The sequence below is a fragment of the Salinisphaera aquimarina genome, assembly GCF_042643355.1.
In the GTDB taxonomy this organism is placed as follows: domain Bacteria; phylum Pseudomonadota; class Gammaproteobacteria; order Nevskiales; family Salinisphaeraceae; genus Salinisphaera; species Salinisphaera aquimarina.
Genome location: NZ_JBHRSS010000004.1, coordinates 286,137 through 342,583, shown reverse-complemented (window position 1 = coordinate 342,583; position 56,447 = coordinate 286,137). Strand labels below are relative to the sequence as shown.

Annotated in this window: 52 protein-coding genes, 1 tRNA gene and 1 pseudogene (2 of these 54 cut by a window edge); 19 read left to right on the top strand and 35 right to left on the bottom strand. The window is 64.6% G+C overall.

Annotated elements, in window-relative coordinates; genetic code table 11:
- Positions 1-263, top strand: the 3' end of a protein-coding gene (locus ACFOSU_RS11955) for a branched-chain amino acid ABC transporter permease (protein ID WP_380689885.1). It extends 766 nt beyond the left edge of the window; the window shows 263 of its 1,029 coding nt (coding positions 767-1,029); its start codon lies off the left edge, out of view; it ends in the stop codon at positions 261-263.
- Complete coding sequence (locus ACFOSU_RS11950) at positions 263-1,411, top strand: branched-chain amino acid ABC transporter permease (RefSeq protein WP_380689883.1); 1,149 nt, start codon at positions 263-265, stop codon at positions 1,409-1,411. The genes ACFOSU_RS11955 and ACFOSU_RS11950 overlap by 1 nt, the downstream gene beginning before the upstream one ends.
- Here the strand turns inward: ACFOSU_RS11950 and ACFOSU_RS11945 are convergent.
- On the bottom strand, positions 1,395-2,270 hold the full coding sequence (locus ACFOSU_RS11945; RefSeq protein ID WP_380689881.1) for an alpha/beta fold hydrolase: 876 nt from the start codon (positions 2,268-2,270) through the stop codon (positions 1,395-1,397). The two genes, ACFOSU_RS11950 and ACFOSU_RS11945, sit on opposite strands and share 17 nt — an antisense overlap.
- Before the next feature lie 375 nt (positions 2,271-2,645).
- Here ACFOSU_RS11945 and ACFOSU_RS11940 point away from each other — a divergent pair, with 375 nt between their 5' ends.
- Both ACFOSU_RS11940 and ACFOSU_RS11935 read left to right on the top strand, forming a co-directional pair.
- On the top strand, positions 2,646-4,133 hold the full coding sequence (locus tag ACFOSU_RS11940) for a hypothetical protein (RefSeq protein WP_380689879.1): 1,488 nt from the start codon (positions 2,646-2,648) through the stop codon (positions 4,131-4,133).
- Positions 4,134-4,229: 96 nt separating this feature from the next.
- Positions 4,230-5,213 carry a hypothetical protein gene (locus tag ACFOSU_RS11935; RefSeq protein WP_380689877.1) on the top strand — a complete coding sequence of 328 codons (984 nt, stop codon included), beginning with the start codon at positions 4,230-4,232 and terminating at the stop codon, positions 5,211-5,213.
- A 487-nt stretch (positions 5,214-5,700) separates the two neighbouring features.
- Here ACFOSU_RS11935 and ACFOSU_RS11930 read toward each other — a convergent pair whose 3' ends face one another.
- The 3 genes from ACFOSU_RS11930 to ACFOSU_RS11920 form a co-directional block, all read right to left on the bottom strand.
- Positions 5,701-6,180, bottom strand: coding sequence for a hypothetical protein (locus tag ACFOSU_RS11930; RefSeq protein WP_380689875.1), 480 nt, complete (start codon positions 6,178-6,180; stop codon positions 5,701-5,703).
- A 231-nt stretch (positions 6,181-6,411) separates the two neighbouring features.
- Positions 6,412-6,858 carry a hypothetical protein gene (locus tag ACFOSU_RS11925; RefSeq protein ID WP_380689874.1) on the bottom strand — a complete coding sequence of 149 codons (447 nt, stop codon included), beginning with the start codon at positions 6,856-6,858 and terminating at the stop codon, positions 6,412-6,414.
- A gap of 500 nt (positions 6,859-7,358) precedes the next feature.
- The gene (locus tag ACFOSU_RS11920; RefSeq protein ID WP_380689872.1) at positions 7,359-8,180 is read right to left on the bottom strand and encodes a TOBE domain-containing protein; all 822 of its coding nucleotides are present in this window, start codon (positions 8,178-8,180) and stop codon (positions 7,359-7,361) included.
- A 119-nt stretch (positions 8,181-8,299) separates the two neighbouring features.
- Between ACFOSU_RS11920 and ACFOSU_RS11915 the strand changes: the two genes are divergently transcribed.
- Positions 8,300-8,376, top strand: a tRNA-Arg gene (locus tag ACFOSU_RS11915).
- A gap of 494 nt (positions 8,377-8,870) precedes the next feature.
- Here the strand turns inward: ACFOSU_RS11915 and ACFOSU_RS11910 are convergent.
- The 4 genes and pseudogenes from ACFOSU_RS11910 to ACFOSU_RS11895 form a co-directional block, all read right to left on the bottom strand.
- Entirely contained in the window at positions 8,871-9,467 is a 597-nt protein-coding gene (locus ACFOSU_RS11910; RefSeq protein ID WP_380689870.1) for a DUF924 family protein, read from the bottom strand.
- The gene (locus ACFOSU_RS11905) at positions 9,454-9,822 is read right to left on the bottom strand and encodes a cation transporter (RefSeq protein ID WP_380690031.1); all 369 of its coding nucleotides are present in this window, start codon (positions 9,820-9,822) and stop codon (positions 9,454-9,456) included. Before ACFOSU_RS11905 ends, ACFOSU_RS11910 begins: the two co-directional genes overlap by 14 nt.
- A gap of 130 nt (positions 9,823-9,952) precedes the next feature.
- Positions 9,953-10,018, bottom strand: a pseudogene (locus ACFOSU_RS11900) (cation transporter); the annotation flags it as partial.
- Between the two features lie 179 nt (positions 10,019-10,197).
- Positions 10,198-12,540 carry a bifunctional acetate--CoA ligase family protein/GNAT family N-acetyltransferase gene (locus tag ACFOSU_RS11895; RefSeq protein ID WP_380689868.1) on the bottom strand — a complete coding sequence of 781 codons (2,343 nt, stop codon included), beginning with the start codon at positions 12,538-12,540 and terminating at the stop codon, positions 10,198-10,200.
- A gap of 194 nt (positions 12,541-12,734) precedes the next feature.
- Here ACFOSU_RS11895 and ACFOSU_RS11890 point away from each other — a divergent pair, with 194 nt between their 5' ends.
- The 3 genes from ACFOSU_RS11890 (at position 12,735) to ACFOSU_RS11880 (ending at position 15,212) form a co-directional block, all read left to right on the top strand.
- Positions 12,735-13,229, top strand: coding sequence for an MOSC domain-containing protein (locus ACFOSU_RS11890; RefSeq protein ID WP_380689866.1), 495 nt, complete (start codon positions 12,735-12,737; stop codon positions 13,227-13,229).
- A gap of 149 nt (positions 13,230-13,378) precedes the next feature.
- Positions 13,379-14,314: a glutathione S-transferase family protein gene (locus ACFOSU_RS11885; RefSeq protein ID WP_380689864.1), complete on the top strand. Its 936-nt coding sequence runs from the start codon at positions 13,379-13,381 to the stop codon at positions 14,312-14,314.
- 91 nt (positions 14,315-14,405) lie between these two features.
- Positions 14,406-15,212: an EAL domain-containing protein gene (locus tag ACFOSU_RS11880; RefSeq protein ID WP_380689862.1), complete on the top strand. Its 807-nt coding sequence runs from the start codon at positions 14,406-14,408 to the stop codon at positions 15,210-15,212.
- On the opposite strand, the gene ACFOSU_RS11875 is transcribed toward ACFOSU_RS11880, so the two are convergent.
- The 4 genes from ACFOSU_RS11875 to ACFOSU_RS11860 are packed head-to-tail and all read right to left on the bottom strand — an operon-like array spanning position 15,197 to position 18,118.
- Entirely contained in the window at positions 15,197-15,502 is a 306-nt protein-coding gene (locus ACFOSU_RS11875; RefSeq protein WP_380689860.1) for a DsrE family protein, read from the bottom strand. The genes ACFOSU_RS11880 and ACFOSU_RS11875 overlap by 16 nt on opposite strands.
- A gap of 10 nt (positions 15,503-15,512) precedes the next feature.
- Positions 15,513-16,247 carry an ABC transporter ATP-binding protein gene (locus ACFOSU_RS11870; RefSeq protein ID WP_380689858.1) on the bottom strand — a complete coding sequence of 245 codons (735 nt, stop codon included), beginning with the start codon at positions 16,245-16,247 and terminating at the stop codon, positions 15,513-15,515.
- A complete protein-coding gene (locus ACFOSU_RS11865; RefSeq protein WP_380689856.1) occupies positions 16,244-17,008 on the bottom strand; it encodes an ABC transporter permease in 765 nt (254 codons plus the stop codon). The genes ACFOSU_RS11870 and ACFOSU_RS11865 overlap by 4 nt, the downstream gene beginning before the upstream one ends.
- Before the next feature lie 54 nt (positions 17,009-17,062).
- Positions 17,063-18,118, bottom strand: a complete 1,056-nt coding sequence (locus ACFOSU_RS11860) for an ABC transporter substrate-binding protein (RefSeq protein WP_380689854.1) — start codon at positions 18,116-18,118, stop codon at positions 17,063-17,065.
- 307 nt (positions 18,119-18,425) lie between these two features.
- On the opposite strand from ACFOSU_RS11860, the gene ACFOSU_RS11855 reads away from it, so the two are divergent.
- Positions 18,426-19,349 carry a recombination-associated protein RdgC gene (locus ACFOSU_RS11855; RefSeq protein WP_380689852.1) on the top strand — a complete coding sequence of 308 codons (924 nt, stop codon included), beginning with the start codon at positions 18,426-18,428 and terminating at the stop codon, positions 19,347-19,349.
- Positions 19,350-19,380: 31 nt separating this feature from the next.
- Entirely contained in the window at positions 19,381-19,947 is a 567-nt protein-coding gene (locus ACFOSU_RS11850) for a gamma-glutamylcyclotransferase (protein WP_380689851.1), read from the top strand.
- A 66-nt stretch (positions 19,948-20,013) separates the two neighbouring features.
- On the opposite strand, the gene ACFOSU_RS11845 is transcribed toward ACFOSU_RS11850, so the two are convergent.
- From ACFOSU_RS11845 to ACFOSU_RS11835, 3 genes are all read right to left on the bottom strand, one after another.
- Complete coding sequence (locus ACFOSU_RS11845) at positions 20,014-21,330, bottom strand: short-chain fatty acid transporter (protein WP_380689849.1); 1,317 nt, start codon at positions 21,328-21,330, stop codon at positions 20,014-20,016.
- 30 nt (positions 21,331-21,360) lie between these two features.
- Entirely contained in the window at positions 21,361-22,296 is a 936-nt protein-coding gene (locus ACFOSU_RS11840; RefSeq protein WP_380689847.1) for an ornithine cyclodeaminase family protein, read from the bottom strand.
- A gap of 88 nt (positions 22,297-22,384) precedes the next feature.
- Positions 22,385-25,789 carry a molybdopterin-dependent oxidoreductase gene (locus ACFOSU_RS11835; RefSeq protein WP_380689845.1) on the bottom strand — a complete coding sequence of 1,135 codons (3,405 nt, stop codon included), beginning with the start codon at positions 25,787-25,789 and terminating at the stop codon, positions 22,385-22,387.
- Between the two features lie 102 nt (positions 25,790-25,891).
- On the opposite strand from ACFOSU_RS11835, the gene ACFOSU_RS11830 reads away from it, so the two are divergent.
- Positions 25,892-26,806 (top strand): LysR family transcriptional regulator, encoded by a 915-nt coding sequence (locus tag ACFOSU_RS11830; protein ID WP_380689843.1) that lies wholly within the window; start codon positions 25,892-25,894, stop codon positions 26,804-26,806.
- A 171-nt stretch (positions 26,807-26,977) separates the two neighbouring features.
- On the top strand, positions 26,978-28,495 hold the full coding sequence (locus ACFOSU_RS11825) for a DHA2 family efflux MFS transporter permease subunit (RefSeq protein WP_380689841.1): 1,518 nt from the start codon (positions 26,978-26,980) through the stop codon (positions 28,493-28,495).
- Positions 28,496-28,514: 19 nt separating this feature from the next.
- Here ACFOSU_RS11825 and lon read toward each other — a convergent pair whose 3' ends face one another.
- The 6 genes from lon to ACFOSU_RS11795 all read right to left on the bottom strand — a co-directional run bounded on the left by lon (position 28,515) and on the right by ACFOSU_RS11795 (position 34,315).
- Positions 28,515-30,935 (bottom strand): endopeptidase La, encoded by a 2,421-nt coding sequence (lon, locus tag ACFOSU_RS11820; RefSeq protein WP_380689840.1) that lies wholly within the window; start codon positions 30,933-30,935, stop codon positions 28,515-28,517.
- A 2-nt stretch (positions 30,936-30,937) separates the two neighbouring features.
- Positions 30,938-31,342: an Hsp20/alpha crystallin family protein gene (locus ACFOSU_RS11815; protein ID WP_380689838.1), complete on the bottom strand. Its 405-nt coding sequence runs from the start codon at positions 31,340-31,342 to the stop codon at positions 30,938-30,940.
- Positions 31,343-31,416: 74 nt separating this feature from the next.
- On the bottom strand, positions 31,417-32,139 hold the full coding sequence (locus tag ACFOSU_RS11810; protein ID WP_380689836.1) for an LrgB family protein: 723 nt from the start codon (positions 32,137-32,139) through the stop codon (positions 31,417-31,419).
- Position 32,140: 1 nt separating this feature from the next.
- Complete coding sequence (locus ACFOSU_RS11805) at positions 32,141-32,485, bottom strand: CidA/LrgA family protein (protein ID WP_380689834.1); 345 nt, start codon at positions 32,483-32,485, stop codon at positions 32,141-32,143.
- A 253-nt stretch (positions 32,486-32,738) separates the two neighbouring features.
- The gene (locus tag ACFOSU_RS11800) at positions 32,739-33,833 is read right to left on the bottom strand and encodes a M42 family metallopeptidase (RefSeq protein WP_380689832.1); all 1,095 of its coding nucleotides are present in this window, start codon (positions 33,831-33,833) and stop codon (positions 32,739-32,741) included.
- Between the two features lie 116 nt (positions 33,834-33,949).
- Entirely contained in the window at positions 33,950-34,315 is a 366-nt protein-coding gene (locus tag ACFOSU_RS11795) for an MliC family protein (protein WP_380689830.1), read from the bottom strand.
- 167 nt (positions 34,316-34,482) lie between these two features.
- On the opposite strand from ACFOSU_RS11795, the gene ACFOSU_RS11790 reads away from it, so the two are divergent.
- Positions 34,483-36,552, top strand: coding sequence for an AsmA family protein (locus tag ACFOSU_RS11790; protein WP_380689828.1), 2,070 nt, complete (start codon positions 34,483-34,485; stop codon positions 36,550-36,552).
- 488 nt (positions 36,553-37,040) lie between these two features.
- Here the strand turns inward: ACFOSU_RS11790 and ACFOSU_RS11785 are convergent, their stop codons facing one another.
- The 3 genes from ACFOSU_RS11785 to ACFOSU_RS11775 all read right to left on the bottom strand — a co-directional run bounded on the left by ACFOSU_RS11785 (position 37,041) and on the right by ACFOSU_RS11775 (position 40,672).
- Positions 37,041-37,670, bottom strand: coding sequence for a flavin reductase family protein (locus ACFOSU_RS11785; RefSeq protein ID WP_380689826.1), 630 nt, complete (start codon positions 37,668-37,670; stop codon positions 37,041-37,043).
- Between the two features lie 136 nt (positions 37,671-37,806).
- Positions 37,807-38,997: an L-2-hydroxyglutarate oxidase gene (gene lhgO, locus ACFOSU_RS11780; protein WP_380689824.1), complete on the bottom strand. Its 1,191-nt coding sequence runs from the start codon at positions 38,995-38,997 to the stop codon at positions 37,807-37,809.
- 13 nt (positions 38,998-39,010) lie between these two features.
- Entirely contained in the window at positions 39,011-40,672 is a 1,662-nt protein-coding gene (locus ACFOSU_RS11775) for a Na+/H+ antiporter (protein WP_380689822.1), read from the bottom strand.
- A 167-nt stretch (positions 40,673-40,839) separates the two neighbouring features.
- Here ACFOSU_RS11775 and ACFOSU_RS11770 point away from each other — a divergent pair, with 167 nt between their 5' ends.
- From ACFOSU_RS11770 to ACFOSU_RS11760, 3 genes are all read left to right on the top strand, one after another.
- Entirely contained in the window at positions 40,840-41,427 is a 588-nt protein-coding gene (locus tag ACFOSU_RS11770; RefSeq protein ID WP_380689820.1) for a DUF2946 family protein, read from the top strand.
- Positions 41,428-41,504: 77 nt separating this feature from the next.
- Positions 41,505-42,095 carry a peroxidase-related enzyme gene (locus tag ACFOSU_RS11765; RefSeq protein WP_380689818.1) on the top strand — a complete coding sequence of 197 codons (591 nt, stop codon included), beginning with the start codon at positions 41,505-41,507 and terminating at the stop codon, positions 42,093-42,095.
- Between the two features lie 8 nt (positions 42,096-42,103).
- Positions 42,104-42,901 carry a creatininase family protein gene (locus ACFOSU_RS11760; protein ID WP_380689816.1) on the top strand — a complete coding sequence of 266 codons (798 nt, stop codon included), beginning with the start codon at positions 42,104-42,106 and terminating at the stop codon, positions 42,899-42,901.
- Positions 42,902-42,904: 3 nt separating this feature from the next.
- On the opposite strand, the gene ACFOSU_RS11755 is transcribed toward ACFOSU_RS11760, so the two are convergent.
- Positions 42,905-44,038 (bottom strand): GTP cyclohydrolase II, encoded by a 1,134-nt coding sequence (locus ACFOSU_RS11755; RefSeq protein ID WP_380689814.1) that lies wholly within the window; start codon positions 44,036-44,038, stop codon positions 42,905-42,907.
- Positions 44,039-44,234: 196 nt separating this feature from the next.
- On the opposite strand from ACFOSU_RS11755, the gene ACFOSU_RS11750 reads away from it, so the two are divergent.
- On the top strand, positions 44,235-45,095 hold the full coding sequence (locus tag ACFOSU_RS11750; protein WP_380689812.1) for a RibD family protein: 861 nt from the start codon (positions 44,235-44,237) through the stop codon (positions 45,093-45,095).
- Here the strand turns inward: ACFOSU_RS11750 and ACFOSU_RS11745 are convergent.
- Genes ACFOSU_RS11745 through ACFOSU_RS11725 form a run of 5 tightly spaced genes read right to left on the bottom strand, consistent with a single transcriptional unit; the run spans position 45,092 to position 49,373 of the window.
- A complete protein-coding gene (locus tag ACFOSU_RS11745; protein ID WP_380689810.1) occupies positions 45,092-46,027 on the bottom strand; it encodes a lysylphosphatidylglycerol synthase transmembrane domain-containing protein in 936 nt (311 codons plus the stop codon). The genes ACFOSU_RS11750 and ACFOSU_RS11745 overlap by 4 nt on opposite strands.
- Entirely contained in the window at positions 46,024-46,899 is an 876-nt protein-coding gene (locus ACFOSU_RS11740; protein ID WP_380689808.1) for a class I SAM-dependent methyltransferase, read from the bottom strand. Before ACFOSU_RS11740 ends, ACFOSU_RS11745 begins: the two co-directional genes overlap by 4 nt.
- Positions 46,896-47,975 (bottom strand): glycosyltransferase family 4 protein, encoded by a 1,080-nt coding sequence (locus tag ACFOSU_RS11735; protein ID WP_380689806.1) that lies wholly within the window; start codon positions 47,973-47,975, stop codon positions 46,896-46,898. The genes ACFOSU_RS11740 and ACFOSU_RS11735 overlap by 4 nt, the downstream gene beginning before the upstream one ends.
- Positions 47,972-48,370, bottom strand: a complete 399-nt coding sequence (locus tag ACFOSU_RS11730) for a 6-pyruvoyl trahydropterin synthase family protein (protein ID WP_380689804.1) — start codon at positions 48,368-48,370, stop codon at positions 47,972-47,974. Before ACFOSU_RS11730 ends, ACFOSU_RS11735 begins: the two co-directional genes overlap by 4 nt.
- A gap of 49 nt (positions 48,371-48,419) precedes the next feature.
- Positions 48,420-49,373 (bottom strand): zinc-dependent alcohol dehydrogenase, encoded by a 954-nt coding sequence (locus tag ACFOSU_RS11725; RefSeq protein ID WP_380689802.1) that lies wholly within the window; start codon positions 49,371-49,373, stop codon positions 48,420-48,422.
- Here ACFOSU_RS11725 and ACFOSU_RS11720 point away from each other — a divergent pair.
- Complete coding sequence (locus ACFOSU_RS11720; RefSeq protein ID WP_380689800.1) at positions 49,342-50,310, top strand: CDP-alcohol phosphatidyltransferase family protein; 969 nt, start codon at positions 49,342-49,344, stop codon at positions 50,308-50,310. The two genes, ACFOSU_RS11725 and ACFOSU_RS11720, sit on opposite strands and share 32 nt — an antisense overlap.
- A gap of 216 nt (positions 50,311-50,526) precedes the next feature.
- The gene (locus ACFOSU_RS11715) at positions 50,527-51,756 is read left to right on the top strand and encodes a class I SAM-dependent methyltransferase (RefSeq protein ID WP_380689798.1); all 1,230 of its coding nucleotides are present in this window, start codon (positions 50,527-50,529) and stop codon (positions 51,754-51,756) included.
- Positions 51,757-51,765: 9 nt separating this feature from the next.
- On the opposite strand, the gene ACFOSU_RS11710 is transcribed toward ACFOSU_RS11715, so the two are convergent.
- The 5 genes from ACFOSU_RS11710 to gspK all read right to left on the bottom strand — a co-directional run.
- On the bottom strand, positions 51,766-53,205 hold the full coding sequence (locus ACFOSU_RS11710) for a Na+/proline symporter (RefSeq protein WP_380689796.1): 1,440 nt from the start codon (positions 53,203-53,205) through the stop codon (positions 51,766-51,768).
- Positions 53,202-53,957, bottom strand: a complete 756-nt coding sequence (locus ACFOSU_RS11705) for a type II secretion system protein N (protein ID WP_380689794.1) — start codon at positions 53,955-53,957, stop codon at positions 53,202-53,204. The genes ACFOSU_RS11710 and ACFOSU_RS11705 overlap by 4 nt, the downstream gene beginning before the upstream one ends.
- The gene (gene gspM / locus ACFOSU_RS11700; protein WP_380689792.1) at positions 53,954-54,454 is read right to left on the bottom strand and encodes a type II secretion system protein GspM; all 501 of its coding nucleotides are present in this window, start codon (positions 54,452-54,454) and stop codon (positions 53,954-53,956) included. The genes ACFOSU_RS11705 and gspM overlap by 4 nt, the downstream gene beginning before the upstream one ends.
- Positions 54,451-55,665, bottom strand: a complete 1,215-nt coding sequence (gene gspL, locus ACFOSU_RS11695; RefSeq protein ID WP_380689790.1) for a type II secretion system protein GspL — start codon at positions 55,663-55,665, stop codon at positions 54,451-54,453. Before gspL ends, gspM begins: the two co-directional genes overlap by 4 nt.
- Positions 55,666-55,733: 68 nt before the next feature.
- Positions 55,734-56,447, bottom strand: the 3' portion of a protein-coding gene (gene gspK, locus ACFOSU_RS11690; RefSeq protein WP_380689788.1) for a type II secretion system minor pseudopilin GspK. 291 nt of this gene lie beyond the right edge of the window; 714 of the gene's 1,005 nt are visible here — the last part of the coding sequence; the start codon falls outside the window, past its right edge — the gene reads right to left on this strand; it ends in the stop codon at positions 55,734-55,736.

Sequence of the window (56,447 nt, the reverse complement as noted above, 5' to 3'; positions counted from 1 at the left end):
TCGGCGGCGTGCTCTGGGGCTTCTACGAGGAGCTGATCCATGTCGGCCTGGGCCAGCAGCTGCTGGTGGACGTGATCATCGTCATCATCATGGGCGGGCTGGGTTCGATTACCGGCTGTTTCTACAGCGCGCTGGTGGTCGGGCTGCTGACCAACTACATGGGCTTCGTGGCGCCGACGTTCTCCGAATTCTCGTCGATCGTGCTGATGGTGCTGGTGCTGATGTGGCGGCCGCAGGGCCTGATTCCGGTGGTGAAGGTCTGATGCGGTTGTTGTCCGGCGACACCCCGCGCAGCACGGTGCTGTCGGTGCTGCTGGCCGCGATCGTGCTGGCGCTGGCGTTCGCGCCGTTCCTGTTTCCGGGGCCGCTGGCCTATCGCACCTATTCGACGATCTGCCTGTTCACGATGCTGGTGCTCAGCTACGACATCCTGCTCGGCTATACGCGGATCATCTCCTTCGCCCATGCCATGTTCTACGGCATCGGCGCCTATGCCATGGCGATCGCGCTGCGCGATCTCGGGCCGAGCTGGCTTGCGATCGGCATCGGGCTACTGGCGGGGCTGGCCACCGCGCTCGCGGTTGCGTTCGTCGTTGCGCTGTTCTCGCTGCGGGTACGGGCGGTGTTCTTCGCGCTAGTGACGTTGGCGGTAGCGGTCGGGTTCATGACGCTCGTCTCCAAGTTGTATGGCTTCACCGGCGGGGAGGACGGCATCGCCTTCAGTGTGCCGCGCGTGCTCGGGCCGGCGTTCAAGCTCACCGAGGAGCCGCTGGCTGGCTTCGACGTGATGGGATTTGCGACCTCGGGCAATGCCGCCGATTCGGTATTCAAGGTGCGCACCAGCGGCATGCTGCTGCTCTACTACGGGCTGTTCGTGGCGGCGATCATGGTCTTTCTCGGCCTGCTGCGGATGATGAACTCGCCGTTCGGGCGCGTGTGTCAGGCGATTCGGGAGAACGAATTCCGGGCCGAGGCGCTGGGCTACCGCACCGTGGCTTATCGCACCGTCAACGTCTGTATCTCCGCGATGATTGCTGCCTTTGCCGGCGCGCTCGCTGCGCTGTCATTGCGCTATATCAATCCCGAATCGATGCTGTCCTTCGACCTGATGGTCAATATCCTGCTCATCACCGTCATCGGTGGCATGGGCACGCTCTACGGCGCGGTGATCGGCACCGCCTTGTTCGTGTTGGCCGAGACGTATCTGCAGAGCCTGCTGGCGATGGCCCACGAGGCGACCGCCGGCGTGCCGCTGTTGCCCGCGGTTCTGGATCCGGAGCGCTGGTATCTGTGGCTCGGCATTCTGTTCGTGCTGAGCGTGTATTTCTTCCCGCGCGGCATCGTGGGTCAGCTGCGCGCGCGAGCCCAGGCGCGCAGCCGAAACATGCAGGCCACTAGTCGGTCGCAATGAAGTTGCGGATCGCGTCGATCTCCACGTCGCGCATCAGGGCCGGCGCATGGCCGGCGTCTGCGATCTCGAGCACTTGCAAGTCGGGTTTGATGGCCAGCATGCGATCGATGGTATCCTTGGACAACAGATCGGACTGCGTGCCCCAGATGAGTAGCGTCGGCACGCGTATGGCCGACCAGACGTCCCAGAGTTCCACGTCCTGGTCGATCGGGTTGTCGAACGCCGATGCGATCTGCGGATCGTAGTGCGGATGAAAGCCCTGTTCGTCGCGGCGATGCGAATGCTGCGCCAAGTGCTGCCACTGTGCCTCGGTCAGCGGGCCGAAGCTGCCGTGAATATCGGCCAGATGGTGCCGATAGGCCTCGAGGCTCTCGAACACTTGCGTCTCGCGCACATAGGCGCCGATCCGGTTGAGTGACGCCGCGCTGATCTGGGCGCCGATATCGTTGATCACCAGCCGCCGGACCGGCGTGTTGCGCTGTGCGGCGAGCATCATGCCGACGATGCCGCCCATCGACGTGCCGATCCAGTCCAGGGTGTCGTCGGATCCGTCGGCGGCCGATGCGGTGACATGGCCCGCCAACGTCGCTGCGTCACGGAAATACTGGTCGTAGTTGTAGTGGCTGCGATCGAGCAGCCAGTCGCTGTGACCGCGACCGACGGCGTCCGGGCAATAGACGCTGCGAGTCTGCGCAAGTGCGCGCGCAAGCGGGTCGAAGTCGCGACCGTTGCGGGAGAAGCCGTGGGCACAGACGACCGGCCGCGAACGATGCTTGTTGCCCCAGGCGTTATAGGCGATTCGATGGAAACCCGCCGGATTTACACACAAAAGCCGTTTTCTGTTCGGAATCATATCCATTGGATCGCTCTAATCGCTGGCAATGACAGCGGAAAGTGGGTTATTAGACCTTAGTCGAAAAGTGAAACGGTGATTCGGAAATCTGTTGCGCCGCTAAAAAAAATACTATAAACAGTGACTCATGGCTTAGTGGTTATAAGCCAGCCGCAGGGGGAATTTCCAGTATCCGAATCTACGAGTCGTTTGTCGCGAGCGTCTTTGTCGATAGTCGATATCGATAGTGGATAGACTGCGGGTGACGTCCTCGGTGTCGGCTCGACACCGCAGTCTTGGGTTACCGCCCGTGGCGACGGATGCAGGGGATTCTAATAAAAGGGCCAGGCCAGAAAAAAACACGGCAGCGCCCGCCAATCAAAAAGTAGGGGAGATCTCGATATGAAGCGCGAATTCAACCATAAACGTGATGCTGGAACCGCTGCGCTGCGGTCTGCCGTACGCCGCACGCTGGGTCTTTCCGCACTCGTGGCCATGGGATGTTTTGCCTCGGCCGCGAACGCCACGCTCAAGACCGATTTCGGCGTCGACTACCGCGCCACTGGTTTTTATGTCGACTCCGACTCGTTTGCCGTCGCACCGCCCAGGGGCCCCGATGGTCAGCGTCTGGATGATCAGACTTCTGCTGACAGCAGCGACAACGGTTTTGCCAATTACCTGCGTCTGCGTGCGGATTTCAAGCACGAAGAGACCGGGGTCGAAGTACACACCCGTATCGAACTTGCCGGCGACCGCTGGAGCGGCGATGCGCGTAACTACACCACCACCGGTCAGCGCGCCTTCAACGCCGATAACAACGGCGACAACATTCGCCTGGATCTCGGCTTCGTGCAGATCCCGTTCAGTCTTGGCCTGTTGCGTGTCGGTCGCCAGGAAGCCAACTGGAACAACTGTCTGCTCGTGTGTGACGATCGCCGTGATCGCGCGCTGTTCCTGACCAAGCTCGGCAACGTCAGTGCGTTCATCGGTTATGACCGTCGCCAGGACAACACCCCGTTCTACAACGAGGACAACGGCAACCAGATCTTCCCGGGCCTCGTGGCGCCGATCGGATCGACCGGCTGGACACTCGGCATGCTGTATGTCCACTGGCTGAACAACTACAACGGCGACCTGGTCGATACCGACCCGTCATTCGGTCCGGATGCCAACGGCGACGGCGTGCCCGACGTGGCCGCCGGCTCAACTGGCGCCCGCAATGCCTACGTGCTTTCCAACGCCAATATCTTCTCGCCCTACATGCAAGGCAAGGTCGGCCCGCTCGATATTTCCTTCGGCGGCAACTATCTGCATAACGGCAACGTCAATGCCAACCAGACGGTGGAAGATGGAGACTATTTCACCGACGACGCCTATTCCGAGTATTTCCGCGTCGGCGCGACCCTGGGTATGTTCGAGCTCAAGGCCCAGTATGTCGGTACGCAGGACGGCGGTCTGATCTCGTCCGGCTTCGATACCTACTCCAGCCTGATCAACTCCAATCCGGAATCGACGGCCAATCCGACCAGCCTGTATCGCATGGGTGGTTTCCTCGGTCGCCAGGGTTTCGACGAGGATCTCTATATCGGCGCGGTCACGGTCAACGTCAGCCCCAAGTTCGCATTGCGCGGCGCGGTGGGTTTCCTCAACGTCGATGTGCCGCTATCGGCGACCACGACCAAGGGCAACGACACCAGCACCGTCTACGATCTGCAGGCCAGCTATCAGCTGAACTCGGCGGTGCGGACCTGGGCCACGCTCGGTATGCTCAAGGAAAACGACGTCGGCACGCTCGCGGGTAACAGCCTCGTGGGCTCGATCCCCAACGGCGGCAGTTTCGCCGATGAGCGCGTCATCGCAGGCAGCGTGAATCTCGGCGTCGAATTCTGAGGCTGTCGTGACGTAAAGTGGGGCCTTCATTCGTGAAGGCCCCACAATTATTTTCCGGAGCGCGCGTTGAGATATCTTATTGTGACAAGGCTTGGTTTGTTCGGTGCGCTGCTCGCAGTTGCGGCAGTATTCACGGGTTGTGCAACGAACGGCGGCGCAGACGAACCGCGACCACTGGCCGACTCGCCGGCAGCGCTCGGCACGCCTGAAACAGACTGGAACAGGTCGGTGCTGGATCGACTCATCAGGGAGGTCAAAGGCGATAAGCCGCAGGCCGAAGCCGATTCCCAGCCAGCGGCCGTCGCGCGTTCAGGCGCGACCGGAGTAGGGGCCAATGCATCCACCACGCCCGGGCCGATGCCGATCGCCCCGACAAGCGAGGGTGGCAGCCTGCGACCCAAGGTGGGGGTCTATATAGATGACGGCGGACAGAACTCGCTGACTGCCTATCAATTCGTCAACGCGTTGGAACACAAGGCGGCCGCGAACGGGGTGTCGATCGTCAAGCCCGATTCCCTGGCCGAAGCCATCAATGTGCCCGGCGTGTGTTCATCTTCCTCCCCGGCGGAGTGCACGCAGTCGCTGGCGATCTATCCGGGCATTCGGAGCCTGCTGATCGTGACACCCGAGTCGACCGGGCGTGGCCAGATGACGGTCAGTACCCGGATGGTCGATACCGATTTCGGAATCGACTACGACGCCATCGAGACAACACTGGATCTCGATAGCGCGGGTAGCGTGCAGGACACGGCGCTCGACGTCTGGAGCGACAGGGTGCTCGGGCTGGTGCAGGATCGGATTTCCATCGCCCCGTGGTTTACCCATACGTTCGCCCTCGATGGGGACGATATGTATGTGAGCGCCGGCCGTGACTCGGGCCTGGTTACCGGCATGGTTCTCAGCGTTCGTGATGCGGGGTCGGTCGTCCGCGCGCCCGGTGGTAGGGCGGTCGCTTGGAGGCCGGGTGTCGCTGTCGGTGAAGTGCGTATAAAACAGCTGGTGGGCTCGCATCTCGCGCTGGCAGAGCAGGTATCTGGAAAGATGCCGGTACCTCGCGACAAATTGACCGTTAGCCAGTAGTGTCTATCGCAAGCCGCAGCGATCCCGGTTGGTCGGTGACGGATGCCGTTCCAGATGGACCGGCAGGGCTCTTGAAGCAAGTGCCTATTACCTGACCGCCTTGCGGGCATGGGTCCATTGCGGGCTACTTTGATCGAGACGGCTGCGATCGAGGTCGCGCAGGCATGAGCAGCCTTTTCATGGCCCCGGTAAAACCCGGGCATGGTTTGGGTTTTTGCTCGTCTCAACGCGCTGATGACGCGTGTCTTCGATCAGGGTTCTCGCGCGTTCGCTATCCTGTTGCAGCTGTCGGGCACATGGATGACGTCAGAGCGAGAAATATGCGATAGCCAATCGTTTTCCTTTTTTCTCACGTCTATCTTCATATCACCGGCGTTGATGTCGGTATGAGTAGCGGACTGTCGGGGTATATCAAAGGGCGAGACCGGAAGGCGCTCGTGCGCCTTCCGGTTGGCCGACTGCAAATGCGTCTTTTACTGGAACGTGTTCAATTCGAATTCTTGTTGTATTCGTCGATCTCGTTAGACAGTTCGCGCGACTCGGCGTTGCTGCCGCCGTTCGATGAAGCATTCGCGCCTGCTTCGGTGGCACTGTCAGTACTACCGGTTGCGCCCGAGCGTGCGGCGCTGTTTTCCTTGAGTGAACCCCGATTTTCGTTGTACTGCTTGATTTCTTCGGAAAGCTCGTCGGCTTTCGGATGCTTTGCCGGCGTGTCGCTATCGGCAGGCATCCGAGTATCCTCGTCCAGGTTGGCGTCGGCGGCGCCGCGGCCTTCAAGCGATCCACCGCTTTCGTTGAAACGATTGATTCGATTCGATAGCTCGCTGTCCTGACCGGATTGTGTCTTGACCTGAGCATGATCGGCGTCCGACTCATGCGCGAATACGGTCGTGGTACACAGCAGCCCGACCGTCCCGGCACAGACCAAGCTGTAGGCGATAACCTTTGTTTTTTTGTTTATATACATCTTCTCTTCTCCTTATAAACTCGCGCCAGGCCACACCCTGAAAGGCGTGGCCCGCAGTGCATCGTTGTGGCTAGCGGATTTCAGCCATCATGCGCTGAACAACGACGTCAATTGCGCCCCCGCGGCCGCGTTTCGAGTATACCGCTTAGCCATAAAAAAAGCCGGAAACCCTCGGGCTTCCGGCTTGGCCGTACTGGAAACTCAATTCCAGCACGCATGGATCACCATGGATCAATAACGGCTGCTGCCACCGGTACGGTTGTAGGTGGTCAGCTCGGCCGCCAGCTGCTGCGCCACGGGCGTAGCCTTGTGATCGGTCTCGCTCGCTACAACATGCGTCTGCGGTACGAGGCTGTTGGAAGCGGTGGCGTTGTAGTCGTCGATCTCATGGCTGAGTTCGCGAGCCACGCCGGAGACCTGCTGCGGTGCCTGCGAACCGGCGCTCCGGGTCTGCAAGCCTTGGCTCGCCTCATCCTGGGTATTGAAACGGTCGAGCGCGGCAGACAACTGGTCAGCTTTCGTATGGTGTTCGACGGTGTCGAAGGTGTTGGTCTGCGTCGGCTGCGTATTCAGCGATTCGATCGCTTTCGACTGGGCGAGACTTGTGCCCGAGAATCCGACGAGAGCGGCAAGGACGACGCCTGAGGTGACTGTCTTGGCTAAAGTGCTATTTTTCATGGCTTTTCTCTCAATTTGAGGTCATCCAGCACTACATGGCGCGAAGATGACACTAAAGTCGTATTGCAAAACTTTGTATGCGGATAGTTATAAGGCCATGTAGATGTATATTCAAGGAATGCAGTGCAACATAATCGTTCCGGCACGATAACCGGTTAATATTATTAATGAAAAAATTTAAGTATTTCGCTATCGTCATCGCGGCATCGAGACGGTTTCCCGCGACGTGCGCGTAAGAGATGCTGGCTCGGGTCGATTACCGCTGGGCATCGCAGCGCCTCGCTGAGACGGGTGACGTGCGTGTGACCCTGGCAGGTCTGATCAGATGATCATCGATGTCGCGTGTGCCTGGCGCTATTGTCGCGGGGCCGGGACGGTGCTCGGGGTACAACGCGCCGTGGTTCGCAAACAGCGTCCTCGGGAGGCACGCCATTCATGCCAGGCAGCCTTATATCTGCCTTGGGCCCGTGGCCGCCGCGACGCGATGAAAACCAGGCGGTCTAAAGGCCGATTGGATCGCCAGCGGGTGCCAGGATCACGCTCGATGCCTTGAACAAGGCAGTGGCGGTGGCGTCTTTTTTCAGGCCCATCTCGTCGGCGCTCTCACGGGTTATCACGGCGGCCAGGGTTGCGCCGCCGGGCAGTCGGATGACGATCTCGCTGGCGACGTCGTCCGTTGCCACCTTGTCGACTGTGCCGACCAGCCGATTGCGCGTGGACAGCGGTGTTTTCGAGTGGTCACCGGCTGCGACAACCACCCACGAAGCCTTGATCAGCGCGACCACGGCGACGCCTTCTTGCAGGCCCAGATTTTCTGCGCTTGCGCGCGTGATCACGGCGGTCAGACCGTCGCCGCCGCGCAGAGCGATCTCCACTTCGGCGTTTATGGTGCCCAGCCGAACGGCCGTGACTTCACCGAGGAGCTGGTTACGGGCGCTGGTCATCATCGCGAGTCTCTCCATGAGATGAACATCGTCGGGCAGGTGGGCGATACGTCGATTGAGTCGCTCGAAAAAACGGCGCTGTTCTTCTTCGGCGGCGCGATACGTCGCGACCAGTTGCTCGCCGCGCGGGGTAAGACGACTGCCGCCGCCGCCGGCGCCACCGGCGGATCGCTCGACCAGGGGATGGTCGGCGAGGTTGTTCATCGCGTTGACGGCGTCCCAGGCACCCTTGTAGCTGAGGCCGACAACCTTTGCCGCGGCGCTGAGCGAGCCGGTTAAAGCAATCTGCTCGAGCAGCGCCACGCGCCGGGTGCCGATGGCCGCGCGTCGCGGACCGATACGCAGTTGGCCTTCGAGTTGTTCGGGTCCGTTTACCATGGATGCTGTAGATCGCGGCGGCTAGTGCTTGCGCGAGCATACGCCAGCGATTTTCCGATGTCCCGGTCATACGTCCGGTCGAGAATTTACAGGCGCTGCGGTAGGCTATGCACCGTATTGCCTCTGTAGCTCAGCAGGATAGAGCAGCCGCCTCCTAAGCGGCAGGTCGCAGGTTCGAATCCTGCCTGGGGCACCACAACAAAACGCCGTCCGCAGGGCGGCGTTTTGTTGTGGTATCTAGATACGTTTTGAACCTGCGACAGATAGACAAGCATGGTTCGACGGGCACGCGCAGCGAGCCCGAACCGTCGCGTCAGCGACGGGCCCGAAGGTTGAGCGGCCCCGCCGCGAATAATCCTGCCTGGGGCACCACAACAAAACGCCGTCCGCAGGGCGGCGTTTTGTTGTGGTATTCAGATACGTTTCGAACCTGCGACAGATAGACAAGCATGGTTCGACGGGCACGCGCAGCGAGCCCGAACCGTCGCATCAGCGACGGGCCCGAAGGGTGAGTGGCGCCAGTCTCGAATAATCCCGCCTGGAGGGAGAACCTCCCAGGTGAACCCAGTCTTAGGCTTGGCCCCGAACCCGCGACGCAGAGTCGAATTGGCGCCCGTGCTGGGTTCGACTACCGTTCGCGAGCCAGCGTTGTTGTTGCTATCACCGGTGAGCGCTTGGGCTACCCGACAATTAGAAAGATGAGCCCGGCTCGGCAAGAAACGCGGCTTCTTCCCCCGTATTCTCGCGGCCGAGCACCGCATTGCGATGCGGGTAGCGGCCGAAGCGCTCGATGATCGTGTAATGCTTGCGTTCGGCGTCGAGGTGATTCTGCATGCCAAGCGCGTCGTAGAGGGCCAGAGCAGTCTGGTGATCGGCGAGTGACTCGCTATGCATGAACGGCATGTAGAGGAACGCCCGTTGTTGTCGCGTCAGCGCGCGGTCGGCGCCGGCGTCGATCGCTTCGCGGGTTCGCGCCAGCGCGGCCGGATCGTTCTCGAACGCGCGCGGGCTGTCGCGATGGATATTGCGTGAGAACTGGTCGAGCACAAGAATCTCTGCGAGCCGGCCGGTCGGCGTTTCGCGCCAATGGTGCAGTCCGCCGGCCGCGGCTTCCGAGAGCGTGACGCCGAAACCATCCACTATCCGTTGGTCCAGTCTTTCGGACTTGCGAAACCAGTCGCGCGGCGAGAGCTCATCGAACCAGAAACGGATCACGGTGTCCGGCGATACCGGCTGCGCCATGTGCTCGCCTTCGGCGGCGTGCTGTCGCGTGCTAGCCATGGCCATCGCTGACCGCTGTACTGCCGGGCGGCGCCTCTTGATAGGCGCTGCGCGCGTCGTGCAGCACGCTGATGGCGGAGCGCATGAACAGACCCGCGATCGCCGCACCGATGAGGATGTCGGGCCAGATGCTATGGGTCAGGGCGACCAGCGCGGCCGCGGCGATCACACCGCTGTTGGCGACCAGATCGTTGCGTGAGCAGATCCAGACCGAGCTCATGTTGACGTCGTCATCGCGATGCCGGGTGAGCAGCACGAGACAGACAAGGTTGCCGGCCAGTGCCAGCACGCCGACCCCGGCCATGAGCGTCGCCTGAGGGGGCAGACCGTAGATCAGCTTGAATACGAGCTGGATGCTCACCAGCAGCCCGAAGCAGCCCGAAGCCGAGCATGACCGCACCCTTGAACCCGGCCGACACGGCCTTGGCGCGTGCGCCCTGGGCGATGACTGCGAGGCTGAGCCCGTAAACCATCGTGTCGCCGAGCATGTCCAGCGAATCTGCGAGCAATGCGGTGGAACCGGCAATCCAGCCCGCGGCGAACTCGCCGACGAACATGACGGCGTTGAGCGCGAGCACGATCCAGAGCACGCGTTTCTGGCTTTCGCGCATCCGTTTGAGATGGGCATCGTCTTCGCTGCAGCAACCGGCCACGAGGCATCCGGATCGTTAAATATTGATCAGAGGATATACCGTAAGGCAGGTTCGGTGAACCGTACCGGCATCTCGTTTCGTGCTCAAGCCGCGCTGCCCGACCCGTAGTCGGCCATCGGGATTTCCACCCGCACGCTGCTGGCGTCGTCGATCGACAGCCTTACCTTGAAGCCGAGGCCGCGGGCGAGCTTGAGCATGGGCCGATTCTGGGCGAGCACATCGCCGTAGACGGTTTCGATACCGCGGGCCTGGGCCTGGCGCAACAGACAGTCGAGAAGATGGCGGCCGAGACCGATGCCGGCATGGTTTCGATGCACGAGGATAGCGAACTCGGCTTCGTTGCCGTCCGGGTCGGCGATGATCGTGCCCATGCCGGCCAGCTGATCGGGCGTGTCGTAGGCGCTGACCACCAGCGACACCTCGCGGTCGTAGTCGACCTGGGTGATGCGTGCCGCCATGTCGTGGGAAAAATGCCGGATATAGTTGAAGAACCGCAGGCGGATCTCTTCCGGACTGAGACTCTCGAGCAGATCGAGTACCGCGGGTTCATCCGAGGGCCGGATCGCACGCACGATGAAGCGCCGTTCGTTCTTGAGGGTCACGATATGTCGCATGCGCGCCGGATAGGGCGACATGGCCAGGCGCTCGCGTGCCGGCCGCGGGTTGCCGGTGATCTCGATCAGGCTGTCGGCTGGCGATTGCAGGCGTCCACGCGGGCCTACCGCGACGCGCAGATCGAATCCGGCGAGCTCGGGAATATCGACGATCATCTTGCCCAGGCGGACCAATGCCTGGGCCAGTGCTTCGAATGCGGCGCGGGTGCCGCGTAGACGTGAGGCGCTGGCGCCTTGCAGCATGCGACGGGCGAGCAGGGCGTCCAGGGGTGCAAAGCCGTAGGCGGGCGCGATGCCGACGGCCTCGTCCTGAACGCTCATCACCATGCCCAGCTCGGGATGGGCGAGCGCGCGCACGCGGACCTGGACCGCGGTTTCCGGCGGCGTTTCGCCGGCGATGCCGTAGGCGGTGAGCAGATGCGCGGCTTCATCCGCCGACAACCATTCCACGCCATCGCTCGACAATGCCTCGAGCCGCTCGCGCAGGGATGCGACGTCCGCGGTGACGGAGGGATCGGGCGGTGGGGTCGCGGTCAACAGCTCGCGCGTGAATCGGTATTGCGCCCGGTAGCGCACGGCCCGCACGGCCTCGTCGGCGGAGGCGAAGGTGGCCAGTCGCGCCAGCGCGCTGCTGTGGCGGGCCGGCTGGGCGGTGTGCAGCCCCAGCCACACGGTCATCAGGCGCGGGCTGATTTCGGCCTTTGCGATCGCATCGACCATGGGTTCGTGCGGTTGGCCGGCGACCGGACTGTGCACGAACAGGACCGCATCGACGTTGTCGGTGTCTTCGGTCGCTGTTTTCAGGGCTGCGAGCGTGTGTTGGGTACTGGAGGAGGCCAGGTCGATCGACACACCGTGGTCGCTGGCGTCGGGCGCCTCCCGCGCCAGCGTCTGACGGGTGGCCTCACCCAGACGCGCCGGCTCCAGTCCCTGGCGGATCAGGGCGTCGGTCCCCAGGGCGCAGACGCCGGAACCGTTGCCGAGTACCGCGACGCGGTTGTGGGTCACGGTCGGCAGCAGTTCCAGCGCCGCCAGTCCGTCGAACAGGCCGCCCAGACTTTCGCATTCGACCAGGCCAGCACGGGCGAACGCGGCCGATCGCGCCGGATCCGGGCCCTGCGGGCCGCCGTCGATCGCGCGGCGAGTCTGCAGTACCAGCACCGGTTTGACCCGGGCGACAGCGCGGGCGGCGGATATGAACTTGCGGGGTGCACGGATACGCCCGACCTGGAGCACGACCGCACGGGTGCGCGGATCGAGCGCGGCGTAATCGAGCAGATCGGCGATATCGATATCCGCCTCGGAGCCGCTGCAGGCCAGCCAGGAAAAGCCGATGTTGCGCCCCAGCGCCCAGTCGAGCGCGGCCGCCGCGAGCGACTGCGACTGGGTGATCAGCGCGACCTTTCCCAGACGCGGCGCCTGCGCCAGCGTACTGATGTTGCGCTCGCTGCGCGTCTGCACGATGCCGGCGGATCGCCCGCCCAGCAAACGCAGATTGTAGGGACGCGCGGCGCGCAATACTTCGTTGGAGATTCGTTCGTCGGCACACCAGAGCACGGCCCGGCAGCCCTGTTCGCCGAGTGCGGTAATCAGCTTTGGCTGACCCCAGCGCGCGTCGAGAATCACCGCCAGTTCGGCGCCGTCGTCGGGTACGCGCTCGGCGCCGCGCCAACGGGTCAGGTGGCGGCGCTTGTCGGCCGGCAGGCTCGCTTCGATATTGGCCAGCAGCTGGCGCTGCGCATGGCTACGCGCTTCGCCCAGCACCAGCACCCGGTCGCCGTGAAACAGCGCATCGATATTGCGCAGGGTCATGCGGTGACCAGGCCACGGCGGTGCGCGGGTGGGCGCGAAACAGGGTTGATGAAGGGCCGGCTCATGGCGCCATCACAGCAGGGTTGGCGTTGTCGCTCAAGCGGTCGCTGCTTCGGTTGGCGTCCCAAGAAGTTGGCGCAGCGTATATTGCCACCCATCCGCATCGCGTAATACGCTCGGACCAGCGAGGAGTCATGGCCAGTCTGCAACGCATCCTGACCGCGCCGACGCGTGGCGCGTCGATGGTCGATGCCGGTGCGATCGAGGCGATCCCGGGCCGCGGGCTCGCGGGCGATCGCTACTGGGTCGGCACCGGGACGTTTTCCGGCCGCCCGGGTGTATTCGCCGGTGCGCGCGAGCTGTCGATGATCGATGTGGCCGCTATCGCGCTGTGCAACGAGCGTCTCGCGTTGGACGCCGGCGCGCAGCTCGACGCAGCCGATCTGCGGCGCAATCTGGTGGTTGCGGGCCTGGAGCTGCCTGCATTGCGCCAGCGCCTGATTCGCGTCGGCCCGGTCACGCTGGAAATCGTGAGCAGCTGCCCGCCGTGCGGATATCTCTCGCGTCTGCTCGGCGTGGACGCCAGGCAGGCGCTGCGCGGTATTGGCGGCGTACGCGCGCGGATCGTGGATGCGGGCTGGCTGCAGGTGGGTGACGCAATCATCGAGGTCGGCGGCGGCCAACGTTGATCCGAGCTCTCGCAACCTGGCGCGCCGCTCGGCCGGGAATTGCCACCTGCGGGTTGCGATTGGCGGTATCTTGATGCGCCATGAGGCTGGCGACGGCCAAAGGCACCCTGGTCTTCTGTTCTTACCTTCATCATCTTTTCAAGAGCGCCATGACATCTCTGATACTTCATCATTTCGACGCCTCTCCGTTTTCGGAAAAAGTCCGGCTGATACTGGGTTACAAGAATCTGGCGTGGCAGTCGGTGCAGGTCCCGCGGATCATGCCCAAGCCCGACCTGATGCCCCTGACCGGCGGCTACCGGAAAACGCCGGTGCTCCAGATCGGGCGCGATATCTATTGCGACACGCGCCTGATCGCCCGCACGATCGATCGCCTGGCGCGCGAGCCCACGCTGCTGCCGCCGGGGCAGGCCGCCAGCGTTCGCGCGCTCGAGCATCTGGCCGATAGCCAGCTTTTCCTGGCGGCCGTTCCCGTGCTGTTCCGACCGGAGGGGCGCAAGGTGCTGCAGGAGAAACTCGGCGACGCCTATCTGGCGAAGTTCCAGGCGGACCGCGCGAAGCTGTTCCAGGGCGGCAGCGTGGCGCGTCCGGACGAGGTGTTCTCACGCGCGAACTGGGCGCCGGCAATGGCCGATCTCGACGCCCAACTGGCCGAGTCAGCGTTTCTGTTGGGCGATGCGCCCACGCTGGCTGATTTCGCCGTCTATCACCCGGTCTGGTATGTGCGCGGCAATGCCGGGGTCGCGCCCACGCTGGATGTCTATCCGCACCTGCTGCAATGGTTTGCCCGCATGCGCGACATTGGTCACGGCAGGCCGACCGAGTTGGCGGCCTGCGAAGCGCTCGAGATTGCCAGCGACTGTCAAGAATGGCAGTCGCTGGCCGATACATTCGATAACAGCCTCGGGTTGTCGGCCGGCGACGCGATCGTCGTCAGTGCCCGCGATTACGGCGTCGACGGTGTCGCAGGCGAACTGGTGCATCTGGATGCACTGTCGGTAGTCGTGGCACGTGAAGTCGAAGGCGTCGGGCCGGTGCGGGTGCATTTTCCGCGCGTCGGTTTCGATATCGCCGGCTGTGCATGAACTGATCGACCGCGGATCCGGAGCGGCCGAGCGGCGGATCGATCCTGTGTTTGCATCGTCGCAGGGCGGGGAACGAGATACGGAGATTGCGATGGCGGGATGTGCCAGAAACGAGCACGAATGCAAACGCTGCGAGGGGGCCCTCGATTTCGATTTCACGATGGCTTTCCAGCCGATCGTGGATGTTCGGCAAGGCGTTGTCCATGCCTACGAGGCGCTGGTACGCGGCACCGCCGGTGAGTCGGCGTTCGAGATTCTCTCGCGCGTCGACGAGCGCACGCTGTACCGGTTCGACCAGGCCTGCCGAGTCAAGGCGATAGAAATTGCGCATGCTCTGGGCCTGCAGAGTGCGCTCTCGATCAATTTCCTGCCCAACGCGGTCTACGACCCGCAGGCCTGTATTCAGGCTACCCTCGAGGCCGCACGTCGCGTGGGCTGGCCGACCGACAAGATCAGCTTCGAGATAACCGAAACCGAATTGGTACGCGATCGCCTGCATCTGCAGAATATCGTGAGTTCCTATCGTGCGATGGGTTTTCAGACCGCCCTGGACGATTTCGGTACCGGCTTCGCCAATCTGGAGTTGCTGGTAGAACTCACCCCCGATTGGCTCAAGATCGATCGTCGTTTCATCGATGGCGTGGATCATCTGCCGCGCAAGCAGGCGATCGTCGACAGCATCATCGTGCTGGCCCGCGGCTTGGGTACCGGGATGATCGCCGAAGGCGTGGAAACGGTGGCCGAAGCCCGCTGGTTGTATCAGCGCGGGATCGATCTGCAGCAGGGTTATCTGTATGCCCGTCCCGCGATCGAGCAGCTGCCGGTCTGGGATCCGGCGCTGCTGGAAATGGTGTGCGCTGCCGACAGCTGGTCGGAACGGGCTCAGGCGCGGATGTAGGCCCAGCCGTCGCGCTGTCGGTCGGTTATGTAGACCACCGCCGCGGCGACCTGCACGAGATGATCCGGGGCCTCGAGCTGCTGGTTGTGCAGGGTGTTGGCACATACGCGCAGATGTGTGTCGGTGGCGTGCGGTGTGGCGAGCGCCGGCGCCACCGCGTCTGCATTGATCACGATCTCGACCACGCCGTTGTCGACCGCAGCCAGGAAATTCGCGGCATTACTGCGCGCGCGGGAAAGCGACGCTTCGTCGGCGGCATGGATGATCAGGCGAGGTGGCTGGTCGATCATTCTCGATTCCTTAAAGAGCGTGTGCCACGCGCGCGGCGAAGGCTTGCAGATCCGTACTCTCGCGTTCGCGCGGATGGCCGACCGATACCGCCTCGTCGAAGACGATGCGTGCCGGTGCACCACGCAGCACGCATACGCGCTGGGCCAGATAGGCCGCCTCCTGAATATCGTGGGTGACGAAAAGCACCGCCATGCCCAGGCGTTGCCAGATGGACAGCAGTTCGTCCTGCAGGCGCGCGCGGGTCAAGGCATCCACAGCAGAGAACGGCTCGTCCATCAGCAGGATATTCGGGCGTACGGCCAGGGCGCGGGCCAGCCCGACGCGCTGGGCCTGTCCTCCCGAAATCTCGTGTGGCCAGCGATCACCGAAATCGGCCATGCCGATCAGTTCCAGCACCTCGTCCACGCGTGCCTCGCGTTGAGCGCGGGACAGCCCCAGCCCCGACAGCCCATAGCCGACGTTGGCGCGCAGGCGCCGCCAGGGCAGCAGGCGCGTGTCCTGAAACACGAAAGCACTGGGCCGGGTGCCGCGTCCGGGTCGGGCGGGAGTGTGAATGACGCCGCCACTGGGCTGGATCAGCCCGGCGACATTGCGTAGAACCGTCGACTTGCCCACCCCGGAGCCGCCGACCAGGGCGACGAATTCACCGGCGCCGATGCTGAAATCGAGATGCTCGAATACCGGCTGCTGGCTGCCCGGATAGTGATAGGCGACGTCCTCGAGCTGCACGAGCGGGGCGCTCATGGCCGCCACCGCAATGCTCGGTTCTCGACCAGCGCGAACAGACCGTCGGAGAGCGTGTAGATCAACGAGATGGCGAGCATATAGACCACGACCGAATCGTAGGCGCCGACGCCGGCCGCGGAGTTCATTTCCTGGCCCATGCCCGGCACGCCGAGCAGTTCGGCCGCGATCAGCGTCATCCAGGCCTGGCCGACGCCGGTGCGCATGCCGGACAGGATGCTGGGCATCGCGCCCGGCAGGGTGATGCTGGTGATGCGTTTGAGAAAACCGCCGTGGCCAAAGGCACGCGCCAGTTCGTAGTAGCGCGGATCGACGTCGCGCACGCCCGATGCGGTGGCGAAATAGTTGACCCAGAACACGCCGATCGAAATCACGAACGCCGCGCCCGCGTGGCTGACCTGAAACCAGGCGATGGCGAAGATGACCCAGGCCAGCGGCGGAATCGGGCGCAGTACGCGCGCCAACATGTAATGGACGTCGTCGAAAAGACGCGAACTGGCGGCCATCAGGCCGACCCCGAAGCCCAATGCCGTACCCACGCCCAGGCCCCAGATATAGTGAATCAGGCTGGAGCCGATCGCCGGCAGCAGCCGACCGCCTTGCCATTCCGAGAGCAGCGCGGCGGGAATGGAGAACGGGTCGGGGATCGTGCCGCGCGGCGCCCAGTTGAATACGTACGCCAGCTTCCACAGCGCGATGAATGCCACCACCCCGGCCACGCCCAGCGCGGGACGGCGCAGAGAGGACGCGGCCGCCGGCACGGAAGAGGCCCGCGTCGATCGGCGCGTTGTTTGCGGATGCGCGCTCACCGCCGGTTACTGGCCGGCGACGGCCTGCGCCGTATCGATTGCATCGTAGAAATGGGTATCGAACAGCGTATCGATATCCAGATCGGCCTTGAGGGTGCCGATCTCTGCCTGAAAGTCGTGCATGCGGCGGGTGCCGTCGACGATGCGGTTGGGGTCGGCGACGAAGCTGTCCGCCGAGTTGTGCACGGCGGTGGCCACGATCTCGCGCGGCAGCCGTCCGCCGCCGACATACTTGTGTACCGCGTCGATGGCGTCATCGTCGCCGGCGCGCAGCTGCGCGCTGGCCCGGGCATGGGCGGCGACCAGCTTCTGCACGACCTTGGGATGGGCCTCGATGAACGCGGCGCGCACGGCGACGACCGCGCCGGGCTGACCGGGGAACATCTGCTCGCCGCGGGCAACGACGCGGGCATCGGGCATGCGGTGCTTCACGATCGATACCACCGGCTCGAGAATCGCAGCGCCGTCGACGGCGCCGGTGAGCAGCGACTGCTGCACTTGTGACGCGCCCTGATAAATCACGTCGACGTCGTCGGGGTTCGCGCCCAGCTGTTTGCGGATCCAGTACTGCAGCACGGTCTGTGGCACCGAACCGACGGGGAAGGTCGACACTCGTGCCTTGCGGCCGGTGTCCGCGGCGAAGCGGGCAAACGCGGTGGCCGGGTCGCCGTCATCGAAATAAGGCGCCAAGTCGCCCAGGGCGACAAAGCTGATCTGCTCGATGATGTTCGAGGCCACGACCTTGATGTCCGCGCCCTTGCCGCGTGCCACCATCGTCGGGCCGATGCCGAAATAGGCGATGTCGAGCTGGCCGCCGAGCAGCGCCTGCACCATCGCCGGGCCGTTCTGGAACGACACCAGTTTCGGTTCGATGCCGGCATCCGCGAGCGAGCCGTCTTCCAGATTCACGAACAGCTGGGCGTCGGGCAGGATCGGCATGTAGCCGATCTCCGCGCTGGCCGTGCCGCTGTCGCTGTCGGCGGAACAGGCCGCCAGCACGAGCAGGATGAACAACACGACAAGAGCGCGTGGCGGTGAAAACCGCATCGAGATTCGAGACATGAGGTGATCAGGCCGGCAGAGATTGATGGCTGTAGTTAGCGGCGTGGATCGCCGTTTGCAAAGAAGCGCTTGTTCTGTCGTTATAACGCCGCTCGCAGGCGAGGCCAGGGGCGTTGCTGCGCGCCGCGCATAGTGCCATAGCGCGCTTGTGGGCGACAGACCGGCGGGCGTTGCTTGCAACCACAGCGGTTGCTTGAGCCGCTGCGCCGGGTTGGGTATGGTCGCGCCCACTTGCGCCTTCTTCACCACTCGCGATGCAGTTCTAGCAGCGCGAGTCGCATTCAAAAAAACATCGGTCGAGTTCATCATGTGGATACGTAATCTGTGCGTCTTTCTGGGTTCCGAGCGTTTTGGCTGGACCGCCGCCGAGCTCGAGGAACGACTGGCCGCGGCGCTGTGCCCGCCCTGCGGCGATCAGCACCCGAGTACCCAGGGTTTCGTGCCGCCGATCAAGGGCGAGCACGCCATGGTCTATGTGGTCGACGATCTGGCCGTGTGTCTGCATCAGGAGGTGTCGCGGGTGCTGCCGTCCGCGGTGCTCAACGAAGAAGTCGAGGAACGCGTCGAACGCATCGAGACCGGGGAGGGCCGCAAGGTCAGCCGTCGTGAACGCGCCGACATCAAGGATCAGGCCCACTTCGAACTGTTGCCGCGGGCGTTCACCCGCTCGCGCCGCACGCATCTGATCATGGACCTGCGCGATAATCGCGTCTGGGTGGATTGTTCAGCCGAAAAACGCGCCGAGGATATCGTCGCCAGCCTGCGTACGGCCCTCGGCAGCCTGCCGGTCACCCGGCCGTCGCCGGCGGTGTCGCCCGCGGAGGAGATGACCAGCTGGCTGCAGGAGCCGGCCAAGTTGCCCAACGGCTTTGAATGCGGCGATCGCTGTGCGCTGGAAGCCAACGACGACACCAAGTCGAGCGTGCGCGTGAGCGCCATGGACCTGCAGCGCGACGAGGTGCTCGCGCATGTCGCCTCGGGCATGCACGTCGTGCGTCTTAATCTGTCGGTCGATGACGCCATCGAGTTCGATCTGGACGAGAATCTGGATCTCAAGCGCCTGCGTGCGCTGGATCTCATCCAGGAAGACATCGACAACCTGGATACCGAGGATGCCGTGGCCGAACTGCATGCGCGCCTGAGCCTGCAAGGACAGGTGATTCGCGGCCTGCTGGATCGGGTATACACGCACTTCGGCGTGGCCGGCACCGCCAACGCCCAGGCCGCCTGAGCGTTTTCGGCCGCGCGGTACGGGGCACGCCATGTCGTTCAACACGATTGAGGCCAACCGCCGTGCCGCGCAGTTCGAGGATCGGGAACAACTCTGGCTGTTCGGCTACGGCTCGCTGATCTACAAGGCCGGCTTCGACTATATCGAGCGCCGCCCGGCCTCTATCGAGGGCTGGCAGCGGCGTTTCTGGCAGGGCTCGCACGACCATCGCGGTACGCCCGAAGCGCCGGGCCGGGTCGTCACGCTGGTCGAGGCGCCGGGTGCCACCTGCATGGGCATGGCGTACCTGATCACGCCGGCGGTGTTCGGCTATCTCGATCATCGCGAGAAGAACGGCTATCTGCGTTTTTCCACCGACATGACGTTTGCCGACGGTGACCACGCCGACGGCCTGGTCTATATCGCCACGCCGCAGAACGAGGCCTGGCTGGGCGACGCCCCGGCCGACGCCATCGCTGACCAGATCGCACGATCGCAGGGTCCCAGCGGCGCCAATCGCGACTATCTGCTCAACCTCGCCGACGCGCTGCGCGGATTGGACGCCGACGACGCGCATGTCTTCGATATCGAGACGTGTTTGCGCCAGATCGAAGGCTAGATCGGCCCGCCCGCCGGGCTTGGATGCGTGGGTGGCAAAGGCCCGGCGAGCGTCGAACAGGATGGGTTAGATCAGCAGCAGGGCCGCGATCACCACGCCGGTCACGGCCATGATGATCACACAGAAGCCCATGATGTCCCGGGCCTTGAGGCCGGCAATCGCCAGCGCGGGCAGGGCCCAGAACGGCTGAATCATGTTGGTCCAGGCATCGCCCCAGGCGAAGCCGGTGACCACGTCGGGGATGTTGGCGCCTACCGATTGCGCGGCCTGGACCAGAATCGGGCCCTGAACTGCCCACTGACCGCCGCCGGACGGAATGAAGATATTGATCACCCCGGCGGACAGGAAACTGAGCACTGGCAGTGTGTGGGCCGACGAAACGCTCACGAACCCCTGGGCCAGATCTGCGGCCAGGCCGGAAGCGCTCATCATCCCCATGATGCCGGCATAGAAAGGGAACTGAATCAGCACGCCGGTGGCGCCGCGTACGGCCTCGTCGAGCGTGTCGAGGAAATTCCGGGCGCTGCCGTGCAAGGCGAGGCCGAGAAAGATGAGCACGAAAATGACGATATTCAGATTGAGCCCGCCACCGTTGAATGCGTAGGCCAGCACTGCGGCAAAACCCAGCGCAGCGCTGATCCAGGCAAGCCATCGCGAATGCTCGATGCGTTCTGCGGGGCGGGTAACCTGTGTGTTCCCATCGGTCACCGGCCGCTCGTCGTTGAGCTGGTCCGCGGAGACGGTCACCGGCTTGTCGATACTGCGCATCAGTAGTCGGCAAGTCAGAGGCAGGACGATGAGGATGGCAAGACAGATGGTCAGATTCAGCGGGCTGAAGATGGTCTGGCCGGTTGGAATGAGCCCGATCTTGTCTTCGAGAAAATGCCCGGGGGTCGCGATCACCAGCGGCGCGGCGGCCGAGAGGCCGGCATGCCAGATGATGAACCCGGAGTAGGCACTGGCCACCAGCAGGCGGTAGTCGACGTTCTCGACCCGGCGGGCAAGCTCACGCGCCAGAATCGCGCCGATCACGAGCCCGATAACCCAGTTGAACCAGGTGACCACGAGCGTGATGAAGCTTACCGTGACCACCGCGCGGCCCGGCGTCTTGGTGACGCTGGCGATTCGGTCCACCAGGCTCATGAACAGCGGCGTCTTGGCCACGGTGAACCCGGTCACCAGCATGAGCGTCATCTGCATCGCGAAGCTGAGCAGATTCCAGAAGCCGTCCTGCCAGTAGCCGAGCATGGCGATCGGACCGTGGCCCTCGAAGATCATTCCGGCGGCGAACACGATCAGGGTGATCAGCAGAACGAGAATGAGCGGATCGGGCAGGTAGCGATCAAACAGGCGTACACAGCCGCCGGTGATTTTCTTCAGCATGGCATGAAGTCCCCCAGGTGGTTAAAAAACTCAGGTATTGCGATAAGTGGAATAAATGAGTGTGGCGCTGGCCAGATCCTCGAGGGCGGTGCCGACCGCCTTGAAGACCGTGATCTCGGCGTCGTTGTCACGGCCCGGGTGCGTGCCCTGGCACAGAGCGGCGAGATCGGCTCTGATCTGGTCGGCCGTCAGGCAACCGGCATTGAGTGGGTCGATGAGATCGCCGCTTTCATGCAGGGCGGTGGGTGCATCCACGAACACGCTATTGCCGGTGAAGACGTCGTTGTCGGCTTCGCGCATGGTCGGCGAAAAACTGCCGATCAGATCGACGTGCGTACCCGGCCGCAGCCAGGCGCCACTGATCAGCGGGGTGGTGGATAGCGTGGCACTACTGATGCAATCGGCGGCGCAGACCGCGGCTTCCAGATCGTCAGCGACTTCGGCTTCGAATCCCTGCTCGTTGAGTTCGTCCACGAGCCGCTGTGCATTGGCGTCAGTGGGATTCCACACCGCAACCCGCTCGATGGGCAGAACGCTGCGATAGGCCGCGGCCATCAGCGAACCGATACGGCCGGCGCCCAGAACGAGCAGCGTCCTCGAATCGGCCCGGGCCAGATAGGACGCCGCCAGTGCCGACGCCGCAGCGGTGCGCCGCGCGGTGATCTGATCGCCATCGATCAGGGCCAGGTGTTGGCCGGTATCTGCATCGCAAAGCAGGTAGCTGGCATGAAGGCCGGGCAATCCGCGCTGGCCGTTACCGGGAAAGACGCTGACCAGCTTGATGCCCATATAGGCGCCAGACCAGGCCGGCATCAGCAACAGGGTGCTGTCGTCGGCGTTGCCCACACCGTGATGATGATGGCGCGGTGGGACTTCACAGCCCGCAATAAAAGCGTCGCGCAGCGCCGGCACGAGGCGGTCGAAGGGTAGGCAGCCTTGAGCGGTGTCGGCGTCGATAGTCAGCATGGCGGTAGTCGATCGTGATGAAAACGGATGGATATGGTGTCTTGGTCTGCGCCGGACCGCCGACCCGGACCACGGCTGGCAGTCCTGTTCATGCGTCCAGCTCGATATCGCTGAGTGGCACGGCCTGGCAGGTAAGACAGGTGTCGCTGTCGAGTGCGTCCAGCGCGACGTCGGTATGTACCCGCCCGGCAACAAGACGCAGGGCGCAGCTTTCACACTGGCCCGCCCGGCAGCCGCTCGGCAGCTCGATGCCATTGTGCTCGGCACAAGCCAGAATCGAGCCATGATCGGGTGTCCAGGTCAGCGTGACGTCCGAGCGAGTCAGGTATATCCGGCGTGGCTCGAGCGCGGAAAGATCGGCTGTTTCCGGCGGCGCAAAGGTTTCAGAGAAAATCTCGAAGGCAAATACACCGTGACGGAGGAGGCGTTCGCGTAGCTGGGTCATCATCGTGCCCGGGCCGCACAGATAAAAACGGGCTCGCCGGCTCAGCCAGTATGGGTCGATCAGCGTGTCGTCGATGCGGCCGGCGTGGACGTAGTCGCGGCCCAGCCTGTCGTGGGCCAATGGTTTGCTGTAGACGTTGATCAGCGTCAGCCGTGGCAGGTGTTCTGCTAGCGCATCGATGCGCGCGCGGAAGGGGTGTTGTTGGCTGTTGCGGTTGGCATAGACCAGCCAGATATCGGGCATGGTCGCGGCGCCGTCGTAAGCGAGGCTTTCCAGCAGAGACAGGAACGGCGTGATGCCGATCCCGCCGGCGATCAACACGATGGGTGCCGAATGGCAGCGCGGCAAAGTGAAACGGCCGGCCGGCATCCGTGCCCAGACGTGGTCACCGACTTTCAGCGCATTGTTGACGTGATGCGAGACTAGGGCAGGCCTGTCGCTCGAAGGTGAGAACAGGCGTTTCACGCTGATACGATATTCTTCGGGCGCGGGCGAGGCGACGCCAGACAGTGAATAGCAGCGCTCAAGCCGGTGTCCGTCGGTCATCTCGAATCGTAGCGGCAGATGCTGGCCGGGTTGAAAGCCGGCCAGCGCTCCGCCGTCGGTTGCGCACAGCCGGATCGAGACCACGTCGTCGGTTTCGCGTTCGACGCCCGCGACCCGCAGCGGCCGGAAACCGGGCCAGTGGGGATTTGTGTCGATCGCTTGCAGATCGCAAGCGCCGGATCGAAGCGCGATCGCGCCGCTGAGCGGATCCCGATCCGTTGCGTCGAAGACGGCGTTGATGTTGCGACTCGTCGGCCCGTGAATCGGAGCGCCCGGTAGTCCGAGGTCGTCGCAGGCCTGCCACCAGCCGTAGTCGGCGACAACGACGCCGTCATCCAGTGCGCGGTCGATATGTACGCGCATCCGGGCGCGGCCCACCGGCCCGGAAACGGCTACCCACTGATCCTCTTCGAAGCCGCGTTGCGCCGCCAGCGCCGGTGAAATGGCCACTCGAGGACAAGGCGACCGGCGCCGCAGCGATCCAATCTGTCGGTGCTGGGAGTGGCAGTAATAGCCATCCTTGGCGGTCATCAGTGTCAGCGGCAGCGCGCTGCCGTTCGGGGTTGGGAGACTGATCTGCGGCACGGCTGGGTAGTCGTGCGCATGCAGTTTTTCCGAATAGAACTCCACGCGTCGTGTGGGGGTATCGAAGCCGACGACATTGCCGTCGCCGGTCGGTTTGGCGTACTTGCACTCGCTGCTGTCGAGCGCCACCCGGCGCCCTCGCGGCTGCGCCCGCAGCGTGGCGATATCGAGCCCGAGTGGCGCCAGCATGTGATTCCAGCCGGCAACGATGTCCCCATCGAAGAATTGAGCTGACATCCCCAGTCGGCACGCCAGCGCCATTACCACGTCATAATCGGCACGCGATTCGCCGCGCGGCGGCACCATGCGCTGACGCAATTGCACATGCGCCGCCGCTTCGGCATCGATCTCGAAGCCCGGCCGGAGGCCCTCGCGTTCCCAGGGCGTATTGATCGGCAGCAGGATATCGGCGTAGGCGTTGGTCGGGGTATGGAAAAGATCGCAGTGCACATGGAATTCCAGCGATCGAAGAGCCTGCTCTCCGCGTTCCGGGTCTGGCTGGGAGACCAGGAAATTGGCGCCGAAGCCGAACAGCGCGCGGACTGCATATGGCTTGCGCTCGAGGATGGCGTCGTAGACGTCGCCTGCCGTCACCCAGCCGGAGGCCGGCGGGCCGAGCGGACGTTTTTCGTAGCCGAGTGCCTTGCGGCGCTGGCCTTCGTCGAGCAGTGACAGGTCATTGACGCGCCGCCATGGTAGTGGCCCGTAGATGCGATTGCCGCCGATGCGATCGAAACTGCCGGTGAGTGCATAGAGCGTGGCGATAGCACGCTCGGTCTGGGTCGCGTTGTTGTGTTGTCCGATGCCGGTCCAGCCGTGATAGCTGACCGCCTGCCCGGCAGCGATCAGCATATCGGCCGCCTGTTCGATCTCGGCCGCTGCGAGCCCGGTGGCAGCAGCAGTGCGCTCGACCGACCATGCCGCGCAGGCCTTGCGATAGTGCTCGAATGCAGGACGGCAACTGATGGCGCCGCCACCCTCGAGCATGATTCGATGGGTTCCGTCGAGTGCCAGTTGTGTGGAAAGCTCGGCGTCGATTGCCTGCTGCGTATCGACGATCACCGCGTGTTGCGCGGGTGCTGACCAGGCCAGGAAGCCGGTCGCGCCTGCTGTGATCGCCTCGGCGCGCACAAAGCGGCCGCTGGCATCGTCGACCAGCAGCGGCGCATTGGTCCAGCGCCGGATGAATTGCGTATCGTAAGCCTGCCGTTCGATCAGCACATTGGCCAGTCCGAGCGCGAGAGCGCCGTCCGTGCCGGGACGGATACGCAGCCACAGATCCGCGTTGCGTGCGTGTGCAGTCTCGCGCGGATCGATGACCAATAGCGCTTTGCGCTCGCTCGATTTCTGATCCGCCAGCTTGCCTGCCTGGCTGAGCCAGACGGTTGCCGGATTATGTCCCCAGAGGATATTCAGGTGGGCGCGGCTGTAGTCGGCCACGGGCATGCCGCAACCGAAAGTGAAGGCATGCGCGTGGTCCTTGTGCCAATTGCACAATTCGGTGGCGTAGATCGTATTCGGGCTGCCGTACAGGCGGATGAACCGCTCGACCCAGTCGATGCTGTCCGACATGGGCGTGCCGCTGGGGGTGGTCACCGAAAACGCCACACTCTCCGCACCGTGCCGATCGCGGTAGTGCGCCAATCGGTCGGTGATACGGGTGAGGGCGTCGTCCCAACTGATGCGCTGCCAACCGGGGTCTTCGGCGTCTTTGGCGCCGGTGCGCATCATCGGATAGAGAATACGCTCGCGGCTATGAACGAGTTCCGGCGCTGCGCGGCCCTTGGCGCAGGTGGCTTGGCCGGTGGGATGCCCGGGATCGGCCTCGACCGCAGTCAGGCGATCGCCGTCCACGGTATTGAGCGTGCCACAGCGTGAACGGCACAGCGTGCAATAACCGGACAGTGTGCGTGTCACGACGGCAGGGAAAGCGGAATAGGCATGAATTCACCCTACCGAGTCGAGCGCCGATTAATCTAATATGTATTTTCGAAAGCGTTATATAGGTAAAATCTATACGTGAAGATCCAACAGCTGCGCCATTTCCTGGCAATTGCCGAGGCCGGCACGCTCTCGCGTGCGGCTCAGCATTGCCATATCTCGCAACCGTCGATGTCTGCGTCTCTGCGGAAGCTCGAACGGGACGTTGGCAAATCGCTGTTCGTGCGTCACGCCCATGGCTTGACGCCCACGCAGAGCGGTCGTCAGTTGCAGCAGCATGCGGTCCGTATCCTGCAGGCCGTGGAAGCGGCGCGGGTGAGCCTGGATGATGTGCCCGCCGAACTGACGGGCGAATTGAATGTGGGCGTGACCGAAACCATTTCAGCGTATCTGTTGCCGCGGGTGCTCCGTTGGCAGAAGACAATGCTCCCCGGGCTGGCTATCCATTACATCGAAGACAGCGTGGACGGAATGCAGGCCCAGGTGGCCAATGCCCGTATCGATATAGGACTGATGGTCACGGACAATCTGTCGCCGACCAGCGCGCTGACCTGCGAGGCGTTGTTTACATCGCCCCGGAATCTATGGCTCGCCGCGGGCCATCCTCTGCTGCAACAACCCCGAATCGTGCTGGCAGACGTTGCCAAATATCCTTTCGTGCTGCTCGAGATGGATGAGCATGTGCGTACCTGGGAGCGCTACTGGGGCGCCAGCGCTGCCAAACCCGAGATCGTTTTTCGCAGCCATTCCATCGAGGCGGTGCGCAGCATGGTCGGACAGAAAGGCGGGATAACCATCCTCTCGGATCTCGTTTTTCGTCCATGGACTCTGGACGGCGAACATCTGTCCCGCCGCCGACTGGACGACGAGGTTCCGGGTATGGATATCGGCGTCATTCATTCGGGCGACGCCATGGGCACGCGCCAACAGGCGTTCGTGAACATGCTGCGCCACAACCTCAAGCGAGACGCGCTGCTCGATCAGCAGTCCTGACAGGCGCAGGCAGTGTTGTAATCCGGATACCGATGCAGACGGCTTGCGGTCGATTGTTTTCACATCGACTTTCTTGACGCGGCGACTGCGCGCAGCGCGCACATTTATATCTCGTCATTTGTGCGTGTAATATGCAGCTAATAAGCTGCTTCGAAATAGCCCGGATCATAGATGAGCCGCACCGTCGAACCCGCGCCGCTACCGCGCGCGCAACTGGTGGTTCTGACCGTGGCGCTCTCGCTGGCCGTCTTCATGGGGGCGCTGGATATTTCCATCGCCAATGTGTCGGTGCCCAATATCGCCGGCGACCTGGGCGTGAGCGCGGATCACGGCACATGGATCATCACCGCGTTCGGCGCGGCGCGCGCGATCCTGTTGCCGGTCACCGGCTGGATGGCGCGCCGGGTGGGCGAGCTGCGGCTGTTCATTCTCTCCACACTGGCATTCACGGCGTTTTCGTTGTTGTGCGGGCTGGCGACGACGTTTCCCATGCTGGTCGCGGCGCGCGCACTCCAGGGCGTGGCGGCAGGCCCGGTGATGCCGTTGTCGCAGAGTCTGCTGCTCGCCAACTTCCCGCGCAGCCGGCACGGCTTCGCCAACGGCATCTGGGCGATGATGATTGTCGTGGGCCCCGTCGCCGGGCCGATTCTGGGCGGCTGGATCACGGACAGCTATCACTGGTCGTGGATATTCAATCTCAACGTGCCGATCGGTATCCTCGCGGCCCTGGTGACCTGGCTGCTGCTGGCCGACCGCACGCCCGATACGCGCGTGCAGGGTCAGCGCATGGATCTGGTCGGCCTGCTGTTGCTCAGCGTCGCGGTCATCGCTCTGCAGGTGATGCTGGATCAGGGTAGCGACAAGGCCTGGTTCGATTCGAACTTCATCGTCGGTTGTGCGGTGGTGGCTGTCGTGGCCGCTGCTTTTCTGCTGGTCTGGGAGCTGACCGACGACAATCCGGTGCTCGACCTGGCGCTGTTCGGCCGGCGCAATTTTCTGGTCGCGTCGATCGCGATCACGCTGGGCTACATGACTTATTTCGGCGGCGTGGTGATCCTGCCGCTGTGGCTGCAGACCTATCACGGCTACACCGCCACCTGGGCGGGCATGGCCACCGCCTCGCTCGGCGTCGGTGCCGTGCTGTGCGCGCCGATCGCCGGGCGGCTCAGCGATCGTTTCGATCCGCGCATTCTGGTGACCGTGGGGTTTCTGATCTTCGCGGTCGTATCGTTTCTGAAGGCGGATGCGAGCCCGCAGATCACGTTCGCACAGATCTTCATCACGCGCCTGCCCTGGGGTATTGCTTCGGCGCTGTTCCTGATTCCTCTGTTGACGCTGTCGATGGCGGGTCTGCCCAGCGAGCGCTTCGCCAGCGCTTCCGGGCTGTTCAACTTCATGCGTCTGCTGGCGCTGTCGGCGGGCACCTCGCTCGCGCAGGTGGTCTGGCACCGGCGCAGCGATCTGCATGACCATCATCTGACCGAATCGATTGATGGGCTCGCGCCGAGTACACAGGCATGGTTCGAGCGGGCACAGGATCTGGGCATGAACCACGAGCAGGCGTTGTCGCATCTATCCGAACAGATCAGCGGCCAGGCGGCCCTCATGGGGCTCAACGACGCCTACTGGCTCGCCGGCTGGCTGTTCATCGGTCTGACCGTGCTGATCTGGTTCGCGCGGCCGGAATGATGCGCGCGCACGTCTGACCTCAGGCGGGGGCTTCGACCGGCGCCTCCAGCGCAATCGCGATGGCGTCGTCGACTTCGGCGACGTAACGGATGTCCAGGGCCTCGCGTACGTTGTCGGGAATGTCGTCGGCGTCCTTGCGGTTGCGTTCGGGCAGCATCACCGTCTTGATGCCGGCCTGATGCGCGGCGAGCGTCTTTTCCTTCACGCCGCCGATCGGCAGCACCTGGCCGCGCAGGCTGATCTCGCCGGTCATCGCTACATCCGCGCGTACCTTGCGATCGGTCAGCAGCGATACCAGCGCGGTATAAAGCGCCACGCCTGCGCTGGGGCCGTCCTTCTTGATCGCGCCGGCCGGCACATGGATATGGATATCGGATTTGTCGAGGCGTTCCTGCTCGATGCCGAGCGCTTCGGCGCGTGCCTTGACCAGCGACAGGGCGGCTTGCGCCGATTCCTTCATCACGTCGCCCAGCTGACCGGTGATGGTCAGCCGCCCGGACCCGGGCGATCGGCTGGCCTCGACGAACAGAATATCGCCGCCGGCGGGCGTCCAGGCCAGACCGGTCGATACGCCGGCGACGCTGGTGCGCAGGGCCACCTCGTCCTCGACGCGGCGTGCGCCGATGATGGCCTGCAGATCGTCGGGCTCGATGGTGCCCGGGCCGGTCGCGCCTTCGGCGACCTGGACCGCGGCATGGCGCACGATCGCGCCGATCTGACGCTCGAGATTGCGCAGGCCCGCCTCGCGCGTATAGCCGGCGATCAGCGTGTCCAGGGTGGCATCGCTGATATCGCACTGGCTGCGGTCGAGGCCGGCCTGTTCGAGCTGGCGGTCGACCAGATAACGCTGGGCGATATGGCGTTTCTCCTCGCGGGTATAACCCGGCAGCTCGATGACTTCCATACGATCGCGCAATGGCCCCGGAATGGTGTCGAGCACGTTGGCGGTAGCGATGAACATCACCTTGGACAGATCGAACGGCGTGCCCAGGTAATGATCGTTGAAGCTGTCGTTCTGCGACGGGTCGAGCACTTCCAGCAGGGCCGAGGCCGGGTCGCCGTGGGCCGAGGCGCCTAGCTTGTCCATTTCGTCGAGCATGAACACGGGGTTGCGGGTGCCCGCGCGACGCAACTGGCTGATGATGCTGCCGGGCATTGCGCCGACATAGGTGCGGCGGTGGCCGCGGATCTCGGATTCGTCGTGGACGCCACCGAGCGCGGCGCGTACGAACTCGCGGTTCATGGCACGGGCGATCGAGCGGCCGAGCGACGTCTTGCCCACGCCGGGCGGTCCGACGAAACACAGAATCGGCGCCTTGCCGTCCGGGTTGAGCTTGTGCACGGCCAGATGCTCGAGAATACGACGCTTGATCTTGTCCAGCCCGTAGTGGTCCTCGTCCAGAATCTCGCGTGCGCGTTTGATATCGATGGCGTCTTCGGAGGTGATGTCCCAGGGCAGTTCGGCCATCAGCTCCAGGTAGGTGCGCACCATCGAGTATTCCGCCGACGACTCGGACATGCGCTCGAGACGCTTGAGTTCGCGGTCGGTCTGCTCGGCGGCGTCTTCGGGCAGGCGGGCCTTGTCGAGCGCTTCGCGCAGCCGTTCGGCTTCCTCGGCGACGCTGTCATCCTCGCCCAGCTCGCGCTGGATGGAGCGCATCTGTTCGCGCAGCATGGCCTTGCGCTGGTGTTCGGACATGCGCTGCTGGGTGGCCTGGTTGATATCCTTGGACAGGCGCATGACCTCGAGTCGGTAGTCGAGGAACGACTGCACCAGGTCCAGCCGTGGTTCCAGTTCGACCGCCTCCAGAATCTGTTGTTTTTCCTTGGGTTTGAGGCCCAGATAGCCGGCCGTGGCGTCGGCCAGCAGCGCCGCCGACTCGATCGAGCCAATGGCACCGGCCAGTTCGCGCGAGGGCTGCTCCATCAGTTCGATGGCTTCCAGCGCGCGGTTGCGCAGATTGGTCATGCGCGCATCGATCTGCTTGTCGCCTTCCGGGTCGGGCTCGTCGATCCAGACGACCTTGGCGGTCAGGGCGCCGTGCTCGTCCTCGCCGAATTCACGGATCTTGAAACGCGACACGCCCTGGCAGACCAGATGATGACGGCCGTCGTTGCCGGTGACATAGCGCAGGATATTGGCGACGGTGCCGATCTTGTGCAGGGCGTCGCGGATATCGTCTTTTTCCGCATCGGTGTCGGCCAGCACCAGGCCGACCGGCTGCTCACTGCGCGCCGCGCGCTGGGCGGCCTCGATCGAGGGCTGGCGATCGAGAATCACGGGCATGACCAGTTCCGGGAAGATCACCGTCTCCTGCATCGGCAGAATCGTGATCGTGTCCGGGCGCGGCGGCGTCTTCTGGTTGTAGACCAGCGTAGTGCTCGGGCCCTCGGTCACCTGGGGCGCTTCGTTATTGGGGTCGCTGTGGGATTCGCTCATGGCTAACGCTTGCTCAGGGTCAGATAGAGGCAGCCGTCGCGCAGCTCATGGGCCACGATGACCAATCGCGCCCACGGCAGCACGGCACGCCGTTCGAAATGTCCGTGCGGAATCTCCAGCCGGTGCAGTACCGCATCGCCGGCGGGGGCGGGTACACGCCGCTCGCCGGCCACGAACAGGATATCGCCGCGGATTTCCAGATCGGTCAGCCGGTCCTCCGACACGCCGGGCAGGGCGACGATGACGTAGACCGCGTCTGCGGTTTCGAACACATCCACCGGCGGCTCCCACTGGCGTCGCGGGCGCGGGCTGGCACGGCGAAAGAACTGCCGCTGTATCCGTTCGGCGCGTTCCTGGCCCCGTATGGCATGCGCCCACATCCAGGTGTCGAGATCGTCAACTGACATCGCAGACTCCGCTTGCGTCACTGCGCGGAACATAGCGACGCCCGCGCTCGGAAACAAGCGGCCTCGGCCGTCGGCTAGAATCCGAATAGCCAGACCAGCAGTGGCACCAGCAGGGCCGTCAGCGCACCGTTGAGCCCCATGGCAAGTCCGGAAAAAGCCCCCGCGCGTTCGCTGTGCTCGAACGCGCGCGCGGTGCCGATGCCATGGGCGGCCACGCCGATCGCGAACCCCTTGGCCACCGGATCACGCAGCCCCAGCAGGCGCAGCAGCGGAATACCGATCACCGCGCCGGTGATGCCGGTGAGGATGACCAGCACGGCGGTGAGCGAGGGCAGTCCGCCGATCTCGTCGGCCACGCCCATCGCGATCGGCGTGGTGACCGACTTCGGCAGCATCGACAGCAGGGTTTCGGGCGTGAGCCCCAGCGCCCAGCCGAGCGCCATGGCGGATAAAACGGCGGTGACCGAGCCGGCGGTGAGAGCGATCGCGATCGGCAACCACAGCCGCTTGAGTTCCTGGGCCTGCGTGGCCAATGGGACGGCCAGCGCGACGGTGGCCGGGCCGAGCAGGAAATGGATGAACTGGGCGCCATCGAAATAGGCGTGGTAGGGCGTGCCGGTCGCCAGCAGCACGAGCACCAGCACTGTGACGCTCACCAGCACCGGGTTGAGCAACGGAAAATCGTGCGTGCTTCGATACAGCCGCTGGGCCAGCCAGAACACGATCAGGGTGACGGCGAGCCACAGCAGCGGCGTTTCCGCCAGATAGACCCAGATACGGCTGATGCTGCCGCCCACCTCAAGCGTCCTTGCGCGGCATGAGCGCGCGCAGGGTGAACGCGGTGACCACCATGGTCAGGGCCGTACTCACCACTAACGTGATGGCGATCGCGATCCATTCATCGGCGACCCGGGCCAGATGGGTGATGATGCCGACGCCGGCCGGCACGAACAGCAGCGCCAGGTAGTTCAGCAATCCACGGCTGGTGTTGGAAAACGCCACGGGCGTGTGACCACGAATCAACAGGGCAGTGGACAGCAGGATCATGCCCAGCACCGGACCGGGCAACGGCAGCCCGGTCAGACGCACGCACACCTCGCCGGCGAGTTGAAATAAAAGCAGGGCGGCCAGACTTCCGATCATTGCGACTCCCCAACAAGAGCAGGACTTGATTATGTACGAAACTCGGTAGGCTTCGACCCGGCGCACCGAACGGGTAGCTTGATAAGAAAGCGTTCCTCACGCAGAGCCGCCGAGGCGCACAAAAGAAGTACGACTGTCGACGGACCGCTATGTTGTCTTCTTCGCGTCTTGGCGTCTTTGCGTGAAACGGTCGTCGGGCAATAAAAAGGCCCGACATGACTGCCGGGCCTGATGGAGGACGTTCGCTGTCGGTCTAGTCGTCGAAGTAGGTGAACGTCTCGCCGGGCGTGATCGTCTTCACCGACTCGTGGATGAGGCGAATGACGTTTTCAACGTCGTCGCGATGCACCATCTCCACCGTCGTGTGCATGTAGCGCAGCGCGAGCGCGATCAACGCCGAGGGCACGCCTTCGTTGCTGTAGGCAAAGGCATCGGTGTCGGTGCCGGTCGCCGGCGCGCTGGCCATGCGCTGGAACGGGATCTTTTGTTTTTCCGCGGTGGCGATCAGATGCTCGCGCAGGTTGTTCTGGACCGCCGGCGCGTAGGTGATCACCGGCCCCTGGCCGATCTTGGCGGTGCCGTGCTTCTTCTGTTCGATCATCGGCGTGGTGGTGTCGTGGGTGACGTCGGTGACGATTGCCACGTCCGGCTTGATACGCGTGGCGATCATGCCCGCACCCTTGAGGCCGACTTCCTCCTGTACCGAGTTGACCACATAGAGGCCGAAATCGGGCCGCTTGCCGGACTCGTGAATCAGGCGCGCGACTTCCGCGATCATGAAGCCGCCCATGCGGTTGTCGATCGCACGGCAGACGAACTTGTCCTTGTTGAGCACAAAGAACTCGTCCGGGTAGTTCACCACGCAGCCGACGTGGATGCCCATGGCCTCGACCTGATCCTTGTCACTGGCGCCGACGTCGATGAAGATCGTATCGGTACTCGGCGCTTTCTCCTTGGTCGGATTACGGGTATGGATTGCCGGCCAGCCGAACACGCCGTCGACAATGCCGTTTTTGGTATGGATATTCACCCGCTTGGACGGGGCGATCTGGTGATCGCTGCCGCCGTTGCGCAGCACGTAGATCAGGCCGTCATCGGTGATGTGGTTCACATACCAGGCGATCTCGTCGGCATGGCCTTCGATGACGACCTTGTACTCGGCGTCGGGATTGATCACGCCGACGGCCGAGCCGTAGGGGTCGGTGATGAACTCGTCGACATAGGGACGCAGATAGTCCATCCAGAGTTTCTGGCCGGGTTTTTCATAGCCGGTGGGCGAGGCGTTGTTGAGATAGCGCTCGAGAAAATCCAGCGAGTCGTCGGTGAGTATCGATTTCTTGGCGGCCATTCAGGGGTCTCGTTGTCGTCGGGCGGGGTCGTGCCGCTCGAACCGGAAATACAGCCCGCTATTGTCGGCCTGCACCGGTGCCCGTTCAAGCGGGTTCGGCGCGACCCGCGCCGGGATCAGGATTCGACCTGCTCGCAGCTTTCGATCGGGTCGCCGGTGCTGCCGTCGTCGGCATGTTCGTAGAGCGTGCCCTCGGCGCCCGGGCCGGTGCCACGGGTCCACCATTCCAGCGCATCGCCGACATAGCGGGCGCCATCGGCCGAGCGCGCGACGCGCATCTGGTAGGTCGTGCCCTGGTACTGGACCACCGCGTCGTCGGTGGTGGGATAGCTGGCGCTGATCTTCGTGCCACTGTCGCAGGCATAGCGCGACAGGGTGATCGCCTGGGTCTGTTGCGCCGGCGCGCGGGTTGCATTGGGCGGACGCGCGGGCAGCGTGTCCGGCGCGCAGGCGGCCAGACCGAGCGTTGCGAGTGAAACCAAGATGACGACAGTGGATTTTGCGGGCATGGCTGGCCAATACAGTGAAAGGTGTTTGCAAGCATCGCATACCCGCGCCGATCTGCCGAGTCGCCTGCGGCACGCCGCGATTGGCGAATTGATGCTAATTTGAGCCGCGTGAAAACAGTGGCTTAGCCGGAGGCTCTATAGTGAAACGTGGCCGCAAAATCGGAATCGGGATCGGTGGCCTGATCGTCGTCGTACTGGTCGTGGTCGTGTTGCTGCTGACGTTCTTCGACTGGAATCGGGTCAAGCCGATGATCAACGAGCAGGTCTCGGCCGCGCTGCACCGGCCGTTCGCCATTCGCGGTGATCTCGGCCTCGACTGGGAACGCCAGCGTGATGCCGGCGGCTTCAAGGCCTGGGTGCCGTGGCCGCATGTGCACGCCGAAGACGTCATGCTCGGCAACCCGGAGAGTTTCGACGAAAAGACAATGGCCACGGTCAAACGCGTGGACGTATGGCTGTCGCCGCTGCCGCTGCTGTCGCAGCGGGTATCGATTCCCCGCATTCAGGTAGCCGGCGCGGACGCCGACCTGATCCGTCGCGCCGACGGCAAGGACAACTGGACGTTCGATCTCGGCAGCGAGGAGACGCCGAAAGAGGACGCCGCGCCCTCCGCCTGGACGGTATCCATGGACGCGCTCGTCTTCGACCAGGGCAACGTGCATTTTCAGGACGCCACCCTCGACGCCGATTTCGAGATCCAGGTCGATCCGCTGGGCAAGGCGGTGCCCTTCTCTCAGATCACCGGCGCCGCCGATGACGACGCCGACGTGAACGTCGGCGACTATGTGTTCGGCTGGAAGATCGACGGGCGCTACAAGGGCGCGCCGCTGTCGGGCAGTGGCAAACTGGGCGGCGTGCTTGCCATGCAGAGCGCCGATCAGCCGTTCCCGGTCCAGGCGGACGTGCGCTCCGGCAGCACGCGTGTGCAGGTCGCCGGCACGATCACGCAACCGCTGAACTTCGGCGGCGCCGATCTCGATCTGTCGTTCTCGGGTCAGAGTCTCGACAACCTCTATGCTCTGACCGGCATTACGCTGCCGGCCACGCCGCCGTATTCCACCCACGGCCATCTCCAGGTGAAGTTCGATACCGCCAAGGGCTCGCGGTTTGCGTATCGCGATTTCGGCGGCCAGATCGGCGACAGCGATATCGGCGGCACGCTGGTCTACGATCAGGCCGGCGCACGCCCGAAACTCAGCGGCGACGTAGTCTCCAAACAGCTTCGTTTTGCCGACCTGGCGCCCCTGATCGGGGCCGATTCGAACGAGCACAAGGAAGAGCGCGGCGTGGAAAGCCGCCAGCCGGCGGACAAGGTGCTGCCGGTGGAGGAATTCAACACCGAGCGCTGGTCGGATATGGATGCCGACGTCAAATTCCGGGCCAAGCGCATCGAACACGGCGATACGCTGCCCCTTACCGATCTGCACACCCATCTGGTGCTTAATGACGGCACGCTGCTGCTCGATCCGCTGAGTTTCGGCGTGGCCGGCGGCAACCTCAACACCACGCTGCGCCTGTCCGGCAACGAGTCACCGATGAAAGGCCGGGTGGATCTGCATGCGCGCCGGATGCAACTCGATCAGATGGTGCCGGCGGTCGAAGCGCTCGATGGCAGCCTCGGTCAGATCAACGGCGATGCCACGTTCAGCGGCACCGGCAACTCGGTCGCCGCGCTGCTGGGTGGCGGCGACGGCCGACTGACCGTGCTCATCAACCGCGGCGCGATCAGCCGCAATCTGATGGAGCTGGCGGGCCTGAACGTGGGCAATTTCATCGTCGGCAAACTGTTCGGCGACGAGCAGGTTAAGATCAACTGCGCGGCGGCGGATATCCCGATCAAGAAAGGGCTGGCCACGCCCAACGTCTTTGTCTTCGATACCGAAAACGCGATCATCAACATCACCGGCGATACCGACTTCGCCACCGAAGACCTGGATCTGACCATCACCCCCAAGAGCAAGGGTCCGCGCCTGTTCACGCTGCGCTCGCCGTTGTACGTGCACGGCACGTTCGCCAACCCTTCACCAGGGGTAGAGGCCAAGCCGCTGCTCGCGCGCGGCGCGGCCGCGGTCGCCCTCGGCGTGGTGGCGACGCCGGCGGCATCGCTGCTGGCGCTGATCTCACCCACCAGCGGCGAGGAAAACCAGTGCGCACCGGTACTCCAGCAGATCAAGGCCGCGGAGAAGAAGTCCGGTGGCTCGGGCAGCTGATCAGGCGAACGCCATTCTGAGCGGCGTTGAATTGCTGCGTGCCGCGAAAAGTCGCTGGCTCGCACTCAAAAACAAACGAATACAGGCAGGTCTTATCCGCAGATGTACGCAGAAGAAACTTGTTACGTACAACGCTAAGCTCGCTATTTCGATGTCGATCCAGACATCAGAGCCATTCAAGTAAAACCGTTTCACGCAAAGTCGCGAAGACGCCAAGAATCGTAAGACCCAGCCTGTAATACAAGTCCATTGTTCCAGTGCGCCGTCGCGCCTTTGCGTGAGGCATCCGGTTAGCGTGACCCTGCCCAGTCAAACCGGGTGGGTCTCATACCCAATCGAGGGAAAAAAGACGCCGAACGCCTGTATTGAATCTGCGTATATCTGCGTCATCTGCGGATAAATTCTCGCTCTTGCCCGTGGCCCCGGTGCGTAGCTCCTAGTGTCCGACGCGAAGTGACCATTCCGACACCCCGGCGGCACGAGCGATTTCAGCGCTCCTGATTCGGCCGGTGCATCTTGAACAGCGCCTCGGCTGTGATCTCGAAATAATCGGCCGGGCCGCCGCCGCGGAGAATCGGCGCGGCGGCAGCGGTGTCGTAGACGCCGTCCACCAGCAGATGTCTGGCGATATGTACGCCGACGACTTCACCGAGCACCAGCCAGGTCTCGGTTTCGGTGCCGTCGGCGCCGGTCAGGCGAATCAGCTGGCTCAACCGGCACTCGAACGATACCTGCGCTTCGGCCACCCGCGGTGCGCCGATCACCCGCGACGGCGTCGGCGTGAGATTGGCGAGCGCGAACTCGTCGACGTCCGGATCGACGGCTTCGCAGCTGGCGTTCATCTGTTCGGCCAGCGGCCGGGTGGCCAGATTCCAGCCGAATTCCCCGGTGCGTTCGATATTGGCCACGCTGTCCTTGTAGCCCACGCTGGCGAAACCGACGATCGGCGGCGTGTAGTTGAAGGCGTTGAAGAAGCTGTACGGGGCCAGATTGAGGGTGCCGTGTTCGTCGGCCGACGAAATCCAGCCAATCGGCCGCGGAGCGACGATGGCGTTGAACGGATTGTGCGGCAGGCCGTGGCCGGCCCTGGGTTCATAGAAATGAATATCGTCCGACATGTCCACCCTCGGGTCGTGAAACGCTGGCTGCGACGGTTGCAGCGATTACCCGAAAGCCTACCTGATTCACGCCGTCGCGCGGCGCGTCGTATGACGTTCAGAAAAATATCCACGCGGGCGGGCGAGGCCGCGGCACTCAGGCGTTGGCCTCGAGCCTGTCGACGATATGTTCCGCGATCGGCATGGCCGATGTCGCCGCGGGCGAGGGCGCATTGCAGACATGCAGCGAACGAGGTGTTTCGGTGAACAGGAAATCACCGACCAGCGTGCCGTCGCGGGTGACCGCCTGAGCGCGTACGCCGGCCGGGTGGGCTTCGAGATCATTGAGCGTGAGGGCCGGGCAATAGCGATTCACCTGGGCCAGGTAGCCGCGCTTGGACAGCGAGTTCTTCAGCTCGGCCAGGCCGGGGCGGATATGGCCGCGCAACATGCGGCGAATGCCGGGGAAGGTGAGCATGGCGGCGGTATCGCGCAGGCTGATATCGAACTTGGTATAGCCCTCGCGGCGCAGGGCGAGCACGGCATTCGGCCCGACCGTGATCGAACCGTCGATCATGGGGGTGAGATGCACGCCCAGAAACGGCATCGCCGGATCCGGTACCGGATAGATCAGATGCGACACGATATCGGTCCGGGACGCAGCCAGGCGATAATATTCGCCACGAAACGGGCAGATTCGAAAATCCGGCTCGATGCCGAGCATGGCGACCACGCGGTCCGCCATCAGCCCGGCGCAGGCCACCAGCCGGTGGGCATGCAGGCTTTCGTGGCCGGTCTCGACCACGATCTCACTGGCGTATTCCTGTAGACCGGTGACCGCTCGGTTGCAGAGGATCTCGCCGCCGGCCTGCTCGAACTCGCGGGCAAGAGCGGCGCCGACCGCGCGATAGTCGACGATACCGCTGCTCGACACATGGATGGCGGCGACGCCGCGCACGTTGGGCTCGCGTTCCTTGAGCGCGTCGGCGTCGAGCCATTCGCGTTGGAGTCCGTTTTCGCCGATACGCGTCCACAGTTCCTTGAGGCCGGCCAGCTCCGCCGCGTTGGTGGCGACCAGCAGCTTGCCGGGGATGCGATAGGCGATGCCGTGGGCGTCGCACAGCGCGCGTGTGGCGGCATTGCCCGCGGTGCAGAACATCGCCTTCATCGATCCGGGCGGGTAATAGACGCCGGCGTGGATGACACCGGAATTGTGGCCGGTCTGATGGGCGTTGAGTTCGGCTTCTTTTTCCAGCAGCGCGGCGCGGGCGCCCGGTTGGCGGCGCAACAATTCGCGGGCGGTGGCCAGGCCGACGATGCCGCCGCCGATGATGAGATAGTCGTACATGGGGTGATTGTACTCAGTGACGCCGCCGCGCTGACGAACCCAGCAGGGACGCTTCGGTGAGATCGATATCGGCGACTATCCGGCGCAGGGTTTCGTCGTTGATACGAAAGCTGTGGCGCAACCGGTAGAGTTCGTCGCGCTCGGCGCGCAGGGCGGTCAGGCGCAGCTGCTTCTCGATATCGAAGCCGCGGCGCATGCGCTGGCTTTCCTCGCCGTCGTTGTCCGGGTCCAGACGCGGCTTGTAGCCGGCGATCACGCGCGCGCCGACTTCGGCGTAGAGGCTGCTTTCTGGGTCGTCCGAATCCTTCGTCTGCTGCTTCTGTTCGGCCTCCAGTGCCTTGAGCGCCGCGCGTGCGGCGAGTACGCGTGCGTCGCGCTCCTCGCGGGCGCGTGGATCGCCGTCGGGCATCTTTACCGAACGCAGCAGCGGCGGCAGGCCGACGCTGCCGATGGTCAGCGACAGCAGAATCACGCCCGCGGCGATGAACACGAGCACGCCGCGTGCGGGAAAGGTGGATCCGTCCTCGACCGCCAGCGGCAGCGACAGCACCGCTGCCAGGGTAATGGCACCGCGCACGCCGGCCAGCGTGGTGATCGTGATCACCCGCGTACTCAGCCGCGGGACGATCTCGCCCTTGTAGCGGGCGCGCAGCACCATCAGACGCAGCAGTACCCAGATCCACAGGTAGCGCGTGACCAGCAGTACCCCCATGATCGCGGCGATGAACAGGCCCAGATGCCAGAAACCGCCGCCGCCGATCTCGTTCATGCTCTGCTGCGCATGACCGAGGATCTTGGGCATCTGTAGCCCGAGCAGCAAAAACACGATGCCGTTGAACACGAATTCGAGCATCGACCACATGCTGTTGGTCTGCATGCGGGTGGCGAGTTCGCCCTTGAGGGTATTGACGCTGTTGAGCGTCATGCCGGCCGCCACCGCCGACAGGATGCCGGATACGCCCAGTTGCTCGCCGAGCAGGTAGGCCGCGAACGGAATCAACATGAGCAGGGCGACATGACTGGTCGGGTCGTCGCCGCGCCAGCGGGTCAGATAGCCGCGAATCCAGCTGAACACCCAGGCCAGCGCCACGCCTACCGCGAGCCCGCCGGCGGCGATCAGACAGAAGCTCAATGCGGCCTGCGGCAGCGAGAAGCTGCCGGTCAGCGCCGCGGCGATCGCGAAGCGCAGGGCCACCAGTCCCGAGGCATCGTTCATCAGCGCTTCGCCCTGCAGGATATGCAGCAGACGCCCGGGAATCGGCGTGCTGCCGGAAATCGCCGATACCGCCACCGCGTCGGTCGGCGAGAGGACGGCGCCCAGCGCGAAGCCCGCGGACAGTGGAATGGCCGGAATCATCCAGTGTACGAAATAGCCGACCAGCACCACCGTGACCATCACCAGACCCAGAGCGAGGGCGGCAATCGGAACCCCAAGCTTGCGGAACTCGCGGCGCGGCATGCGCCAGCCGTCGGCAAACAGCAGCGGCGGGATGAACAACAGAAAGAACAATTCCGGCTCGAGCGTGATGTGCAGGCCGAAACCGGGCAGGGCGAGGGCCGCGCCGATCGCGATCTGGACCAGCGGCTTGGGCAGCGCGACCGGCAGCAGGCCCATGAGCACGCCGGACAGCGCGACCGCGAGAAGCAGTATCAGGCTCGTGAAGACGATATCCATGGGCGGCAATCGCAGGCGAAGAATGACAGGACGGATCGAGGGCCAGGGCCTGAACCAGGCGCTGGCGTGTATTGTGCAACAGTCGCTGGAATCCGGGACGATGGCGACTGACAGCCGCCGTGGCGGCTATCATCGGTACAAGGACTCGCAATCGACGGAAATAGTTCATGCAGGAATGGGTAGAACGGGCCATCGCCAAGTGGCCGAACGTGCCGGCGCTGTTCGGCTGGCTCGGCCTCACGCGGCGCGGACACTGGCTCATCCAGGGCGAGCGCATCACCCACCCGCGTATTGTCGACGCGATTGCCAACAACTATGCCTGCGACACGCACGGTCGCTGGTTTTTCCAGAACGGCCCGCAGCGTGGCTATATCGCGCTGGAATACACGCCGTTGATCGCGCGCGTGCAGGCCGATGATCGTCTGCTCACCCATACCGGGCAGGTGATCGAGTCTGCCCGCGCGCTGTATCTGGACGAAAACAGCGCCGCGATCCTGGATACGCCCGACGGCGCGGCGCTGATCGAGGGCGCCGATCTCGCCTGGGTGCTCGAGCATCTGCGCGACGGCGACAGTGAAATAGACGACGAGGCGCTCGCCGCGGCCCTGGCCACGCCCAGCGGCGACACCACCGAACTCACGCTCATGGCCTTCGATACCCGTCTGCCCGTTCATCGCTGTGATGCCGACGCCTTGCCGGCTCGCCTGGGTTTCGTGCGCGACCCGGAGCCACGCGACGACGAAGCCGAGTCATAAGCCATCACCGGCCTGATATCGTAAATCCCGGTCGCGCGTTCACCGCCGCCGCCCCACAGCCCATCGCGAGTACTGCCGTGTCCGATCATGCCATCAGCCAGTTTCCTGTTCCCGCCGAAGCGGACCTGCCCGAGGATATCCGCGCGCGCATCCTCGCCGTGCAGGACAAAGCCGGTTTCGTGCCCAACGTGTTCTGGGTGCTCGCCCAGCGCCCGGAGGAGTTTCGGGCGTTCTTCGCCTACCACGACGCGCTCATGGACAAGGACAGCGGGCTGACCAAGGGCGAGCGCGAGATGATCGTGGTGGCCACCTCGGGCATCAACCAGTGTCAGTACTGCGTGGTGGCGCACGGCGCGATCCTGCGTATCCGCGAGGCCAATCCGCTGATCGCCGACCAGATCGCCACCAACTATCGCAAGGCCGACATCACGCCGCGCCAGAAAGCGATGCTGGATTTCGCGGTCAAGGTCTCCGTCTCGGCCCATACCGTCGGACCGGACGATCACGCGGTGCTAGAAGGTTACGGGTTCTCGCGCGACGATGTCTGGGATATCGGCGCCATCGCGGCCTTCTTCGCGTTGTCCAACCGCATGGCCAATCTCACCGCCATGCGGCCGAACGACGAATTTTATCTGATGGGGCGGCTGCCGCCCGAGCCGCGGGCCTGAGTCCGCGCGTGGCCGGGCATCATCGCTGGGACGCGCTCAGCGCGCCCGAACTCGACGCGCTGGTCGACGACCGTACGGTCGCGGTCCTGCCGGTGGCGGCGGTGGAACAACACGGCGGCCACCTGCCGCTGGCCACCGACGTGATCATTGGCGAGGGATTGCTGGCGGCGGCACTGGCGCGGTCCGTCGGCCGGGCCGGTACGGTCCTGATCCTGCCGACGCTGGCCATCGGCTCCAGTCTCGAACATACGGCGTTCAGCGGCACGCTGAGCCTCGCCCCGGAAACCGCGATTGCCGTGATCGAGTCGATCGGCACGTCGGTGGCACGCGCCGGCATCCGGCGGCTGCTGATCTTCAACAGCCACGGCGGCAACAAGGCGGTGATCGATATTGCCGCGCTCAAGCTCCGGGCGGCTCAGCGCATGCTGGTGGTCAAGGCCAACTATTTCCGGTTCGCGCCACCGGCCGATGCACTGCCGGCGCGGGAACTGGCCCACGGTCTGCACGGCGGTGCGCTGGAGACATCGTTGATGCTGCATTTCGCGCCGGACCAGGTCCGGGTCGATCGACTCGAGGATGCCCAGTCGCTGGGCGCGACGCGCGCGGATGTCGGGGCGACGCTGGGCCCGGAGGGCGACGCGGGTTTCGCCTGGATGGCGCAGGACCTGCACGCCAGCGGTGTTACCGGCAACGCCCGCCTGGCCAGCGCGGAACAGGGCGCACGCCTGAGTGCCCATTTTGCCGCGCGTCTGGCCACGCTCATCGATGAGGCCAGTACCTTCGAGCTGGACGCGCTGAACGATTGACGGCTAGCCGGGCTCGCCGTCGTTGATCAGATCGTCGTCGGGCGCGGTGCCGAGGACGTTATCCAGCCAGTGGCCGGCGCGTGTTGCCTTGGCGGTGAGGTAGCGCCGGTTCTGGGTCGTCAGCCGTCCGTAGATGCCACTGCGCTGCACCACGGTGATGCCGCCCTGGCTCAGGGCGCGGATCTTGGCGGGGTTGTTGGTAAGCAGTTCCACCCGGCGGATCTCGAGCTGGGCAAGCATCTCCAGGGCCACGTTGTAGTCGCGTTCGTCGTCGCCAAAGCCCAGCACATGATCGGCGTCCATGGTATCCAGGCCGCCGTCCTGCAGGCTGTAGGCCCGAAGCTTGTTGGCCAGACCGATGCCCCGGCCTTCCTGGGCCAGATAGAGCAGCACGCCGCCGCCGCGCTGGGCGATAGTGGCGACGCTGCTGCGCAGCTGTTCACCGCAGTCGCAGCGCAGGCTGCCGAACAGATCGCCGGTGAGACAGGCCGAATGCATGCGGATGGGCACCGCATCGGACCAGTGCTGCGGCTCGCCGATCACCAGCGCCACATGCTCGCGCAGGCCATCGGCTTCACGAAAGAGTACGAAGCGGGTCTGTTCGGATTCCGTCAGCGGCACGTCGGCGGCGCTGATACGCTTGAGAAAACGCGGCGCGGTCTGTTCATACGCGCTGATCGCATCGGTTTTCACGGCAAGCAGATCGCCGGCGTCGACGCGCGCCCGCAGGGGCGCGGCCTGTTCCGCTGCGACGTTCGCCACCACCGCGGCCGGAATCAGCAGGCCGCGCCGCATCAGCGTCAGGGCGGCTTCGTCATTGGCGGCCATCGCCTGCGTCGCGTGCTCGGGTCGGGTCTGCGGCGTGCGTGCACAGGCCCAGTCGACGATCGTAGCCGCGCGATCACCCGCGGCGATCGGTAGTGACGCCGCGCACGCGCTGATAGCCAGCCCCAGACGCTCGAGGCGGTGGCGGGTGAGTACCAGCCGGCAGGCGTTACCGCCAGCCGTGCTCAGACGGGCCAGCGCGGCGTCATCGAGCCCTTCCACCGGCGCGACCAGGGTATCGCCGGCGTCGCCGCGTACGAGCACCGGCAAGCCGCGCCGCAAATCGAAAATCGAACGTTCAACCTGTCGCATGAAACCTCTCTTCCATGTGGCCGCGACACCGATGCTTCGGCATCCGGCACACTGCGAAATTCGTTTGTTCCGGGACGATACGTGTCGCCGTCAGTAACCAGGTGCCGCGGCAATGGGGTTTTCCCGAGACCGCGGACACCGGCGCAGGCAAATCCGCATCCGGGCGAGTGGTACGCACCACGAAGGACAGATCCACATGAGCATTATCGACGAGAACTACGCGTGGCAGTGCATCCGGGATGCGAACGCGGCGCGCGCCACCGTGCATGCGGTCTCGTCCTGGGCGGTGGGCAATGGGCCGGAGTTGACGGTTGATGCCGGAGGGCGCTGGCACAGCGACAGCCCGGTCGACGCCGCAGCGCGCGATCTGCTCGATACGTTGCTGCCGGTGGCGCTGGGTGGTGACCGCTTCGTGATCGCCCAGCTCGGGCAGAGCCTCGACGGACGGATCGCCACCGAAAGCGGCCATTCGCATTACGTCACCGGCGAGGCCAGCCGCGTGCATCTGCACCGTCTGCGCGCGTTGGTCGACGCGGTCCTCGTGGGCGCGGGCACGGCCGACGCGGATGACCCCCAGTTGACGGTTCGTCACGTGCAAGGCAGCAACCCCGTGCGCGTAGTGCTCGACCCGAATGGACGGGTGCCGCGCGAACGTGCCGTGTTCACCGATCCCGCCGCGCCCACGCTGCATATCGCCGGCCGCGCGCTGCAGCCGGCGGCGGGCGGGCACGTGGAGACGCTGACAATGGCCTGTGATGCGCAGGGCCTCGCACCCGAGATCATCCTGGCGCGGCTGGCCGAGCGCGGTCTGCGACGGGTGCTCGTCGAAGGCGGTGGCCAGACGGTATCGCGTTTTCTGCAGGCGGGCGTGCTCGACCGGCTGCACGTGGTCGTGGCCCCGATGCTGATTGGCTCCGGACGCCCGGCCGTGACCCTGCCGACCATCGACGTGCTCGACGACGCTTTGCGGCCGCCGTGCCGGACGACCGCCATGGGCGCAGACATGCTGTTCGATCTGGATCTGCGTGTGGCGGACATGGGGCACGCCTCTGCCTAGGCCGTGCCGGCGGCGCGCAGGTTCACTCGCCGCGGCCACAGCATGAGCGCCCCGGGCAGGCTGGAAGCGAGCACGATCAGGCCATAGGCCAGCGACAGCGCGACGCCTTCATGTGCCGGTAATCCCGCCAGCATCCAGATCAGCGCGGCCGCGCCCTCACGTATTCCCCAGCCGGCGATCGACAGCGGAATCGCCATGGCCATGAGCACGGGCGGTATCAGCACCCAGAGCTGGCTGATCGGTGTGTCCAGATCGATGGCGAGCGCGGCAAGCAGGAATACGCCGATATAGCTCGCGACCACCAGCAGCGAACTGATCAGCTGCGCCGGCCAGGTCCGCGAGCCGAGCAGGGTGATGCCGATATTGCGCAGGAAGGGCACAACGGCCGCCGCGACGCCGGCATGGTGTCGGACGGCCACGAGCAGGGTGACGAGCACAGCCAGAGCCGCCATACAGATCAGACCCAGCGCAGTGCCATGCGGTACTGCGAGCCTGGCGACCACGCCGTCGCGCAACGCAGGTGCACAGCCCAGCGCGATGAGGGCAACCAGACCGAGCGAGAGCTGGCCCGATACGCGTTCGATGACTACGGCGTGCCAGGCGTTCGCTCGGCTGCCGCCGTGGCGCCAGGCGCGGCTGGCGTCGCCGATCACGCCGCCGGGCAGGACCTGATTGAGAAACGTCGCCAGGTAGTATTCGCGGACCGCCGTGGACAGCGGCAGCGCCAATCCGATCTGGCGCGCGGTGAGTTGCCAGCGCCAGGCGGAGATCACGACCTGCGGCAGAGTGAGGGCGAGCGCGGCGACCAGCCAGCCGGGCCGCACCGTATCGAATGCCTGGGTCAATTGCTCGAGATCGAGGCGCCAGTAGAGCAGCGCAAACAGCGCCAGCGTGATGCCCGACCGCAGTACCCACCGCACGCCTTTCGTCATCGGCCGGTACCCGGCGCGGGCACGGCGAAGATATCGCGATGGCCAACGACGATGTTGAGATCACCGCGGGCTACGGCGGCGATACGCTGTCGCGCCCAGGCGTGAATCCGCTCGTGCTCGGCCGGGGCCTGTTCGGTGGCGGCGTCGCGCCAGCCTTCGATCAGCGCGCCGGCGAGGGCGTTCGAGTCCGAGCCGAGATGCCAGGGGCTGGCTTCGATCCGCACCCGGTAACCGTGACGTACGAGTGCTTCTTCCAGTATTTCGGGTGCGCGTGTGCCCACCGCCACTCCCAGGCCCTTGTCCCGCTGCTGGTGGGCGTCGAGCAGCTCGAGCACGAAAAGATCGTCGGCGTCCGTCACTCGCTGGTCGTCCTGACTGCAACGAAACACGATCTCGCCGTCGACGCTGAGCACGAACAGCACGGCGGCGCGTTGGGCCGCACAAGCCGCCGCCAGCCGCTCCATCCATGCCTGGCTGGCGAGATCGAAAAGTGCCGCCGCGGTCACCAGGCTCGCGCCGTCGAGCAGGGCGTCCAGGTCCGTGGCCAGATCGGCCACCACGCATTCGATCGCGCCAATGCGACCCGAACCTTCAGCGAGCTGTCGTGCCGAGCGCTGTGCATCGTCGAGCAGTTCGGCGTCGTGGTCGACCAGGCGCCAGGACTGGGAGCCGGGCAGGCGCGGAGCGAGATAACGCAGATTCGACCCGCGGCCGCTGCCGAGATCGACGACGTGGCCCATTGCGGCATCGCCATCGGTCAGCCATCGCGAGGCGGCCTCTGTTAGCTTCGATGCACGGCTGGCATGATCGACGGATTCGCGCAGGGTCAGCCAGTCCGCCTCGAAGCGGGCATGTGTGGTCGGGCGGCTCATGCGCAGGACCCGCCGCGCCGATCGAGCGTATCCAGTAGCTGCCCGAATTCGTTGGCTGCCTGCGGCCAGCGGCGCAGGTGATCACGGGCCGCGCGTGCGGTCGCCTGTGCTCGATGCCGAGCGTCGCGGTCGACGATCAGGGTTCTCAGCGCATCATGCAGGGCTGCCGTGTCGCCCGGCGGTACCGCCAAGCCACAGTCTGCGGGCAGGGTGTCGGCGAGCGCGCCGCCGGTGGTGGTGACGATCGGCAGGCCATGGGCCAAGGCTTCGAGAATGACCATGCCATAGCCTTCGTAGTGGGAGGGCAGCACGAACAGGTCGCTGCGGGCGTAGGCATCATTCAGCTCGGTGGCTTCGAGCGGGCCCCGCAGGCGTAGCCGCTCACTCAAGTGGGCGTCCTCGATCTGGGCAGCAACGGCATCGGCGTATGCCGGGTCGCGGTCGAGGGCGCCGACGCATTCACATTGCCAATCCAGATCGCTCAACCCTGACAGCGCGGCGACGAGCACATCGTGGCCCTTGCGCGGAATGAGCGTGGCGACACACAGCAGCCGACACGGCCCTTCCTGCCGATCCGGCGCGGCAGCGGCGGGGGCAACGCCAGGCTCGACCACGGTGAGCGAGGGCGCGCGTATATCCAGCTCTTCGAGACGACGGGCGGTGAAGACGCTAGTCACGACGACTGCGGTCACCGCCGCCAGGGCGCGCTGTTCGGCGGACAAGAGGCGATCACGCGTATTGGCATCGAGCCCGGTTTCGTCGGCCAGTGGATGATGCACGAGGGCGATCACGCAAAGACGGTCGGCGTGGCGTTCGATCACCTCGGGCAGGGCGCCCATCGCCAGACCGTCAATCACCACGATGGCGTGATCCACAATCGCGGCCAGGGTGTCGTCCAGCGCCTGGCGCGCGGTGGCGTCGGGCTCCGGAAACGTACCGTCGAGCCCGACCACGCGAATCGAGTGCCCACGTTCGCGCAGCCCGTCCACGATATGCGCGTCGTAGAGATAGCCGCCGGTGAGCTGGTGCGGGTCGCCGGCGACGATCAGCACCGCCTCTGCGCACGCTGGGCTCACACCTCGGCCTCGTAGCTGGCCCAGGCGATATGCGACTCGGACAGGGTCACCCGCAGCGCCGACAAGCCGGTGGCGGTGGTGCCCAGTTCGCCGGCCTTGATCGCCGCGCGCAGGCGATCGAATATCACCCTGGCGAGATATTCGGTGGTGGTGTTGCGCCCGCTGAAGGCGGGTTCGTCGTCGAGGTTGCGCATGTTGAGTTCGGCCAGCTTGTCCTTGACGACGGTGCTGGCCAGGCCGATGTCGATCACCAGATCATCGGCATCGAGTTCGGCCCGCATGAAGGTCACGTCGACCACATAGGTCGCGCCGTGCGTCTTCTGCGCGGGGCCGAAGATGTCGCCGTTGAAACTGTGGGCGATCATGAAATGATCGCGGACGGTAAGACTGAACATGGCTCTCCTGACTGTGGGGCTGCGAGATCTGCGTATATGAAACGTGGTGTCAGCGGTATCGGATGCGCTGGCAGAGCGTGGCGTCGTCGGGCCGGGCCAGGCGCGCCATGACCTCGGGTAGCGACTCGAACGGCGCCTCGGCGTCGATGAGCGCATCGAAACGCGCGTCGGCGAGCAGCGACAGGGCCAGTATGAGCCGTCGCCGGTGATCCCAGCGCGCACGGTGCGTCGGCGAGACAGCACCGACCTGACTGGAACGCAACATCAGCCGCTGCGAGTGAAAGGCCTGACCCAGCGGCACGCGCACCTCGCGGCTGCCGTGCCAGCTCATTTCCAGAACCGTGGCTTCGAAACCGGCCAGTGCCAGGGCCTGGGCCAGGCCGGCCTCGCTGGCGCTGGCGTGGATGACCAGGTCGCGGGCGCCGCTCGCCTGGGCCGGGGTCACGAAACGCACGCCCAGGGCATCGCCGAGACCTGCCTTGCGTGGATCGATATCCACGAGCTCGATATCCGCGCCGGGCAGGCGCGCGCACAGGCTGGCGACCAGGCCGCCGACAACGCCGGCGCCGATCACGGTGATGCGGTCGCCCACGCCGGGGGCGGCGTCCCACAGTGCGTTGACCGCGGTTTCCATATTGGCGGCGAGAATGGCGCGCTCGGGCGGCACGTCGTCGGGCAGGGCGATAACCGCATCGGCCGCAACCCGATAGCGTGTCTGGTGCGGGTAGAGACAGAACACGGCACGCCCCAGCCATTCGCCCGGCCCGGCCTCCACGACGCCCACATTCGCGTAACCGTGCTTGACCGGACCGGGAAGTTCGCCTTCCTGGAACGGCGCACGCATGCGTGCATACTCGCTCGCGGGCACGGCGCCGGTGTAGACGAGTGTCTCGGTGCCCCGGCTGACCGCGCTGAAGCAGGTGCGCACCTCGAGTTCGCCTTCCTGCAAAGACGGCAGTGCCTGCTCGATAATGGCACTGTCGTTGGGCGGGCGAAGCCACAAAGCATGCGCCACGGACGTTGTCATGGACCGACCTGTATCAGAAGTTGAAACCGTTTTGACGCATTTTTTTTTCACGTCCCCGCATCGCCGGGTCGACCAGTTTAACGATTCCGGCGATATCGGCGTCGGCGCGTACGCGCGCGGTCGAAGGCACGATGTCATGACCGCGCCGCGCAAGGACGGGCGTTCGTGTCCGGGCGCGGCGACCGCGCCTCGGGTCGCGCGGGGCAGCGGGGTGGATATCCTCGCCGGCTTCGGGTTGACGCTGTTGCTGGTGGAGATACTGCTGGCGACCATCGCCGCGCCCGCAGCGCTGCGGTTGTCGGCCGGCGGTTTGTATATCGCGCTGGCGCTGCTGTTGTGCGGCGTGGGTGAGACGCTGCCGCGCAGCCTCGGCTGGGGTAATCGCGTCACCCTGACCCGCGCGGCCCTGGTGATCACGATCGCGGGCATGGTGGCTTTCCCTGCCTTCCTCGGCGCGCATCTCTATGCCTTCATCGGTCTGGCCGTGGCGGCGCTGGCGCTGGACGGCGTCGATGGCTGGATCGCGCGCCGCACCGCCTCGGTGTCGGCGTTCGGAGCACGGTTCGATATGGAACTTGACGCATTCTTCATTCTGGTGCTGTGCGCAGCACTCGCCGCGGTCGGCAAGGTGGGGCTGTTCGTGCTGTGGATCGGCCTGGCGCGCTATCTGTTCGTGCTCGCACAGCGCGTTGCCCCCTGGCTGCGGGCGGAACTCTTTGCCAGCTTGCGGCGCAAGGCGGTCTGCGTGTGGCAGGTGGTCACGCTGGTGATCTGTCTGCTGCCGGCGGTGTCGCCGCCTGTCGCGGCGCTTGCCTCGGCATGCGCGCTGGTGTTGCTCGCGCTGTCGTTCGGCATCGACGTGGCGTGGCTATATAGACGGCGCGGCAGCCATGCCGCCGATCAACATGCCTGAACGCATCCATCCCTAGGCAAAATCCCGCGGTACGCCTGAAACCGGCTTGAAGCGCCCTGGATTCTTTCGCTGGCAGGCGCTTGCAGATCCTAGGACATTCCCTCGTTCAAATAAGTGTCTGCACTGTACAGCTACATATAGTTGGTTTATGGTTGACAACAGGCATTACGTGAAGGTGGCGGCGCGTGACCAGTGTCGTCATCCGATGGAGACGACATGAAAATCCGCTATTTCGACCGTCTGATCAGCCAGGGCACGCTGGCCATCCATTATCCGGATCGCAATACGCAGTTGATCGGCAACGGCTCGCCCAAGGCACATATCCACCTGCGCGAACGCAAGGTACTTACCCGTCTGTTCTCGGATCCGGAAATGGCGTTCGGCGAAGCGTATATGGACGGCGACTGGTGGCCCGGCGAAGGCGGCCTGAGCGCACTGTTCGAACTGTACTTCGCCAACGTCGACAATTTCGGATCGAGTCGGATTCTCGATATTGCACGGCATGCCCTGCGCGGTCTGCGCGAGGCCAATTCCCGGCTGCGTTCGCGCCGTAACGTCAAACACCACTACGATATCGACCGCGAACTGTTCCAGCGTTTCCTCGATAGCGACATGCAGTATTCCTGCGCCTATTTCGAAGATCCGGACATGACCCTCGATCAGGCACAGCAGGCCAAGTGCCGGCATATCGCGGCCAAGCTGTGCCTGCAGCCGGGCGACCGCGTACTCGATATCGGCTGTGGCTGGGGCGGGCTCGCACTGTATCTGGCACGGCATCACGATGTCGATGTCACCGGGCTGACTTTGTCCGACGATCAGTATGATTACGCCTGCGAACGCGCCGAGCGCGAAGGCGTTACTGATCGCGTGCGGTTTCTGCAGCAGGATTACCGTGAACACGATGGCGAGTACGACGCGATCGTAAGCGTGGGCATGTTCGAGCACGTGGGGCGGCCGCAGTTCCAGACCTTTTTCGATCAGGTGGCGCGCCTGCTCAAGCCCGAAGGGCGTAGTCTGATCCATACGATCGGTCGCAACGGACCGCCGATCGAGGATACCCACGGCTGGATCGAGAAATATATCTTCCCGGGCGGCTATGTGCCGTCACTCTCGGAAGTCGCGCCCTGCGTCGAGGACACCGGCATGAGCCTGTCCGACCTCGAGGTGTGGCGGCTGCATTATGCGCGCACCCTGGGGTGCTGGAACGAGCGTTTCCAGGCCCATCGGGACACCTTCGAGGCGCGTCTGGGCGAGCGTTTCTGCCGCATGTGGGAGTTCTATCTGCTCGGCTGCCAGGCGATATTCCGCTGGGGCGAGCTCGTGGTATTCCATCTGCAACTGGCGCAGCGAAACGACGTGGTACCGATCACGCGCGATTATCTATACCGGGATACGCCCGACGCGGTGCGTCGTTTCGAGGACCGGGAGCTTGGACAGACCGGTTAACGTCTCTCGTCAGCGTCGCTGTCGCAGGGCGTCCACGCAGGCGCCGAGCAGAAACAGCGCGGTGCACATGATCACGCCCCAGACGTTGATGCCCAGCGTCTGGGCGTAGCTGCCGTGGCCGAGCGCGACCGACTCGGGAATCGTGGGCAGATCGGCCAGCTTCTGCAGCGCCAGCAACAGGCCGATGCCGATACCGGGCCACAGCGCGAGATGAAACGACAGCGCCCGGGCGGGTTTGACCCAGCCGAGCAGGAAAATGGGCGCCAGCCCCATGATCGCGGTGCCGCTGATCGTGGTCGCGGCGATCACGGCGGGGCCGACGCCGTCGATATACAGCGACAGCAGCGGCAGGTTGCCCAGAATCGCGATGATCCACATCGCGCGGCGGCCGCTGGCCTGCTGATCGAGGGTGGGGGGCTCGCGCTCCACGCCCCAGTCGCGGGCCGCGAACTTGGCGGATGAGGCGAAGGTCGAGTCCAGTGTCGAACCGGCGCTGGCGAGCATCACCGCGTTGAACAGCAGTAGCATGCCCAGACCGATGGCCACGGGCACGGCGACCGCCACCGACGGCGTAGCCGCGATATCGTTGACCAGCGCGTACAACCCCGCGACGCTGAAGCCCGCGATCAGCCCGCCGCCCAGCAGCGCGGCGAGAATGAAGCTCGCCACCATCTTGCCCGGCGCATTGACGAACGCGCGATCGGTCATCACCGGATCGTGGAAGCCGTAGGACAGGGTCTGTACCAGCGCGAGCAGCAAGAAGGTGAAGCCGCCGGCCGCCATATCCGGGGTGATGCCGTGATTGGCGACCGTCGGCACGCCGGCGCGAATCACGTCCGGTGCCAGCACGCCCAGAGTGACGATCAGCAGAAACGCCACCACCACCATCTGCACGGCATCGGTGACGATCGAGGATCGCAGCCCGCCGCGCAGACTGTAGTACAGCGTGAGCGCGGTGAAGCCGAGCGCGGCCGTCCAGTAGCCGGCGCTGCCTTCACTGCCGAAATACAGCGAGGCGACCTTGGTGTTGGACCAGACTTCGTTGAACAGCCGGATCCCGATCACGATCAGAAACAGGCGCGCGGCGCGCACGCCGTATTTGCTGGTGAGGAACGCGGCCAGCGAGGTGTGGCCGCCGCGGGTACGCATGAAATAGACGACGACGGCGACCACGACGAAGGCGAGCCAGTAGGCGGCATAGCCGATCCCGCCCAGCCAGCCGAAGGCGACCGTGAGGTTCATGGCGTTGTCGATGCTCTTGGCCATGACCCAGGAGATCGCCGCCGAGGCCCCCAGCAGCCACACGCCCGGCATGCGGCCGTGGCCCGAACTGCCGCCGAAAAACGCCGTCGGACCCGAGCGTCCCGGCGTGACCTTCAGTACCAGCAGCGCATAGACGAAGAACACGGCCCACGGCAGGGCCGCGAGCATCACGATCGAAAGACTCAAAGCTGGCCGTTCTCTTTTACCCGGTGCCAGCCCTGGGCGTCGGCGCGACCGAGCTGATCCAGCATCTGACCGAGCCGCTCGTCGGCGCCGGCGCGCGGACGCATGCGCACGTCAAGCTGATAACGTCGCTGCGGATCGATGGCGATCTGGCCGTCGATGGCGAGCGGGCCGTTGCTGTCCACCATCTTCAACTGCACGCCCTGATCGCTGCGGCCCAGCGCGGTGGTGAACTGGCCGAGCGCGACCGGCGGGTTGAACAGTTGCCAGCGCGTGTTGTTGACACGGATCTGGCCGTCGAGGGCGCTGAATGTCAGCGCGTCGTCGAAGGCCGCTTCGCGGATATCCAGGCCAATATCGCCGGCGACCGGCAGAAAGGTATAGCCACCTAGCTTGGCCAGCCAGCCCGCGGAGGCACTGCCGGTCACGTTTTCCAGCCGCGTGGTGCCGAACAGCGAGCGCGACGCGGTGGCCGAGAAGCCGTCGAGATCCGAGGCGATATCGATATCCGCGCTCACGCGGGCGAACAGCAGGGCGCTGGGATGCAGGGTCCAGTTGAGATCTTCTACCGCGCCCCCGGGGCCGGAGGCGTAGGCGGCATGGCCGTTGAAGATCGTGCCGGTGACGCCGCCCAGCGAGATCGGCGCCATCTGCTCGGCCCAGCCGGCGACCACGCGCGCGGGCAGAAAAGCGATCAGGCCGATCACGAATGCGACCGTGCCGACCAGCGCGTAGCGGATGATCCGGGCTTTCATGCGCCACCTCGGGTGAGTGTCAGTCGCGCCTGGACGGTGCCGTTCTCTTCGTCCCGGGTCACGGTCATCTGGCTGGCGGCGATGCCGTAGTCGCGTTGCAGGCTGCGCAGCCAGAACAGCATCTGATTGAAATTGGCTTTCTCCAGCGTGACCGTGGCCTGATCGTTGTTGTCCGGCTGGATTCGACGCACCGCCTGGCCGAGGCCGTTCTCGCGGCTGCTGGCATCGACGATCGACAACAACGACTCGTTGCGACCCTTCACCGAATTGTTCTTGCCGCTGGACTGCAGCAGACGCGCCTCGTCACGCACGCCCAGCATCCAGCGCGCCTGCTCGGCTTCGGCATTCACGCGCACCCGCGCGTCGGCGACACTGGTGTTCAGCGGCTGCCACAGGGCGTAATAGAACAGGGCCAGGACCACCGCGACGGTGCCGGCGATCACCGCCACCCGCTCGCGCGGGGCGAGGCCTTCGTACCATTGGCGCAGGGCATTCATGCGCCGGCTCCGCTGCTCACGCTGGCACGGATCTGCACGCCGTCGGCGGCGGCGTCCGCGCTTTGTACATCCAGGCTGGCGCCCGGCTGGCGTGCAAAGCCTGCGCGCAGGGCCTCGAGTGATTGCACATTGTCACCGCGCATGCTCAGGTAGAGCGCGCCTTCGCGGTACTGCATGGACTGGACCGTCACATCGCCGGCCTGGCCGGTGACCTCGGCGGTCGCCTGCAACAGCGGAAACATGCCGCCGCTGCCGCCCGCCCCGCGCAGGGTGCGTATGTTCTGTTCGGCCTGGACCCGCAGATCGTTGATCGTCTGCACGTTGGGAAATGCGTCGCGAAAGGCGGCCACGCTTTCGGCATGCAGCGCGTCGATGCGCTGGTTGAGCTGCCAGCTCTCGATGCCGCGGGCGCCGATGGCGAGCACCAGCCATGCGGCGGCCAGCCCCGCGGTGATCTTGAACGGCTGCCACCAGGTCTGCATCGCCGAGGCGCGCGCGAACAGACCCTGACGCATGTTGATCGCGGCGGAGAGGTCGGCCTGCGCGAGCAGGCGCGCGAGCACGGTGTCGTCGTTCTCGAGGGTGATGACGTCGAGTTCGGGTTCGGGCTCGAATGCCGGCTCGGCCAGCATCGCCTTGACCGTGTCGTTGGCGGCGCGGGCGCCGTAGGCCACGATGCGGGCCGGCGCGCTGTCGCCGTCGGCCAGCGCCGGCCACAGGCCCCGTTCGGCGGCGAAGCCGCGGTGTGCGCCGGTACGCGTGATGACGCGGTCGTCGATCACCGCGATCTGCCATTCGTCGGTCGCCGGCATGGGCAGGGCGAGGGCGTCGGGCACGATCTGGACCACGTCCAGCCTGGCGTCGCGGCAGAGGTCGATGATGTCCTGCATCCGGGTCTGGTCGATGACCAGTGCCGCGGTGTCACCGCTGGTTTCCGGGCGCGCCGCCAGGGCGAAATGCAGCGTGTCCACGCGCGCGGCCAGCTGGTCCTCGAGAGCGAAGCTGGCGGCCTGCAGACGGCGCCGGGCCTGGCGAATCGGCGGTAGATGAACACGGGTGAGCAACACGTGCTCCGTGGGTATGAGCACGACGCTTTCGCGTTCGCCGGCGGCATCCGCCGCCTCGGCCAGTGGCGCACGCACCAGCGCGCCGCCGTCGTCGAGCCAGGCGGCCTGCTCGCCGTCCAGATGAATTAAAAAACGCTCGGCCACTCGGGAAACCCCTGGAATCTTGGCATTATCTGCGGCGCCTGCCCCAAACACCCCAGTCTACCCGAACGTCAGTAGACATTGGTGCTGTGTTCGATGACATGAACCGCGCCGTTGTCGGCGCGCTCGAGCACGCTGAAAAACTGGATCTGCGCCTTGTCGACCGTGATCTGGCCGCTGGCGAGAAAATAGCTGGTGACCACGGACAGGCCCGTGGAATTGATCTGGCGACCGGCCAGGGCCGGATCCTGCAGAAACGCCTCGACGGACTGCCACGGCTCATCCTCGCGCGACTTCACCAGCGATTCGCCGGTGGTGGGCGGCAGATCCGGCGCGATCGTGGCCAGAACGGCGGCCGGTGCGGTATTGACGTTGATCGTCGTGTTCTGCGGCAGGGTACAGATATACGGCTCGAGCGCGGCATAGATTTCGGGGGTGACGCCCTTGACCAGACGCAGCTCGCTGGGACTGACCATCAGCGCATTGCCGGCTCGATAGGGCGGGGTCAGGCCGAGGTAGTAATCGTCTTCGGCCCCGTCCGGCAGGGTCGGATTGACATCCGAGTCGATCCAGTCGCGCGTCGAGGCGGCGATCGTGCTCGCGGTGACCGGGTCGGTGTCCGCGGCAAGCTCGATCAGGCGCTGGAACTGTGCCAGCACCGGGTCGTTTTCGGTGGCGCCGGTGCTCGTGATCGGGGCAATCGACGTATTCGTGTCGCCATCGCCCGTGGCCCCGGTTCCGCTCGACGCCAGATTGTTGAGGTTGAAACGGCCCTGCAGATCGAT

Bases quoted from the DNA above. Each gene is read 5' to 3' on its own strand.
- ACFOSU_RS11855 (WP_380689852.1), top strand. From the start codon at position 18,426: ATGTGGATACGTAATCTGTGCGTCTTTCTGGGTTCCGAGCGTTTTGGC.
- ACFOSU_RS11815 (WP_380689838.1), bottom strand. From the start codon at position 31,342: ATGTCAGTTGACGATCTCGACACCTGGATGTGGGCGCATGCCATACGG.
- ACFOSU_RS11740 (WP_380689808.1), bottom strand. From the start codon at position 46,899: ATGAGCCGCCCGACCACACATGCCCGCTTCGAGGCGGACTGGCTGACC.
- ACFOSU_RS11800 (WP_380689832.1), bottom strand. From the start codon at position 33,833: ATGGCCGCCAAGAAATCGATACTCACCGACGACTCGCTGGATTTTCTC.
- ACFOSU_RS11845 (WP_380689849.1), bottom strand. From the start codon at position 21,330: ATGCTGAAGAAAATCACCGGCGGCTGTGTACGCCTGTTTGATCGCTAC.
- ACFOSU_RS11840 (WP_380689847.1), bottom strand. From the start codon at position 22,296: ATGCTGACTATCGACGCCGACACCGCTCAAGGCTGCCTACCCTTCGAC.
- gspM (WP_380689792.1), bottom strand. From the start codon at position 54,454: ATGAATGCCCTGCGCCAATGGTACGAAGGCCTCGCCCCGCGCGAGCGG.
- ACFOSU_RS11745 (WP_380689810.1), bottom strand. From the start codon at position 46,027: ATGACGAAAGGCGTGCGGTGGGTACTGCGGTCGGGCATCACGCTGGCG.
- ACFOSU_RS11755 (WP_380689814.1), bottom strand. From the start codon at position 44,038: ATGCGACAGGTTGAACGTTCGATTTTCGATTTGCGGCGCGGCTTGCCG.
- ACFOSU_RS11730 (WP_380689804.1), bottom strand. From the start codon at position 48,370: ATGTTCAGTCTTACCGTCCGCGATCATTTCATGATCGCCCACAGTTTC.
- ACFOSU_RS11850 (WP_380689851.1), top strand. From the start codon at position 19,381: ATGTCGTTCAACACGATTGAGGCCAACCGCCGTGCCGCGCAGTTCGAG.
- ACFOSU_RS11775 (WP_380689822.1), bottom strand. From the start codon at position 40,672: ATGGATATCGTCTTCACGAGCCTGATACTGCTTCTCGCGGTCGCGCTG.
- ACFOSU_RS11770 (WP_380689820.1), top strand. From the start codon at position 40,840: ATGCAGGAATGGGTAGAACGGGCCATCGCCAAGTGGCCGAACGTGCCG.
- lon (WP_380689840.1), bottom strand. From the start codon at position 30,935: ATGAGCGAATCCCACAGCGACCCCAATAACGAAGCGCCCCAGGTGACC.
- ACFOSU_RS11885 (WP_380689864.1), top strand. From the start codon at position 13,379: ATGACATCTCTGATACTTCATCATTTCGACGCCTCTCCGTTTTCGGAA.
- ACFOSU_RS11805 (WP_380689834.1), bottom strand. From the start codon at position 32,485: ATGATCGGAAGTCTGGCCGCCCTGCTTTTATTTCAACTCGCCGGCGAG.
- ACFOSU_RS11910 (WP_380689870.1), bottom strand. From the start codon at position 9,467: ATGGCCATGGCTAGCACGCGACAGCACGCCGCCGAAGGCGAGCACATG.
- ACFOSU_RS11785 (WP_380689826.1), bottom strand. From the start codon at position 37,670: ATGTCGGACGATATTCATTTCTATGAACCCAGGGCCGGCCACGGCCTG.
- ACFOSU_RS11870 (WP_380689858.1), bottom strand. From the start codon at position 16,247: ATGAGCGCCCCGCTCGTGCAGCTCGAGGACGTCGCCTATCACTATCCG.
- ACFOSU_RS11715 (WP_380689798.1), top strand. From the start codon at position 50,527: ATGAAAATCCGCTATTTCGACCGTCTGATCAGCCAGGGCACGCTGGCC.
- ACFOSU_RS11940 (WP_380689879.1), top strand. From the start codon at position 2,646: ATGAAGCGCGAATTCAACCATAAACGTGATGCTGGAACCGCTGCGCTG.
- ACFOSU_RS11825 (WP_380689841.1), top strand. From the start codon at position 26,978: ATGAGCCGCACCGTCGAACCCGCGCCGCTACCGCGCGCGCAACTGGTG.
- lhgO (WP_380689824.1), bottom strand. From the start codon at position 38,997: ATGTACGACTATCTCATCATCGGCGGCGGCATCGTCGGCCTGGCCACC.
- ACFOSU_RS11720 (WP_380689800.1), top strand. From the start codon at position 49,342: ATGGCACTGTCGTTGGGCGGGCGAAGCCACAAAGCATGCGCCACGGAC.
- ACFOSU_RS11925 (WP_380689874.1), bottom strand. From the start codon at position 6,858: ATGAAAAATAGCACTTTAGCCAAGACAGTCACCTCAGGCGTCGTCCTT.
- ACFOSU_RS11890 (WP_380689866.1), top strand. From the start codon at position 12,735: ATGGCCAGTCTGCAACGCATCCTGACCGCGCCGACGCGTGGCGCGTCG.
- ACFOSU_RS11875 (WP_380689860.1), bottom strand. From the start codon at position 15,502: ATGATCGACCAGCCACCTCGCCTGATCATCCATGCCGCCGACGAAGCG.
- ACFOSU_RS11920 (WP_380689872.1), bottom strand. From the start codon at position 8,180: ATGGTAAACGGACCCGAACAACTCGAAGGCCAACTGCGTATCGGTCCG.
- ACFOSU_RS11945 (WP_380689881.1), bottom strand. From the start codon at position 2,270: ATGGATATGATTCCGAACAGAAAACGGCTTTTGTGTGTAAATCCGGCG.
- ACFOSU_RS11860 (WP_380689854.1), bottom strand. From the start codon at position 18,118: ATGTCTCGAATCTCGATGCGGTTTTCACCGCCACGCGCTCTTGTCGTG.
- ACFOSU_RS11895 (WP_380689868.1), bottom strand. From the start codon at position 12,540: ATGACCCTGCGCAATATCGATGCGCTGTTTCACGGCGACCGGGTGCTG.
- ACFOSU_RS11750 (WP_380689812.1), top strand. From the start codon at position 44,235: ATGAGCATTATCGACGAGAACTACGCGTGGCAGTGCATCCGGGATGCG.
- ACFOSU_RS11880 (WP_380689862.1), top strand. From the start codon at position 14,406: ATGGCGGGATGTGCCAGAAACGAGCACGAATGCAAACGCTGCGAGGGG.
- ACFOSU_RS11950 (WP_380689883.1), top strand. From the start codon at position 263: ATGCGGTTGTTGTCCGGCGACACCCCGCGCAGCACGGTGCTGTCGGTG.
- ACFOSU_RS11705 (WP_380689794.1), bottom strand. From the start codon at position 53,957: ATGAAAGCCCGGATCATCCGCTACGCGCTGGTCGGCACGGTCGCATTC.
- ACFOSU_RS11930 (WP_380689875.1), bottom strand. From the start codon at position 6,180: ATGTATATAAACAAAAAAACAAAGGTTATCGCCTACAGCTTGGTCTGT.